The sequence below is a fragment of the Roseburia sp. 1XD42-69 genome, assembly GCF_003612565.1.
In the GTDB taxonomy this organism is placed as follows: domain Bacteria; phylum Bacillota; class Clostridia; order Lachnospirales; family Lachnospiraceae; genus Roseburia_B.
Genome location: NZ_RAZG01000012.1, coordinates 56,121 through 100,579, shown reverse-complemented (window position 1 = coordinate 100,579; position 44,459 = coordinate 56,121). Strand labels below are relative to the sequence as shown.

At 44.1% G+C, this 44,459-nt stretch carries 45 protein-coding genes (1 of these 45 only partly in view); 27 read left to right on the top strand and 18 right to left on the bottom strand.

Features of this window, described 5'->3' with window-relative positions; all coding sequences use genetic code 11:
- The first annotated feature begins 134 nt into the window (after positions 1-134).
- Entirely contained in the window at positions 135-365 is a 231-nt protein-coding gene (locus D7Y06_RS08500; RefSeq protein WP_120407374.1) for a helix-turn-helix domain-containing protein, read from the top strand.
- Between the two features lie 1,195 nt (positions 366-1,560).
- Here D7Y06_RS08500 and D7Y06_RS08495 read toward each other — a convergent pair.
- From D7Y06_RS08495 to D7Y06_RS08465, 7 genes are all read right to left on the bottom strand, one after another.
- On the bottom strand, positions 1,561-2,397 hold the full coding sequence (locus tag D7Y06_RS08495) for a 4Fe-4S binding protein (RefSeq protein ID WP_243119176.1): 837 nt from the start codon (positions 2,395-2,397) through the stop codon (positions 1,561-1,563).
- Complete coding sequence (locus tag D7Y06_RS08490) at positions 2,390-2,539, bottom strand: CD1871A family CXXC motif-containing protein (protein ID WP_120407373.1); 150 nt, start codon at positions 2,537-2,539, stop codon at positions 2,390-2,392. The genes D7Y06_RS08495 and D7Y06_RS08490 overlap by 8 nt, the downstream gene beginning before the upstream one ends.
- Positions 2,536-3,153, bottom strand: a complete 618-nt coding sequence (locus D7Y06_RS08485; RefSeq protein ID WP_120407372.1) for a TlpA family protein disulfide reductase — start codon at positions 3,151-3,153, stop codon at positions 2,536-2,538. The genes D7Y06_RS08490 and D7Y06_RS08485 overlap by 4 nt, the downstream gene beginning before the upstream one ends.
- Positions 3,154-3,185: 32 nt before the next feature.
- Positions 3,186-3,920, bottom strand: a complete 735-nt coding sequence (locus D7Y06_RS08480) for a PepSY domain-containing protein (RefSeq protein WP_120407371.1) — start codon at positions 3,918-3,920, stop codon at positions 3,186-3,188.
- A 40-nt stretch (positions 3,921-3,960) separates the two neighbouring features.
- Complete coding sequence (locus D7Y06_RS08475) at positions 3,961-4,632, bottom strand: PepSY domain-containing protein (RefSeq protein WP_158591320.1); 672 nt, start codon at positions 4,630-4,632, stop codon at positions 3,961-3,963.
- A gap of 75 nt (positions 4,633-4,707) precedes the next feature.
- Positions 4,708-6,111: a sensor histidine kinase gene (locus tag D7Y06_RS08470; protein WP_120407369.1), complete on the bottom strand. Its 1,404-nt coding sequence runs from the start codon at positions 6,109-6,111 to the stop codon at positions 4,708-4,710.
- Positions 6,108-6,788, bottom strand: coding sequence for a response regulator transcription factor (locus D7Y06_RS08465; RefSeq protein ID WP_120407368.1), 681 nt, complete (start codon positions 6,786-6,788; stop codon positions 6,108-6,110). Before D7Y06_RS08465 ends, D7Y06_RS08470 begins: the two co-directional genes overlap by 4 nt.
- Positions 6,789-7,006: 218 nt before the next feature.
- Between D7Y06_RS08465 and D7Y06_RS08460 the strand changes: the two genes are divergently transcribed.
- The 3 genes from D7Y06_RS08460 to D7Y06_RS08450 are packed head-to-tail and all read left to right on the top strand — an operon-like array spanning position 7,007 to position 8,969.
- Positions 7,007-7,408 carry a phosphate-starvation-inducible PsiE family protein gene (locus tag D7Y06_RS08460; RefSeq protein ID WP_120407367.1) on the top strand — a complete coding sequence of 134 codons (402 nt, stop codon included), beginning with the start codon at positions 7,007-7,009 and terminating at the stop codon, positions 7,406-7,408.
- Positions 7,389-7,994, top strand: a complete 606-nt coding sequence (locus D7Y06_RS08455) for a sce7726 family protein (protein WP_120407366.1) — start codon at positions 7,389-7,391, stop codon at positions 7,992-7,994. Before D7Y06_RS08460 ends, D7Y06_RS08455 begins: the two co-directional genes overlap by 20 nt.
- Before the next feature lie 27 nt (positions 7,995-8,021).
- The gene (locus tag D7Y06_RS08450; RefSeq protein ID WP_120407365.1) at positions 8,022-8,969 is read left to right on the top strand and encodes an AEC family transporter; all 948 of its coding nucleotides are present in this window, start codon (positions 8,022-8,024) and stop codon (positions 8,967-8,969) included.
- A 27-nt stretch (positions 8,970-8,996) separates the two neighbouring features.
- Here the strand turns inward: D7Y06_RS08450 and D7Y06_RS08445 are convergent, their stop codons facing one another.
- Positions 8,997-10,256, bottom strand: a complete 1,260-nt coding sequence (locus D7Y06_RS08445; protein WP_120407364.1) for a DUF4317 domain-containing protein — start codon at positions 10,254-10,256, stop codon at positions 8,997-8,999.
- A 175-nt stretch (positions 10,257-10,431) separates the two neighbouring features.
- Between D7Y06_RS08445 and D7Y06_RS08440 the strand changes: the two genes are divergently transcribed.
- From D7Y06_RS08440 to gdhA, 6 genes are all read left to right on the top strand, one after another.
- Positions 10,432-11,397 (top strand): hypothetical protein, encoded by a 966-nt coding sequence (locus D7Y06_RS08440; protein ID WP_120407363.1) that lies wholly within the window; start codon positions 10,432-10,434, stop codon positions 11,395-11,397.
- A gap of 111 nt (positions 11,398-11,508) precedes the next feature.
- Complete coding sequence (gene thiD, locus D7Y06_RS08435; protein ID WP_120407362.1) at positions 11,509-12,297, top strand: bifunctional hydroxymethylpyrimidine kinase/phosphomethylpyrimidine kinase; 789 nt, start codon at positions 11,509-11,511, stop codon at positions 12,295-12,297.
- A gap of 5 nt (positions 12,298-12,302) precedes the next feature.
- Positions 12,303-12,809: an energy coupling factor transporter S component ThiW gene (gene thiW, locus D7Y06_RS08430; RefSeq protein WP_120407361.1), complete on the top strand. Its 507-nt coding sequence runs from the start codon at positions 12,303-12,305 to the stop codon at positions 12,807-12,809.
- Between the two features lie 10 nt (positions 12,810-12,819).
- Entirely contained in the window at positions 12,820-13,647 is an 828-nt protein-coding gene (thiM, locus tag D7Y06_RS08425) for a hydroxyethylthiazole kinase (protein ID WP_243119174.1), read from the top strand.
- Positions 13,644-13,901 (top strand): oxaloacetate decarboxylase, encoded by a 258-nt coding sequence (locus D7Y06_RS08420; RefSeq protein WP_120407360.1) that lies wholly within the window; start codon positions 13,644-13,646, stop codon positions 13,899-13,901. The genes thiM and D7Y06_RS08420 overlap by 4 nt, the downstream gene beginning before the upstream one ends.
- 105 nt (positions 13,902-14,006) lie before the next feature.
- Positions 14,007-15,341, top strand: a complete 1,335-nt coding sequence (gene gdhA / locus D7Y06_RS08415; RefSeq protein ID WP_120407359.1) for an NADP-specific glutamate dehydrogenase — start codon at positions 14,007-14,009, stop codon at positions 15,339-15,341.
- 123 nt (positions 15,342-15,464) lie between these two features.
- Here gdhA and D7Y06_RS08410 read toward each other — a convergent pair whose 3' ends face one another.
- The 4 genes from D7Y06_RS08410 to D7Y06_RS08400 are packed head-to-tail and all read right to left on the bottom strand — an operon-like array spanning position 15,465 to position 17,045.
- Positions 15,465-15,713 (bottom strand): hypothetical protein, encoded by a 249-nt coding sequence (locus D7Y06_RS08410; protein ID WP_243119173.1) that lies wholly within the window; start codon positions 15,711-15,713, stop codon positions 15,465-15,467.
- Positions 15,686-15,808, bottom strand: a complete 123-nt coding sequence (locus D7Y06_RS27630; RefSeq protein ID WP_256387216.1) for a hypothetical protein — start codon at positions 15,806-15,808, stop codon at positions 15,686-15,688. Before D7Y06_RS27630 ends, D7Y06_RS08410 begins: the two co-directional genes overlap by 28 nt.
- On the bottom strand, positions 15,796-16,563 hold the full coding sequence (locus tag D7Y06_RS08405) for a zf-HC2 domain-containing protein (RefSeq protein WP_120407358.1): 768 nt from the start codon (positions 16,561-16,563) through the stop codon (positions 15,796-15,798). The genes D7Y06_RS27630 and D7Y06_RS08405 overlap by 13 nt, the downstream gene beginning before the upstream one ends.
- Positions 16,554-17,045 carry an RNA polymerase sigma factor gene (locus tag D7Y06_RS08400; RefSeq protein WP_120407357.1) on the bottom strand — a complete coding sequence of 164 codons (492 nt, stop codon included), beginning with the start codon at positions 17,043-17,045 and terminating at the stop codon, positions 16,554-16,556. Before D7Y06_RS08400 ends, D7Y06_RS08405 begins: the two co-directional genes overlap by 10 nt.
- Positions 17,046-17,222: 177 nt before the next feature.
- Here D7Y06_RS08400 and D7Y06_RS08395 point away from each other — a divergent pair, with 177 nt between their 5' ends.
- Positions 17,223-18,161, top strand: a complete 939-nt coding sequence (locus D7Y06_RS08395) for a DUF1848 domain-containing protein (RefSeq protein WP_120407356.1) — start codon at positions 17,223-17,225, stop codon at positions 18,159-18,161.
- Here the strand turns inward: D7Y06_RS08395 and D7Y06_RS08390 are convergent.
- A complete protein-coding gene (locus tag D7Y06_RS08390; RefSeq protein ID WP_120407355.1) occupies positions 18,151-18,879 on the bottom strand; it encodes a nitroreductase family protein in 729 nt (242 codons plus the stop codon). The two genes, D7Y06_RS08395 and D7Y06_RS08390, sit on opposite strands and share 11 nt — an antisense overlap.
- 180 nt (positions 18,880-19,059) lie before the next feature.
- Here D7Y06_RS08390 and nudC point away from each other — a divergent pair, with 180 nt between their 5' ends.
- The 3 genes from nudC (at position 19,060) to D7Y06_RS08375 (ending at position 21,723) form a co-directional block, all read left to right on the top strand.
- Positions 19,060-19,908: an NAD(+) diphosphatase gene (nudC, locus tag D7Y06_RS08385; protein WP_120407354.1), complete on the top strand. Its 849-nt coding sequence runs from the start codon at positions 19,060-19,062 to the stop codon at positions 19,906-19,908.
- 75 nt (positions 19,909-19,983) lie between these two features.
- On the top strand, positions 19,984-20,541 hold the full coding sequence (gene lepB, locus D7Y06_RS08380; RefSeq protein WP_120407353.1) for a signal peptidase I: 558 nt from the start codon (positions 19,984-19,986) through the stop codon (positions 20,539-20,541).
- Positions 20,542-20,556: 15 nt separating this feature from the next.
- Positions 20,557-21,723 (top strand): cation diffusion facilitator family transporter, encoded by a 1,167-nt coding sequence (locus tag D7Y06_RS08375; protein WP_120407352.1) that lies wholly within the window; start codon positions 20,557-20,559, stop codon positions 21,721-21,723.
- A 52-nt stretch (positions 21,724-21,775) separates the two neighbouring features.
- Here the strand turns inward: D7Y06_RS08375 and D7Y06_RS08370 are convergent, their stop codons facing one another.
- Positions 21,776-23,971 carry an LTA synthase family protein gene (locus tag D7Y06_RS08370; RefSeq protein WP_120407351.1) on the bottom strand — a complete coding sequence of 732 codons (2,196 nt, stop codon included), beginning with the start codon at positions 23,969-23,971 and terminating at the stop codon, positions 21,776-21,778.
- A gap of 336 nt (positions 23,972-24,307) precedes the next feature.
- Here D7Y06_RS08370 and D7Y06_RS08365 point away from each other — a divergent pair, with 336 nt between their 5' ends.
- From D7Y06_RS08365 to D7Y06_RS08330, 8 genes are all read left to right on the top strand, one after another.
- On the top strand, positions 24,308-25,060 hold the full coding sequence (locus D7Y06_RS08365; RefSeq protein ID WP_120407350.1) for an ABC transporter ATP-binding protein: 753 nt from the start codon (positions 24,308-24,310) through the stop codon (positions 25,058-25,060).
- Complete coding sequence (locus D7Y06_RS08360) at positions 25,053-26,669, top strand: efflux RND transporter periplasmic adaptor subunit (protein ID WP_120407349.1); 1,617 nt, start codon at positions 25,053-25,055, stop codon at positions 26,667-26,669. Before D7Y06_RS08365 ends, D7Y06_RS08360 begins: the two co-directional genes overlap by 8 nt.
- Before the next feature lie 10 nt (positions 26,670-26,679).
- Positions 26,680-27,915 (top strand): ABC transporter permease, encoded by a 1,236-nt coding sequence (locus tag D7Y06_RS08355; protein WP_120407348.1) that lies wholly within the window; start codon positions 26,680-26,682, stop codon positions 27,913-27,915.
- A 146-nt stretch (positions 27,916-28,061) separates the two neighbouring features.
- Positions 28,062-28,454 carry a hypothetical protein gene (locus D7Y06_RS08350; RefSeq protein ID WP_243119171.1) on the top strand — a complete coding sequence of 131 codons (393 nt, stop codon included), beginning with the start codon at positions 28,062-28,064 and terminating at the stop codon, positions 28,452-28,454.
- Positions 28,455-28,532: 78 nt separating this feature from the next.
- A complete protein-coding gene (locus D7Y06_RS08345; protein ID WP_120407347.1) occupies positions 28,533-31,064 on the top strand; it encodes a hypothetical protein in 2,532 nt (843 codons plus the stop codon).
- Between the two features lie 21 nt (positions 31,065-31,085).
- Entirely contained in the window at positions 31,086-32,756 is a 1,671-nt protein-coding gene (locus tag D7Y06_RS08340; protein WP_120407346.1) for an alanine/glycine:cation symporter family protein, read from the top strand.
- Between the two features lie 131 nt (positions 32,757-32,887).
- Positions 32,888-33,142 carry an HPr family phosphocarrier protein gene (locus D7Y06_RS08335; protein WP_120407345.1) on the top strand — a complete coding sequence of 85 codons (255 nt, stop codon included), beginning with the start codon at positions 32,888-32,890 and terminating at the stop codon, positions 33,140-33,142.
- 27 nt (positions 33,143-33,169) lie between these two features.
- A complete protein-coding gene (locus D7Y06_RS08330; RefSeq protein WP_120407344.1) occupies positions 33,170-33,604 on the top strand; it encodes a DUF6465 family protein in 435 nt (144 codons plus the stop codon).
- 112 nt (positions 33,605-33,716) lie between these two features.
- Here D7Y06_RS08330 and D7Y06_RS08325 read toward each other — a convergent pair whose 3' ends face one another.
- From D7Y06_RS08325 to murC, 4 genes are all read right to left on the bottom strand, one after another.
- On the bottom strand, positions 33,717-34,901 hold the full coding sequence (locus D7Y06_RS08325) for a ribose-phosphate pyrophosphokinase (protein ID WP_120407343.1): 1,185 nt from the start codon (positions 34,899-34,901) through the stop codon (positions 33,717-33,719).
- Between the two features lie 82 nt (positions 34,902-34,983).
- Positions 34,984-35,970, bottom strand: coding sequence for an ATP-binding protein (locus tag D7Y06_RS08320; RefSeq protein ID WP_120407342.1), 987 nt, complete (start codon positions 35,968-35,970; stop codon positions 34,984-34,986).
- A 15-nt stretch (positions 35,971-35,985) separates the two neighbouring features.
- Positions 35,986-37,050: a DnaD domain protein gene (locus tag D7Y06_RS08315; RefSeq protein ID WP_120407341.1), complete on the bottom strand. Its 1,065-nt coding sequence runs from the start codon at positions 37,048-37,050 to the stop codon at positions 35,986-35,988.
- Between the two features lie 265 nt (positions 37,051-37,315).
- Positions 37,316-38,698, bottom strand: coding sequence for a UDP-N-acetylmuramate--L-alanine ligase (murC, locus tag D7Y06_RS08310; RefSeq protein ID WP_120407340.1), 1,383 nt, complete (start codon positions 38,696-38,698; stop codon positions 37,316-37,318).
- Between the two features lie 299 nt (positions 38,699-38,997).
- Here murC and D7Y06_RS08305 point away from each other — a divergent pair, with 299 nt between their 5' ends.
- The 5 genes from D7Y06_RS08305 to mfd all read left to right on the top strand — a co-directional run.
- On the top strand, positions 38,998-40,272 hold the full coding sequence (locus tag D7Y06_RS08305; RefSeq protein ID WP_120407339.1) for a glucose-1-phosphate adenylyltransferase: 1,275 nt from the start codon (positions 38,998-39,000) through the stop codon (positions 40,270-40,272).
- Positions 40,269-41,387 carry a glucose-1-phosphate adenylyltransferase subunit GlgD gene (glgD, locus tag D7Y06_RS08300; RefSeq protein WP_120407338.1) on the top strand — a complete coding sequence of 373 codons (1,119 nt, stop codon included), beginning with the start codon at positions 40,269-40,271 and terminating at the stop codon, positions 41,385-41,387. The genes D7Y06_RS08305 and glgD overlap by 4 nt, the downstream gene beginning before the upstream one ends.
- Positions 41,388-41,425: 38 nt before the next feature.
- Entirely contained in the window at positions 41,426-41,695 is a 270-nt protein-coding gene (spoVG, locus tag D7Y06_RS08295; RefSeq protein WP_120407337.1) for a septation regulator SpoVG, read from the top strand.
- Positions 41,696-41,800: 105 nt separating this feature from the next.
- Positions 41,801-42,376, top strand: coding sequence for an aminoacyl-tRNA hydrolase (pth, locus tag D7Y06_RS08290; protein WP_120407336.1), 576 nt, complete (start codon positions 41,801-41,803; stop codon positions 42,374-42,376).
- Between the two features lies 1 nt (position 42,377).
- Positions 42,378-44,459: the 5' portion of a transcription-repair coupling factor gene (gene mfd / locus D7Y06_RS08285; RefSeq protein ID WP_120407335.1), read on the top strand. 1,461 nt of this gene lie beyond the right edge of the window; only the first 2,082 of its 3,543 coding nucleotides appear in the window; it begins with the start codon at positions 42,378-42,380; its stop codon lies off the right edge, out of view.

The following is a 44,459-nucleotide window of genomic DNA, read 5'->3' as shown; positions in this document are numbered from 1 at the left end:
ATATTTCCCATTTTTGTATTTCCTTTCTGCAATTAATTTCAATTATCACAATCTTAGGCTTTTTTAGCCTAAAAGTCAATAGGCTTTTTCGGTCTAAAGTATAATATCGACATATTTTATTGGAGAGAGTGAGAATGTACCACCGAATCAGGGAATTAAGAGAAGATAACGATTTGACACAAGTATATATGGCAAAGTTACTAAATGTAAATCAACGAACATACTCACGTTATGAAACAGGTGAACATGAGATTTCTCTAACATCTCTTTCAAAAATTGCAGATTTCTTTGGAGTAAGTGTTGATTATCTGCTAAACAGAACGGACATTAAAAAGCCATATCCAAAACCTAAATATCACAATTAGAATGCTCTAAAACCCAAATTTACACGTAGCATATGCAAATTTGGAAATACAACTACATATCAACAACATCACAAACCCAAATTTGCATATAGGACGTGCAAATTTGGAAAATAACATTCCGAATTTTCACAGCGGACGTGCAAATTTTGACGCTCCTTACAAGTATTAATAATATATACAAGTATTAAATACTGACACCTACGGTGGTCAGGTGTTGTAATAAATATAGTTGTATTGAAATGTATAGTTGAATTAGAATTGAATGATTTAAAAATGTATGTCCGGCACGAGGTTTTAATCATAAGATTATTTTTCAGCAATGCTATTTCTGCACCCGATTCTATCATTTAGAACTGCTGCATCTATCACATAATTATCTATACTCTATTTCTTAGCTTAAATCGCATCAGAATGCCCAAATTTGCATTTTATACCGTCCATCCTATATTTGTATACCCAAATAGTCAAAATGGATTATAGGGCATTCTGATGCGCTTAAAATTCATATTTTATTATCCGTCTTTTGACTGCTGCATAACTGATACAAAAATTTATCGTTATAGCTTCATTATTCCTATCGTTGCCCGTATCTAAAATATATGTTTCTCTTTCTGTAAGACTTCGTGTATGATGACAGCTTAAATTGAATAAGAAGATTCTTGGAATAGGATAGATAAATCTTTGTCTTAGATTTGAGATATGAGTATTGGATAATGCAGCAGAATAGAAATATAAAGTATATGATTGTTTATGTGATATGAATGTATTGATAACCCTGCTGTTATGTAGTTGCATATAAATCTCATCACGATTTCTGTCACGAATCCGTCACGAATATTTGAAAATCACGAATCTGTCACGAAAAAAATCATAAATATTACGCTTGTTTTTTGTGCATCCTATACAAAATGAACTCAAATAACACATGATAACACATGAAAATATAGGATAAATTACAATTCGCACGGTTCGGGACGCAGAGGTCGCAGGTTCAAATCCTGTCGCATCGACTATAGGGTAAGCACCGGAATCCGCTAAATTCAAGGGTTCCGGTGTGTTTTATTTTTGACGCTGACGAAAAGAAAGGTGTCAAAAGTGCTTGTTCTAACAAAAAGTCAGAAAAGGTGAGAGATGCTTGCCGAAATACTGTTTAGGTCATTTTGGCTCTCATTTAACCTTTTACAAAAGAAATACCTTAACGAATTGCCTTTACAGGACAGGCTTTTTTACATGCTCCGCATCGGATACATTCTAAGTCATTGGCGTTTTCTGCCGGATTTACCTGCATTTTACAAGCCTTTGCACATGCTTCGCAGTCTGTGCATTTGTTCTTATCTACCCGGTAACGGAATACGGAGACAGGATTAAATACAGAATAAATTGCGCCCAGAGGGCAGATGTATTTGCAGAAGGGTCGGTAGATGAAAAGGGATATAATTATGGTTACAAATAGCAGGAGGTTTTTCCACGCATAGAGCCAGCCGATGGCGCTGTGCATAGATTTATTCAGCAAAACCAGAGGAAGCCCACCTTCCAGCGTTCCGGCGGGGCAGATAAATTTACAGAAATAGGGTGCGCCCTGTCCCAAAATATCCACCAGAAACATGGGAAGAAGTATGACAAACAGGACTAAAACCACATATTTTAATTTTCGCAGAGGTTTATCTCCGGGGAAGGTTGTAATCTTTTTGGGGAAGGGGATTTTATGTAATAAATCCTGTATCAGCCCAAAGGGGCAAAGCCAGCCGCAGACGAAGCGGCCCGTGACAGCTCCCATAAACATTAAAAAACCTGCCACGTAAAAAGCAAATTTAAAATTCCAGCTGCCGATGACTGCCTGCATTGCCCCAATGGGACAAGCGCCTATAGCCCCTGGGCAGGAGTAGCAGTTCAAGCCGGGAAGGCAAATTTTTTTCAAGTTTCCCCTATATATTTTTCCTTGGAGAAATCCTGTAAGGTAACTGTTTGTAAGCAATGTCCACAGGGCTTGCACCCTGTGGCGTTTCCATTCATTTATATTTCTTTTAACCAATTCCAATACACTCCATACAGATATTTATGGCTTTTTCAAACACTATGGCCATCTCCCCCCGGTAAATTCCCAATCCCATCATTAGAAGACCTATTACAGCTATGCAGATTCCAGCGGAAGGAGAGCGAAAAAGGCGGCTCATTTTACCGCCTCTTTCAGCTGAGTTTCCACAATGATTTTCCAATCTTCAAATGAGCGGCTTCCGGAGTAGGTTTCCCCTACAATATTTCCCTCTTTATCTACAAAAAATGTTTCCGGGACAGCGTTGATTCCAGAAAGCCTGCCGTTTAAATAGCTCTCATCCGGGATTAGAAATGGGTAGGTAACCCCTGTTTTTTCAGCTAACAGTCTTGCTTTCTCAATGGCTTCTTCACTTGTGTTTCCCCTGCCGTCAACGGCATCCAGTACAAAGCCAGCCACGTTTACGCCTTGGCTTTCCATTTCATTTTTCAGTTTCCCCAGGTCAGGAATTTCATTTACACAGGGGGTACACCAGGTCGTAAAGACGTTGACCATGGTCAAATCATAATCAGCAAACATTTCCTGAGTGTAGGATTCCCCTGTTATGTCCTGTACAGAAAATTCTCCCAGGTTTTCTAAATTTGATGTACCTGCCTCATGATTGATGCCTGCCGGTACATTTTCCTGCACATTGTCAGAGGCTTTGTCTATTCCGGAGGAACAGCCGCTAAACAGTGTGAGAAAACATAGGCCGGATAATATCAGGACGGTGAGATATTTCCTTTGTTTTGTCATAAAAGTTTCCCCTTTAAAGTTTTGAGAAATTCTTAATCATAAATATAATCTTTATCCACTTCCAGTATTTTTCCTGTTTTTGCGTGGATTTCCACATCATATTCATAGTCGCCTTTTATGATTTCTACTTCATATACAGGCACGCCGTCATCCATATCAAATTCCACTTTAATCACATGACCGCCGCCCACTTTTTTCAGGGCGATTTCCTTTGCTTTTGCTGTGCCGATGTAATTGTTTTTATTGCTGGATTTTGTGGTTAATTCCCACTCATATTCTAAAAGTTTGCCGGTGCGGGCATGAAATTCCAGTTCATATTTCTTGCTTCCCTTTTTCATTTTAACTTTATAGATATCGATGCCGTCGCTGCGTTTTTTTACAAGGCTTGTAATGCTTCCGCCGGATACCTCTTTTTTTGCCAGTTTTTTGCATTTGCTTTTGCTTATAATTTTTCCTTTGCCTTTGGTAATATACCAGGACGCTATCTCCCATTTGTAGGCAATCAGTTTGGCGTCGGAGGCACGGTAAGTGAGCTCGTATTCCTTTTTGCCTTTCACCAGTTTAACTTCATAGACGAGTTCGCCTTTTTCATAATCCCTGTCTACCTCTGTAACGGTTGCGCCTTTTACTTTTTCTCTTGCCAGCCTTTTTGCCTGGTAAGAAGAGGTAATCTCTTTTGCAGATACCAGGGTGGGAAAACAGAGAACATTTGCAAATACAAAGCATATCAGGAAAATCATTGTAAGAATTCTGTTACTTTTTTTCATGATAAAATTCCTCCTTTATTTTTATAATTTTTCACATTTGTCAGTCGTCAAGTTCAGAGTCAAACTCTAAGATTTCACCGGTGGAAGCGTCTATTTTATATTCGTATTCCATACCGTCTTTGTAAAATTCAATTTCGTATTTCATGCTGCCGTGGTCTTTTTCAAATTTAGCCTTGGAAAAAACTACATCTGTAACGGAAAATCCCCCATGGCCTGCCGCAATGGATTTTGCCTTATCCACCCCGATATCAGAGCCGGTATTGCCGGAATTTTCAGCGGGATGAGGGAGGTCATGCCACTCTTTATCCTGGCTGCGTATGGCTCCCGTGGAAGCGTTGATTTCATATTCATATTCGCAGTCTGCCGTATAAAATTTAATTTCATATACAGCCACGCCGTCTTCATAGTCAAGCTCTGCTTTTGTATATGTCACATCTGCAGATGACAGGCCGGCGTCGGCAAGAGCAGTTTCTTTGGCAGAATCAAGACTTATCTGGCTGTTATTGTCAGAAAGGGAAGCGGGATTGTCTGAATTGTTTTGGCTTTCCCTGGAATCTGAATTAAGCGCAGCAGTGTTCTGGGGAGGGTGAGGTTCTTTTGCAAAGGCTTTTGCCCCTATGAAAATTCCGGTTCCAAAAAGGAGAATTATCAGGGCAAAGGCAGAGAGAAAGGCTCTTTTTGGCGTTGAAAACAGTAATTTCAGTCTATTCAATAAAAAGTTTTCCTCCTTTCGCATTTATCGTTTTTTTATTATATGACAAAAATATTAGAGCAGTATTAGAAAAAATTATTCCATAAAAAATATATAAAATGTGCTCCCTTTTCCCAGGGCGCTCTCTACGCGGATGCTTCCTTTATGAAACCGTACAATCTGGTCTGCCATGGAGAGCCCAAGGCCTGTGCCACTGCCGGAGTGGGAGGTATCCGCCTGGTAAAAGCGCTGGAAAATTTTTAACTGCTCTTCCTGGGCAATCCCGATGCCGTCATCTGATACGGACAGCGTTATTTGATGCTCCCGGCGTTTTAGACATACAAAGATATGTCCCTCTTCTTTTCCGTATCGGTAGGCATTGCTGATAAGGTTTGTTAAAAGGCGGGATAATAGTAGTCTGCTCCCTGAAAAACAGATATTTTTTTCCACTTCCCAGGATAGCACAATGTCTTTTTCTTTTATCAGGGCCATGTCAAAGCAAAGGGATTCCACAAGCTCCGTCAGGTCTATGGTTTCCTTTTTATAGGATTCAGCCCTCATTTCCAGGCGTATATAATCCAGCATGTCATTTATCAGCCGGGACATTTTTTTTGACTGGCGCAGGATGGTTTCAAGGGCGTTCTCATATTCTTCCCCCGTTCTTGGTTTTTCCAGTGTAAATTCGCATTGGGCAGTGATAACAGATACAGGTGTCCGGAGCTCATGGGAAGCATCGGAGGTAAACTGGCGTTCTTTTTCAAAGGCATTCTCCAGACGCTCAAACATTTGATTGAAGCTGCGGGCAAGCTGGTGAAGTTCGTCGTTTCCAGGGGCAAGACTTATCCGCTGTTTTAAGTCGTCCCCGGTTCCGATTTTGGCGGCGGAGTTTGAAATTTCCTGAATGGGCTTCAGCATTTTTTTGGTGAGGAAATAACCGCCGATAGCGGATACCAGAACCAAAAGGGGAAGTATCTGAAGGGACAGCCGTGTAACCTGAAGAATATGCTCTAAGCCCTGCTGCTCCGATACGACGCCCCGAAGCCATAGGCCCTCCAGCCCCTTGGCAGTAAGTTTTCTGTCATAGATATAATAAAGAATGCCTTTTTCTTTCACCCGTTGGATTTTAGAATCTGAAAAGGGAAGTGTGGCAGTATTTCTGGAAACAGGATTTTCACCGTAGAGCAGTACCATGTCGGTACTGTAAAGGCCGGTGTACACTTCGTTTACCTGGTCTAAAAAATCATCGTCAATTTCCAGGTATCCGTTTCGGTATACGCTGAAATAGTCTGTCTCATTGTATAGGTCAATATTGTCCATATTGGTATAAAACTCCACCTCATCCACATTGTGTTCCACAGTCTCCACCAGGTTATCCCGTATGTTTTTCTGCAGGCCCTGATGTTCCAGATAACGCACCAAAAGGTAACTGGACAAAAACATGACAAGGAGGGCAGCGGTAAACCAGAGGGTTATTTTAAAACGTATGGGCAGTTGTCTCATATGTCTTTGGCCTCCCGCAGCACATAACCTTTTCCACGGATGGTGTGTATCAGCTTTTTGTCATATCCGGTATCAATTTTTTTCCTGAGATAACTGATATACACATCCACCACATTCGTCCCCCCCTCATAGTCAAAGTTCCAGATATGGTTTTCTATTTTTTCCCTGGAAAGCACGATGCCCTTGTTGTACATTAAGTATTGAAGCAGTTCATATTCTTTTGCAGATAAGGAAATTTCTCTGTCCCCCCGCCGTACAGCGTGGGAGGCGGTATCTAAGATTAAATCTGCGGCGGAAAGAACATTGTCTGTATGGTGGAAAGAAGAGCGCATCATGGCCCGCAGCCGTGCAGAGAGTTCCTCAAAGGAAAAAGGCTTCACCAGATAGTCGTTGGCCCCGCTGTCCAAACCTTTTACCCGGTCAGATATGCTGTCTTTTGCCGTTAAAAATAGTACAGGTGTGGTTTTTCCGGCGTTTCTAAGGCTTTTTAAAACTTCAAAACCATCAGCTTTTGGCATCATAATATCCAGGATTACCGCATCATATTCTGTGTAAGATAAAATATCTATAGCCTCTCTGCCGTCAAAGCAGCTGTCTACGCTGTAACCGTCTGAAACCAGTTTTTGTGAGATAATATGGTTTAAATCCGCTTCGTCTTCCGCAAGCAAAATACGCATAAAGGAACCTCCCAAAAGTAATTTTTCTGTCCTCTTCTTACTGGATACCGGACAGCTTAACTTTTAGTATACCATATTAAAATGAGAAGGTTATTAGAAAATAATGTTATGTTTTACATTTTTCTTGGTTTTTTGGATATATTTTTATTGAAAAGAGTGAGGTTGTACTTTATACTTCTAATAGTAATGTATGGGAAGATTCTTTACGGGGGATACAGATGGAAAAATTGAAAAAATATGTACAGAAAGTCTGCGGGCTGTTTGAACTGATTATGGCGGTGATTGTGTTATTAGGAATTGTCATTGCCATTATCAGTATGGTAAAAGATGTGGATTTAACCCAGAGTTTGTTTCGGGATACGGCTAATTTCAAGGAATTTCTGGTGAATGTATTTGCCATAGTAATCGGAATTGAATTTCTTGAAATGCTCTGCCGTCCCAACCCGGATAATGTGATTCAGGTGTTGGTGTTCTTGATTGCAAGACATATGATTGTGGGAGAAACCAGCCCTTATGAGGATTTTGTTTCTGTAATCAGCGTTGCAATTCTGCTTTTGCTTTCCAGATATCTGCACATGGGAAAGAAAGGGGAACGGGAAGATGGAGAGAGAGAAGCGTAAAGCGGTTCTTTATGACAAGGATATCCGAGACCCTCTTTTTGATTTTCTGGAGGAGCGCTGCGGCAAAATCAGGATAATTGAAGAGAAAACCATGGGCCGCTCCAGGGCGGATGTCTTAATGGTGACGCCGGAATTGATTGTAGGGATTGAGATTAAAAGTGATGCGGATACATATGCAAGGCTGGGCCGTCAGGTTAAGGATTACGATTTATATTTTGACTGTAATTATGTGGTGGCAGGCTCCACCCATGCGGCCCACGTCCATGAGCATGTGCCCCCCTGGTGGGGGATTATTTCTGTGGAACTGTGGGAGGATAAAATTGATTTTTATGTTCTGCGGGAGGCAAAGAAAAATCCCAAGGTAGTGCCGGAGAAGAAAATTTCCATACTTTGGAGGCCGGAGCTGTCCCACATCCAGCAGATCAACGGCATGGCAAAGTATCGGGATAAGAGCAAAAAATTTGTCCAGCAAAAAATTTTGGAAAAAGTGCCGGAAGAAATTTTACAGAGACAGATTTGCCAGGAATTGTTTGAGCGGGATTATACTTTAATTGAGGATACAATCCGGCAATATCGTAAAAAATAGTAAAAAGGATAAAGGACTGTTACAATTATGAATGTACAAATTATTTTAAGCCAGATGCTCATGTTGTTTGTCATGATGCTTATCGGATATTTTTTGTGGAAGAAGCAGTGGCTGGATGAACCTGCAAACCAGAAGCTGTCAAAAATTGTGGTAAATATTTTTAATCCCATGCTGGTGGTTTACGGTGTTCTGGGGAAAAGTTCCGGAAAGGATATGGGGCTGGTAGCTCAAAATCTCTTTCTTATGCTGCTGTTCTATTTACTGCTCATTGTTTTTGGCATCCTTTTTGTGTGGATACTCCGCCCTAAAAAATCCGAGAGGTGTGTGTATTGGATGATGACCATATTCCCAAATGTAGGGTTTATGGGAATTCCTGTCATCAGCAGTATTTTCGGGATGGAGTCCGTAATTTATATTGCCTTTTATATGCTGGGGTATAATCTTTTGTTATATACTCTTGGCATTGTCCTGGCAAGAAAAGCGGCGGCAGACAGGGAAGGCCGTCAAATGCAGGAAATGAAACAGGGCGGACAGTGGAAGCGCATTTTTAATGTGGGAGTGCTGGCAAGTATTACGGCAATTTTGATTTTTATGTTCCAGATTTCCGTCCCAGCCCCGGTGGTGACTTTTTTTGATTATATGGGCAACGCTACAATTCCCCTCTCCATGATTCTCATTGGGGTGAGTATTGCAAAGGCGGATATGAAAAATATATTTACAAATGTGAGGATGTATTTTTATACGGGAATCCGTATGATTCTATTTCCTATTCTGGTGATTTCCCTGATGAAAGGGATGTCTTTTGACCCCGTAGTATTTGGGGTATTTGCCCTTGAGCTTGCCATGCCTGTGGGCAGTATTATTACATTGATTGCAAAAGAAAATGGCGCTGACGAAACCTGCAGTACCAACGGGATTGTGTTAAGCACTCTGGTTTCCATCCTCACCATTCCTATTGTGTGTATGTTTTTGTAACCAATATGTGCACAGTTTTTCGTTCCGTCAAACTGTGGTGTTGATGCCGTTGATGGCGGCGTGTTCGTTTTCTTCCAGAGGGATAACCAAACACTTTTTGCCGTCAATGAGCTGGGATTTTATCTGGGAGGCTTTTTCCGGTTTTACCCGTAGGATAACATCATAGGTTTTTACCCCGCCGGTGGGGGCTTCCTCTTCTTCTCCTGTGTCGATGGGGGTTAAAACTTTAGTGTCCTCCAATTCCTGTTCCAAAACCTGGACTTTTTGCCGCAGTTCTTTTTCCGCTTTCTGCCTGCTTCCTGTCTCGGCGGCTTTTTCGTCTAAAATTTGATGAAGTTCCGGTATTTCATCCTGAAATTCTCTTGTAAAAGATTCTTCGATGACAGCGGCGGCTTCTTTTGGGATGCTGCTCTCCCCCATAATCTCCCCTATAGTTTCCGGGGTGAGAAATACAGGTCCCTCCTCCTCTTCCCCCTGGTTTTCCGACATAGTTTTTAAGCCTTCCTGAATATCGTAAAACCCTTCTAAGGAAGCATCTTCATCTCCCCCAAAGGCATTTTTTACAATGGCTTCAAAGGCCTGCTTTTTCTCAGCGGCAGTCCGTTTGGAGGTACAGCCGAACACGCCTTCCACAAATTCACTGTGGGGCTCTTTGGGATTTTTGTGATAGCATAAAACCGAATGGATATCAGTGCTTCTCTCGGTGAAGGCGGGAAAGAGAAAACCTGTCTCCGGCAGGCTTACAATCCAGTCCCTGATTCTTGGGCCGATACGGTTTTCATCCTCCCGGTATCCCAGGCCGGGTTTGCTTAAAACTACCGGGCAAACGGCGCAGAGCAGGTATTCATACACTTCTTCGGACTCGTCCAGTTTTCCATTGTCCGTAGTTTTTGTCATTACGTCGTAGGCGTCGTGGAATACCAGGATAAGGTAGTTTCCTGCGTAGTCGTAGTTGTCGATTACAAGGTCGTAAAGACGGTCTAAGAGTTCGTCGTTTTTTAATGCGGTGCTCTTTAAGGCCATTAAAAACTGCTGCCTTCCCCCGGGACTCTCCTCTTCCCCTGGAAACTCAAATTCTAAAAGATTGTTTCCCAGTGTGCCGGAAAGCGTCTTTTTGGCAATTTCCAGGTATTTATAAAATTCTTCGTCTTCCAGGTTTAAAAAAGTCTGCCCAAAGGCTACCACTTTGTTTCTGTTGCTGTCCACATAGCACCCGCACATTCGGGTAAAGGTGCAGTCGTCTTTTTTCAGCCTGCGTTTCAGTTCCAAAACATCTTTTTTATCCATAAGCATTACCTCAATCTTTGTAGTAACAAACAGTATAATCCAAAAATACGTTCGATGCAAGAAATATTCGTTGAATATTTTTCCCAAAAAGCAAAATTTAAGCATACTTTGGATTATTTCTGGAAAAACTGTTAAGGAGATACAAAAACTTTATGTATAACAAGGAGATTTTTATATGAAAAAAAAAGCAATTACATTATTTTTAACTATGGCGGTTGCCATATCGGCGATGGGCTGCGGCAGAGGAAACGATAATAAAAATAATACGGGAATTGTGGATAATACGGAAAACAAGGGCGCGGGAAATGTGGGAACGGAGTCTGTGATGGAGAATACGGAGACAGGGACGGAAAATGATTTTAACCAGCTCCAGCTGGGCAACGCCTTAGAGCTCCCGGAAGGCTTTGAGGGGGCTGAGGGGGAAACGGACGCCCATGGTGATTTGGAAAAACTGATTGCGAAACACCTGAATATCGGAGAGGAAAATTATAAAAGCATCCGCTACTATTACAATTATGTGGATTTAAACGGAGACAGCAAAAATGAAATTCTTGCCATGGTAATGGGGGAGAGTTTAAATGACCAGGGAGGCAACCGTTTATTGTGGATTGACGCCTCCGGGGATAATCTCTCCACAGATGCCATCCGTCAGGAGTTTCAGGGTGTCAGCGCTCCGGTATATATCAGCAACCATATGACGGATGGTTACCGGGATTTGATTTTGTGCAACAATATCGGAATTAACAATGACACGGCTCCCGGAGCGGCGGGGACGGAAAATGAAAACGGTACAAATACCACAGCGGGGACAGATAATGGCACAACCAAAGATACAAGTACTGCTGCAGGAACGGATAATGGAACTACCGGTGATGCAAACACCACGGCGGGAACAAATAATGGAAATGCCAAGGGTACAAATACCGCAGCGGGGACCAATAACGGGAATACAAATGGAACCGGAACCAACAGCGGTTATGTTCTGCTTAAATGGAACGGAAATAAATATCAGGAGATAAATGAGGGTACGGTGTTAAATGACCTTACGGGTTATGAAGGCAATGCCGTTATCACCAACGATTTGGAAAGGGACTACAGGGAAGATACCTATCACTTTCTTGGTGAAGCTATGAATCTCTAAAACAGGTATTGTATATCATATTGGAAAAGCTTATAATAAAACACAGGTTTTATGAACGGGCAGGGCATGTCATGGGACAGACCTGCCCGTAAATCATGTTAGGAGGATTTTATGAAAACAGTTCTTACCATTGCAGGGAGCGACAGCAGCGGCGGCGCAGGGATTCAGGCGGATATTAAAACCATTACCATGCACGGGCTTTACGCCATGAGCGCCATCACTGCCCTGACGGCACAAAATACTACCGGCGTCTATGGAATTTTGGATTCCACGGAGGAATTTTTAGCCAGCCAGCTGGACTGCATTTTTACGGATATTTATCCCGATGCGGTAAAAATCGGGATGGTTTCCCATGCAGGGCTGATTCACACCATAGGGGAAAAATTAAAAGAGTACAAGGCAAAGAATGTGGTGTTAGATCCGGTGATGGTGTCCACCAGCGGATTTAAGCTGTTAAAAGATGAGGCGGCAGAAGCCCTTATGAAAGAGCTTATGCCAAGAGCGGATGTGATTACCCCCAATATACCTGAGGCGGAAGTCTTAAGCGGTATGGATATTGAAGGGCCAACGGATATGGAAAAGGCTGCGGCAAAGATAGCGGAGAACTACGGGGGAGCCGTTTTGGTAAAAGGCGGGCATGAAACCAGCACAGCCAATGACTTCCTTTTTGCAGAGGGAAAGGCAGTATGGTTTAAGGGGGAGCGCATTGATAATAGTAATACCCATGGGACAGGATGTACCTTATCCTCCGCCATTGCCAGCAACCTTGCAAAAGGAGAAGCATTGGAGGATGCGGTGGGACATGCTAAGGAGTATCTCACAGGGGCATTGCAGGCAGGCCTTGACCTGGGGAAAGGGGCCGGGCCGCTAGAGCACAATTATATGTTAAGCAGAGGATAGAGGTTATGAGTGCAAATATAAAAAAGATAAGTCTCACAGGAATATTTATTGCAATATCCGTTATCGGCTCTTTGTTTTCTTTTCCGGTGTTTGGTTCTAAATGTGCCCCGGCACAGCACTTAATGAACATTATGGGAGCCGTGTTTTTGGGGCCGGGGTATGCCCTGGCGGCGGCTTTTCTCTCAAGCCTTATTAGAAACATGCTGGGCCTTGGGACTCTTTTGGCTTTTCCCGGCAGTATGTGCGGGGCGTTTCTGGCCGGCGTGTTATACCGTGGGGGAAAGAAGCTGCCCTATGCCTATGGGGGGGAGGTTTTCGGCACTGCCCTGGTGGGAGGCATTCTTGCTTACCCAATAGCAAAGATTGTTCTGGGAAATGGCCAGGCGGCAATTTTTACTTTTGTGGTGCCCTTTTTTATCAGTACCTGCGGGGGAACCCTGCTTGCAGTGGTCTTAGTGGGAGCTATGAAAAAAAGCGGTGTTATTGACAGACTTTTACAAGAGGTTACATAGAGGAATCAGGATGAAAGAAATGTGTTTAAAAAAAGCAGGGGAACTTTTGGAAACTGTCAGAAGGAAAAAGCCCTTAATTCACTGTATTACAAATGCGGTGACGGTAAATGACTGCGCCAATATTCTGCTGGCGGCAGGGGCAAGGCCCACCATGGCACATCACCCTTTGGAGGCGGCGGAGATTACAGCGGGCTGCCATGCGCTGGTGTGCAATTTTGGGGCCACGGAAGATTATGATGCCATGTTTCTTGCGGCAAAGGAGGCGGCGCGTCTTTCCCATCCCATTATTTTAGACCCGGTGGGGGCCGGTGGGGCCACATTCCGCCGGGAGAAAATAAGGGAACTTATGGAGCAGGTTCCCGTGACCCTTATAAGGGGGAATGCCTCGGAGATGCTGGCACTGTTTCGCAATGAAAAAACAGTTGTGGGGGTGGATGCAAGGGAAGCGGACGGAGAAGATACCGGGGGGCTTACGGAGCAGGCAAAGGCATTTGCAAAAGAAAAAAACTGCATCTGTGTGATTTCCGGTAAAAGGGATATTATTACAGACGGAAAGGCTTTGATATATGTAAATAACGGAAGTCCCTGGATGTCAAAAATTACAGGCTCCGGCTGTATGTCCACAGCTCTTTTGGGAGGGTTTTTGTCAGTGGAAAAATCTGTTCTTGCCGGGGCGGCGGTGCCTATTGTCATGGGAATTGCCGGGGAGAGGGCCCAGGAAAAATGTGAAAAAAACCATTTGGGAACTATGAGTTTTAAAAATTTTATGATAGACGCTCTTTTTCTTTTGACAGGGGAAGAGATATTAAAATACGGAAAAGGGGAGATGTTTGAATGAGAAAAGTGTGGGCAGGTATAATAGGCGGTTTGGGAATTTTGTGTATGGGAATTTCTTTGGTTGGAGAATATGTAAAGCATAAGAAAACAGCTTCCATGTCTTTTACTGTAATAGGAGCTGAGGACGGCCCCACCAGTGTGTTTCTGGTGGGAACTCTGGGGGATTTAAGGACGTTTCAGCTTGTATTTGCCGGAGCAGGGTTATTTTTACTGGTGGTTTATTTGATTTTGCTTTTGATAGAACGCTCTTCATAAAAAGTTTTCTTCAGGGTAAAAAAAATATTGCCAAATGAAACTTTTCATACTAAAATAATACTGGCGTGTAAAATGTGTGTTTGAAGAAAAGGAGAATATAGTATTATGAGTTACGTTGATGAAGTGTTAGAGCGTGTAAAAGCAAAAAATGCATCTGAGCCGGAGTTTCTTCAGGCGGTGGAGGAAGTTTTGGATTCCCTGCGCCCGGTGATTGACGCAAATGAGGAGTTATACCGGAAAGAAGCTCTGTTAGAGCGTTTGACTGAGCCGGACAGACAGTTTAAATTCCGTGTGCCCTGGGTGGATGACAAGGGGCAGGTTCAGGTAAATACAGGATACAGAGTACAGTTTAACAACGCCATCGGACCTTACAAGGGAGGTCTCCGCTTACATCCTTCCGTTAATTTGGGCATTATCAAATTCTTAGGATTTGAGCAGATTTTTAAAAACAGCTTAACAAGCCTTCCCATCGGCGGCGGAAAGGGCGGTTCTGATTTTGACCCCAAGGGAAAATCTGACAGGGAAGTTATGGCATTCTGCCAGAGCTTTATGACAGAGCTTTGCAAATATATCGGGGCTGACGTGGACGTTCCTGCCGGAGATATCGGTACAGGGGCAAGGGAAATCGGATATATGTTCGGACAGTATAAGAGAATCCGTGGCATGTATGAGGGCGTGCTTACAGGAAAAGGCTTAACCTACGGTGGTTCTTTAGTCCGCACAGAGGCCACAGGATACGGCCTGTTATACATTACAGAGGAGCTTATGAAATGTCACGGCGAATCTATGGAAGGAAAGACCGTATGTATTTCCGGTTCCGGAAATGTGGCGATTTACGCTACCCAGAAAGCACAGCAGTTAGGTGCAAAAGTAGTGACTGTGTCCGATTCCACCGGATGGGTATATGACCCGGAAGGAATCGACGTTGCACTGTTAAAAGAGGTAAAAGAGGTAAAACGTGCCCGTCTGACAGAGTATGCGGCTGCCCGTAAGAGTGCAGAGTATCATGAGGGCCGGGGAGTATGGCAGATTAAATGTGATATTGCGCTGCCCTGCGCAACACAGAATGAGCTTTTCATTGAAGATGCAAAACAGCTTGTGGCAAACGGCTGTAAAGCAGTGTGTGAAGGTGCAAATATGCCTACCACCATTGATGCCACCAAGTACTTACAGGAGAACGGTGTGTGGTTTATCGGCGGAAAGGCTGCAAATGCCGGCGGCGTGGCAACTTCCGCACTGGAGATGTCCCAGAACAGCGAGAGGCTGAGCTGGTCCTTTGAGGAAGTGGATGCTAAATTAAAAGACATTATGGTAAATATTTACCACAATATTGACGATGCTGCAAAACGTTACGGTCATGAAGGGGATTATGTAATGGGCGCTAATATTGCAGGCTTTGAGAAGGTTGCTACGGCAATGATTGCTCAGGGCGTGTGCTAAAAACAGTGAAATGGCAGAATAAAAACTCCCACGGCGCAGGTGCGCCGGGGGAGTTTTTTAATCTGCACGATTTATGTTTGTCAACTGTCAGCAACAATAATTTACATTATCATACTATTTCATCTAAACTGATATTTTCCAGTCTGATTGTAACCTGATTTCCTTTTTGTGAAACAAGACGGATTCCTTTACACCAAAGAGGACGCCTTTGGCAATGTTTGGTTTCTCCCAGTATGCGTCTACAAGATTTGTGGGTTCGGATAAAATTTCTTCCGTTTTCCCCTGGAGGATACTGTTTGCCACATCGCAAATCAGACGGTATAGGTTCATCTGTCCCTGGGGGGCTAATCCGTTTGTCCCCAATAGTCCCATGATACTCCAGGGGTAAGTTCAAAGCACACGTTTTCAACGGCAGTTTCTTTTTTGTATGCTTTTCTTAGATTTTTCACACGTATTATTTTTTCCATTTTGTGACCCTCCCAACCATTACAAATATCATGATTCCAATTACTTCCCCAAGGGCATTGCCTGTAAATCCCTGCATATGGAATACATCTTCCCACACATAATCCCCTGTAATTAGTTTTGTGGCATAGTTCCCTATGATTACCAGGAATAGGAACAATGCTGTGCAGTCCCAGATATTCCATTTCAGGAATGTTCCCCCCAGCACTGGAAGCCAGAGGACAAGAAGCCATAACAGCAGGATAGGCAGGCCATAACGGAAAAGCCAGACTGTCCCTGTACCCAAAAGATAATATCTGGTAATCTGTATGACGGAGAGCAGGACAAACGCCCCAACACTTATAACTGCCATAGAGGTACAGATTTTATCTTTTTTGCAGGTGAAAAGGGCATATAGTAAGGCGTCTGTAAATAAGCAGGAACTTCCCACAATCAAAGACCATGTAATTCCTTTGTTTACCGCCAAATCCACAATCAGGCAGACAAGTACAGCAATAAAGCTAAGACCTCCTAAACCGTACAAGAAATACATTTTCTTTGTTTTTTTCAAAAATCTTTTTACATCTGAAATCTCTGTGGGCGGCGTTTCCATTTCCAAATGGCAAGTCATATCCTGATATATTTCACTGCATTCTGTACATTGTTCTAAATGGTTATCAATGCTCTTTTTAGAAACATCACTTACCATTCCATCCACATAGAGAGGAAGTAAATCTCTGACAATTTCACAAGCTAATTCTTTTTCCCTTAGTTCCATTCTCTCATTCCTTTCATTATTTTCTGTTTTCCCCGGTAATAAGTTACTCTGGCCCAGTTTTCCGTTTTTCCCAAAATAGCCGCAATTTCAGAAAACTGCAGTTCCCCTGCTAATCGCAAATACATGACCTCTCTTGTTACATCGTCAAGGTTGTGCATCAGGCGGAAAACTTCTACTTTTTCCAAATTGTTAAGGCTTTTATTTTCAACATTTTCTGTGGAGGGCACCCAATCTTCCAGTGGGGCAATTTTATGCCTGCTTCTTTTTTCCAGTTCCTTATACCATAATTTTTTTGCAATTCCACATAGCCAGACGGAAATTTTACAATCTCCCCTGAATTTGTCAATTCCTTTCACTGCCTGAAAGAAAGTTTCCTGGGTCAGTTCCTCGGCAAGTTCGCTGTCCTGCGTTAATCCGCAGAGATATTTATATATCATAGCAGCATTTTCCCGATATATTTCATCCATTTTTTCTTTATTCATATCAACACCTCATATTACAAGTATAACCTGTAATCTTATAATTTGTTAGTTCCTTTCCAGGTTGATTTGTTACAAATTTTTTTTATTTTTTTGTTTTTCAAAAGTTGCATTTAAAATGGATAGGGCTATAATGGTAAAAAACATAGTTCTATCATGTACATTTTTAAGGAGGCAAAAATGATTTTAAGTGCAAGCCGCCGGACGGATATTCCCAATTACTATTCCGATTGGTTTTTAAACCGAATAAAAGAAGGGGTTGTATATGTGAGAAATCCCATGAATCCCTGTCAGGTGGGCAGGATAAATCTATCCCCCCAGGTGGTGGACTGTATTGTTTTCTGGACGAAGAATCCAAAACCTATGATGGAGCGGTTAGAGGAATTGTCTGCATATAAATACTATTTTCAGTTTACCCTCACAGGATATGGGCGGGACATGGAATGTAACGTCCCCCACAAAAAAGAGAAAATGATACCCATATTTCAGAAATTGTCAGAGCAGGTTGGAAGAAACCGTGTGATTTGGCGGTATGACCCGATTTTGTTTAATAAAACATATACGCCGGAATATCATTTGAGGGCATTTGAACAGATTGCAGACGCCCTGAAAGGATACACCAATCAGTGTGTGATTAGTTTTGTGGATGAATATACAAAGAACAGGCGAAGCTTGCGGGAAATTGGCTGGTATGAACCGAAAAAAGATGTGCTGGGGGAGGTTTCCGGAGAAATCGGCAGGATAGCGGCAGAAAGGGGAATAAAGGTGGGGAGCTGCGCTGAAAATATGGATTTATCCCCATGGGGAATTGGGCATAACTGCTGTATTGATAAAGGGCTGATTGAGGAAATCACAGGGTATGAAATAAAGGCGGGGAAGGATAGAAACCAAAGGAATGCCTGCGGATGCATAGAAAGTGTGGAAATCGGAGCCTACAATACCTGCAAAAACGGATGCAGGTATTGTTATGCAAATTACAGCCAGGAAAGCGTTAGGAAAAACTGCGGCATGTATGATGTGAATTCTCCGCTGCTTTGTGGAAGGATAACACAGGAGGATATGGTTTATGACCGGAAGGTGAAATCCCTTGCAGAGGGACAGATAAGCTTTACGCTTTAAAATCTTTCAGATACACCTCCATGGACCGGTTCATCTCCCTGGAAAAATCAGATTCATATTTTCTCTCACAAAAATTTTTCATCCATGTTTCATAATCTTTTACACCGGTCATGCCGGAAAACATAGAGCGGATTTCCCCGCCGCTTTTACTTTGGTAACGGTTTTCACAGACCATATGGGAAAGGTCAAAACGCTGCGGTTTTTTCCTTTCTATCTGCTGTTTTACAGGGTATCCGAAGACAAGCATACAGGCGGGATAAACATAAGCCGGAAGTTCCAGTAATTCTTTTATTTCCTCTGCGTTTTCCATGATATCGCCGATATAGCAGGAACCGATTCCAAGGCTTTGTGCCGCTGTCACGGAATTTTGTGCGGCGATAAGGGTGTCTTCCACGGCAAGAAGCAGGTCTCCGGCTCCAGGGTTTCTGGGGGAGAGCCCGGCTTCTCTGTAGAAAGTAAGCCATTTGTGGCAGTCGGCGCAAAAGATAAGAACCATTTTTGCCTGTGTGATAAATGGCTGGTGGTCACAGTATTCTGCCAGTTTATCTTTTTTATCCTGGGATGTTATATCCAGTATGGTATAGAGGAGCTGGCATCCGGCGGAGGGAGCCTGCAGGGCTGCATTTAGAATATCTGTTTTACATTCTTTTGAAATTTCGTCTTTGGCAAAGACACGGACGGATTTCCGTTCATGGAGAGATTTTATAATTTCATTCATCTTATAAATCCTTTCTTAATTTAGACTGTGAATACTATTTTAACATGGAGTGAATGTTGTTTCCACTATTGTAGAAATCTGAACTCATTCATATCTGAAAGTTTTTGTTTCACTTATTCCATATGCCAGATTGATATTGTATAATGAAGGCAGCGATAAGTTGACAGGAGGATACAAAGTATGATACAGGATATTAAACCCCACAAGTACACAGTTGCATATCAAAACGTAAAGGCAAAAGAAAATGATTGTCTGTTAATTTATAGAGACGGAAACATATTGTGCCAGGAGTCACAGGGGCAGATTGCCTATCCTTTGATAGAGGATGTGATGGAAAAGTATCCGGATATTTTAAGCGGGGTGAGATATCTGTTTGAGATAGACGGCAGAGGGTATTTCGATTTGCCAGGAAAAGAAGTAGAGCCTTTTTTAAATTATAGATATCTGCCCAAAGAAGAGCTGCGCAGGGTTCGTCCCATGTGGAAAGCCTTTGCGGGAATTACGGGATTCCAGATGCAGGAGTGGTATGGGAATGCCAGGTTCTGCGGCAGATGCGGAAAGGAAATGAAGCATCACTTAAAGGAGCGGGCCATGGTGTGTCCCCTTTGCGGCCATATTTCTTATCCCCAGATTTGCCCCAGCGTGATTGTGGCAATTACAGACAAAGACAGGATTTTACTCACCAAATATGCCAGCGGCCACAGCAGTTTTAAGCGGTATGCCCTGGTGGCAGGATACAGTGAAGTGGGGGAGAGCCTGGAGGATACTGTCCGCAGGGAAGTGATGGAGGAAGTGGGCCTTCGTGTAAAAAACATTAGATATTATAAAAGCCAGCCATGGTCTTTCAGCGGGGCCCTTTTAGCAGGGTTTGTCTGTGAGGTGGAGGGCAGCAGCAGTATTTTCATGGATGATGAGGAACTTTCAGCGGCGGAGTGGTTTGGCAGGGACAATATGCCAAAAGACCGTTCCCAGGCGGATATCAGCCTGACAGGGGAGATGATGCAGGCTTTTGAGGATGGATTGCTGTAAAAAAGTATTTGAGTTTCTTCCCATATAGGGTTATACTATTAGAGTGATTTTAAAACATGCGGAAAGGAAGCAGCAATGGCAAAGGAGAATGCAGTACAGGAAAAGTCGGCGGTGAGGGAAGTGTTAAGCTGGTTAATTACAATTCTGCTGGCGGTTTTGGCAGCCCTGGTAATAAAGAATTTTATTATTATTAATGCAAATATTCCGTCAGGCTCCATGGAAAATACGATAATGGAAGGAGACCGCATTTTTGGTTTCCGTCTGGCATATCATGATAAAGCCCCTAAACGGGGGGATATTGTGATATTTAAATATCCGGATGATGAAGAAGAAAACTATATTAAACGGGTTATCGGCCTTCCAGGGGAAACTGTTCTTATTAGAGATGCGAAAGTCTATATTAACGGCTCTCCCGTACCTCTGGAAGAGGATTATCTGAAAGAGGAATGGACCGTTGCCACAGGGCCTTATACTTTCCAGGTGCCGGAAAATTCTTATCTTGTCCTGGGGGACAACAGAAATAATTCACAGGATGCCAGATATTGGGATAATACCTATGTCAGAGAAGACAAGATATTGGGAAAAGCGATTTTCCGCTATTATCCTGTGGCAACTGCAGGTTCGCTGTATTAACGGGAGTATTTTTATATGATAACTTTATTGGCAAGATTTTTTGTTCACGAAGAAGATTCCCCCGCAGAGGTCAGGGAAAGATACGGCATGCTCTGCGGATTAGTGGGAATCTTTTTAAATATCATTTTATTTGCAGGAAAGCTTTTCGCAGGGAGAATGTGCCATTCCATTGCAATTACCGCAGATGCTTTTAATAACCTGTCGGATGCAGGTTCCTCGGCGGTGACTTTGGTGGGATTTCGTTTGGCGGGGCAAAAACCTGACACGGAGCATCCCTTCGGCCATGGGCGTATTGAATATGTGTCGGGACTGATTGTATCGGCTGCCATTTTGATTATGGCAGTGGAGCTTATCCGGGACTCTGTGGGAAAAATTATAAATCCCCAGGCCACGGATTTTTCTTTGGTGTCCGCCGGGATACTTCTGGCGTCTATCGCGGTGAAACTTTATATGTCTTATTACAATAGAAAAGTAGGGGATCAACTTGACTCTGCAGCTATGCGTGCCACGGCAACAGACAGCCTCAGTGACATGGCAGCCACCACGGTAGTGCTGATTGCCATGCTTATTGGGCATTATACCGGACTTTACATAGATGGATGGTGCGGAGTTTTGGTGGGAGGATTTATATTTTTTGCAGGGATATCTGCCGCAAGGGATACCTTAAACCCACTTTTGGGGCAGCCTCCGGAGGAGGATTTTGTAAGAAAGATTTCTGAGCTTGTGACAGGCCATGAGGGGATTATGGGAATCCATGACCTGGTGGTACATGACTACGGGCCAGGCAGACAGATGATTTCCCTCCATGCGGAGGTGCCGGCAGACGCGGATATTTTAGAGATTCATGATTTGATAGACAGAATTGAGCTCGAGCTAAAGGAAAAGCTTTTCTGTGAAACTGTGATCCATATGGACCCGATTGTGACAAAAGACGAGGCTACCGGGAAAACAAGAGATAAGGTGAAAGAGATTGTAAAGGGGATAGGGGAAGAGTTATCCATCCATGATTTCCGTATGGTTCCCGGGCCGAGCCACACAAACCTTATCTTCGACGTGGTGATTCCCTTTGGATTTAAAATGGAAGATGAGGACGTGACAAAGGAGATTCAAAGGAGAATTATGCATGAGATTGGGGAGAATTACTTTGCTGTAATTCAGGTGGATAAAATGTATGTGAAATAAAATAAACCCCGCAGGCAACTGCGGGGTGGGCAGGGGGAAATGGAAATTTCCCCTACTCGCTGATGTTCTTTTCTGATTCTGTCTCGGTTGTCTCTGTCTCCGTGGATTCTGTTTCAGTCGTCTCTGTCTCTGTAGAATCCGTCTCCGTTGTCTCTGTACTTTCAGGCATTTCAGTTTCTGTATTTTCTGCAAGAGGATCCTCAAATACAAATTCATTGGAGCTTCTAAACACGGTGTTGCTGGAGCCCATTTGATTTACCACAACGGTATCTTGATCCCCTAAGCTGTCCAGAGAAATCCGAAGTCTGGAACTGTTTACAAACACAGTATCCACTTTCTCTCCGTTGACAAATACTTTGCTCCATTTGGTAAAGTTTTTGCCGATAATTGTGGCATAGTCACCTGTGGCGGAAGGCCAGATATCTGCGATCCCTGTTTCCGCAACGCCCATGACAAGGTCTGTGGCAGGATATAAATCTGCCCCGTTATATGCATAGCGGTTTCCGTAAAGCAGGTCGTACTGCAAATGATTCAAACCGGATAAATACTCTTCGGTATCTGTGGCCTTTTTATCTAAACCACTCTGTTCGTAAGTAAAGATGGTTCCCTCATGGATGCCCATATCATTTGTCACATTAGCCAGGAGCTCGTAAGCTGCTAAATCAGCATCCTTTTTTGCAAGGCCGAAGTTATTCCAGGTGGCATATTTTGTCTTAAATGTGTTCCCTGTGGCCATATCGGATTCGTTCAGCCCCAGGCTTGGAAGATGGTCTCCAAAGAATACCACAATGGTATTTTCGTCTCTGGCAGCCATGGCGTCTGTGAGGTTCTTAACAAATTTATCCACCTCATGAATCATATTGACATAATATTCCCACTGGTTATTAGCCGCCTCATCTTTTGCCCCGGAGACTTTGATTTCCGGCTCCAAAAGCACTTTCTCTGTTGGGTAGTCCCCATGTCCCTGTACGGTAATGGTGTAAACAAAATCCGGCTGGTTTGGTGTTGCGTCCATTGTCTTTGCCGTCTCGCTGATTAAAATATCATCTGTGGGCCAGCTTCCAAGAGGTGTGTACTCCTGGATATTCATTAATTCCTTGCTGGTAAAGCTGTCAAATCCCATCATGGAAAAAGCGTTTGCCCGGCTGTAGAAGTTGCCGCCGTTATTGTGTACCACATGGGTGCCGTATCCGAGTTTGGAAAGATTGGAGGCAATACTCTCACAGTCTGTCTGCTTTAAAATCGTTTTATAGGGATATTCTCCTGTTCCGAAATACTGCATGCTCATTCCGGTTAATATCTCAAACTCTGTGTTGGCAGTTCCAGCCCCTACAACTGGCACGGTAAGATGCCCTGTGGTATACTCTTCCGTTAATTTACGGAAGTTTGGAATGGGATCTTCGGAAAAATTCAAAAATTCCACTTCCGTCGGGTCGATAAAGGATTCTAACAATACAACTACCATATTGGGTTTATCAGTATTTGTGGTTGTATCCTGTTTGGATTCTTTTTTTGCCTCCGCAACAGATTCCTGGGAGTAATCCTCCGGCTTGCTCATGCCCCTGTCAACCACGCTGGTGGAGAAACCGTAGACAAAACCATAATTTTCATATCCCTGGGCAATATTGGCAAAATAGGAAGCCAGTACATTTGTATTCTGTGCCGCCTCTGTAGTTACAGGAAGTAAAAGAAACGGGACAGCTACCAGTGCGGGGGTTACAAATTTCCTTCTGGGGCCCTGATATTTTGGCCCTTTGATAAAGAGGAAAACACAAAATGCCAAAAACAGCCCTACAACAACCACCACAAGAGTCGCCTCTGCTGCGGTGAAATAGTTGGTGTTCTGCATGGATAATAAATCGGAGATACATTTTAAATCCGTATACCCAAAAGGAGTTACCCTGTTAGAGAGGATACATCCGTTAATGGTTCCAAGGAACAGCCAAAACCCGCTGATAATCAGGCGGCCCAGCAGCCTTCTGCGCATTAAATACACCAGCGAAAGAGATGCAAATATAATGAAGGAGTTGTAGACAAAAGCCCATGTGTGCATAGACAGGAAAGAAAATGCAGACACAATGGAATGTCTTGAAATCACTTCTATAATGAATATAAGCATCATGGAAAGCAGTGCATGAAACACAAGTGAGTATTTATTCACGCAGGCAACAAGCCGGGAGCCGGTTTTTGTCTGGTTTGCCTGCATGCCCTTTTGTTCTGGGCTTAAAAATTTAATTCGGCGATTCATAGTAAATCCTCCTTAAATCAAGATTGTCTCATTTCCTACAAAAGAATAAAACGAAAACAGCAAAAAATCAATGGAAAACTTCTATAAAAATTTCTTAAGAAAAATTGAAAAAACACTCAATATGAATAAAATATGAACGAAATATGACAAACAGAACCCATTTTTGCACAAAGTTTCCAACTGTGCACCAGGCGAAGTTTCCTGCAATCTTAAAGGAATTCTTAAATTTCTTTAAAATTGGGAAAAGGTAATTGACAAGAGGAGATATTTGTTTTACTGTATTAACGTCATGGTACAAATAGAAACCTATTGGATTGGAACAGAGAGGGAGAAATAGTGGAGACGTTAATCGAAGTAAAAAACTTAATGAAGATTTACAATCCAGGTGAAAACGAGGTTCGGGCCCTAAACGATGTGTCCCTGACCATTATGCGGGGAGAATTTGTGGCAATTATCGGCCAGTCCGGATCCGGCAAATCAACTTTTATGAATATGCTGGGGTGCCTGGACATACCCACTTCCGGCAGTTATTTTTTAAACGGAAAAGATGTGGCGGGGCTTTCTGACGATGAGCTTTCGGATATCCGAAATAAGGAAATCGGCTTTATCTTTCAGGGATTTAACTTGATTCCCAACCTTACCGCACTGGAAAATGTGGAGCTGCCTTTAATATATCGGAATGTTCCTGCGGCAAAGCGCCACGAGCTTTCCGTGGCTTCCCTGACCAGGGTTGGGTTAGAGCACAGAATGGACCACAAGCCCTCGGAGATGTCCGGAGGCCAGCAGCAGCGTGTGGCCATTGCAAGGGCTTTGGCGGCGGCGCCCCCTGTAATTTTGGCGGATGAGCCCACAGGAAATCTGGATTCTGCCTCCAGCAAGGAGATTATGCAGATTTTAAGAGAGCTTTATGAGGAGGGCAGGACGGTAATTTTAATTACCCATGACAATAAAATCGCAGCCAGCGCTAAGCGGGTAATTCGGGTGATAGACGGAAAAATTGTCTCCGATACCAATTATGGGGACGGAAAGAGCATAGAGGAAATTGCAAAGCAAATTGAAGAAGAGGGAGATAAGCAGGCTTATGTTTAAGAAGAAAGAAAACACCACGGTTATTGTGGAAAAGAAAAGACCCAGAAAGAAAATGAAACCGGGAAAAGTTGTTTTGATCGTTATTGTGGTTTTGCTCATTGTGTGGTTTGGGGTTCGTTCTATGACGAAAGGTTCCGGGAATATGCTTCCCGCTGTTGCCACAGCGGAGGTGGTGAAAGGGGATATCACGGCAACCCTTGACACCAGCGGAACCATTGTAAGCGAAGAGACAAGGGTATATGCATCCCCGGTAAATGCCCAGGTGGGGGAAGTTCCCGTGGAAGTGGGGCAGAACGTAAAAAAAGGGGAATACCTTTTAACCTATGACACTGCCTCATTGCAGAAGAGTTACGATATTGCGGCGCTGCAGGCAAAAGCGGAGGAGGCCACAGGCAACGACAGCTTGGCAAAGAGCAGTGAAAGCGCAACGGATCTGGCCACGAGCAGCAGTGATATACATACTTTGGAGGATCAGATTAACGCTGTAAACGCCGAGATTTCTTCCCTTCAGTCCCAGGCTGCAGACAGCGAGAAATCCTCCAATACCAACGCCTCCAGACAGGCAAGGGCCCAGGAACTTAAGGCTTCTATTGAAGGTATAGATGCCCAGATTTCCGCATTAGAGCAAAAGATTTTGGAGCAGGAGCGGGCAGATGCCCAGAGCACCGAGGAAGAGGTTACGAAGAATACTTCTGATAAAGACAGAAAGAAAATAGAGGATCTGAAGCGGGAAAAGAAAGAATTGGAAGAAGAACTGAAAAAAGTGGAAAAGAAAATAAAAGATTCTGCGGACATAGCCAACCATATGGTTAATATCCAGTCAGAGCTCACCAAGAAAAATAACCAGCTTGCAGATTTACAGAGTAAGCTTGGGGAGGCACAGTCCAAAAAGGCCGGGGCGGAGGCAGGTATTTTGACGGATGCGGCAAAAGCCAATATCAGTTACACCAGGCAGGCAAGCAAACTGACTTTAGAGCAGACGGCGGATGATCTCTCCACAGCCCAGGCAGGAGTTACAGCGGATTTTGACGGCATTGTCACAGAGGTGCAGGTTTCCCCGGGAACCATAGCGGCGGAGGGAAATCCTTTAATCACCCTGGCAAGCTCCCAGAATATATGCGTAGAGATTCCCGTGTCAAAATACAATCTGGAAAATATCAGGATGGATCAGGAGGCCGTTATCACATTTCAGGAGAAAGAATATAAGGGAAAAGTAAACTACATCAGCAAGATTGCCCAGAAAGGCGAGACCGGCGGAGCCATGGTAACCATAAAAGTGGGGATTTTAAATCCGGATGACGCATTGGTTCTCGGTTTGGACGCCAAGGTCAGCATTCAGCTTGGCACCCAGACAGATACGCTGGTGGTGCCCATTGCCTCTGTCAATGCAGACACCCAGGGGGATTTTGCCTTTGTGGTGGAAAACGGTATTGTGGTAAAGAAATATGTCACCCCGGGCATGGCCTCCAAGGAGGAGATTGAGATTAAAGACGGTTTAACCGCCGGGGAAAAAGTTATCACATCAGTGGATTCTTCCATAATCGAAGGTATGCCTGTCACGGAAAGCCTGCCAGGGGACACGGAGAGCATGGTGTCTACGGAAGAATAGGAGGCAAGGAATGTCACAGTTTTTTGAATATTTGAAAATGGCGGTTTCCAACATAAAAGCCAATAAAGTGAGGTCTTTTCTCACTATGCTGGGCATTATTATTGGTATTGGCTCCGTGATTTTAATTATGTCCCTGGGAAACGGGATCCAGGGGGTGATTTCCGGTGAGCTGGAGGGAATTGCTTCCGGGCAGATTGTCCTTTATACCTATGATTCCACCGGCACTTACTACATTACCAATGACGATATTGACGCCATTGTGGAGGAAGTGGACGGCATCATGGCAGTAAACGTGTACCAGGGGTTTGAGGGGAGCACCGTCACAAGAAAAGGGGAGTTTTCCGTAAACGGCAGCGGCCAGATGGCCTCCTACCAGTATTTTTCCAACACAGGTTTGTTAAAAGGAAGATATTTTAACGAGAAAGAATACCTGGCGGGAACCCCGGTGTGCCTGATTGGGGAGGCGGACGCCATTCGTCTGTTCGGCTCCACAGATGTTATCGGCATGACAATCGATATGACGCCGAATTGGGGAAATTCCGTTTCTTTTACCATTGTAGGGGTGGAGAAAGAGCCGGAAAACTCCATGTTTGGAGGCGGATATGACAATACGCCGGTTTCCCTGTATTTCCCCATGACAGTTTTGACTCAGATTTACGGCTGGGAGATGGATGATTATTACCAGATTTACCTGATGGCGGAAAAGGATGCGGATACCGCCTCCATTACTACCCAGGTAGTGTCCCTTTTGGAGCGGCGGCACCAGTGCTTTGGGGAAAACATTTACCAGTACGAGAGTTTTAACGATATTATGAGCAATATCAACACGGTTCTCAATGCGGTGACTATGGTAATTTCTCTGGTTGCGGCCATCTCCTTAATCGTAGGGGGGATTGGTGTTATGAATATCATGCTGGTGTCCGTAACAGAGCGCACCAGGGAAATCGGTATCCGAAAGGCGCTGGGGGCAAAGACAGGGTCAATTATGATGCAGTTTTTGTCGGAATCTGCCATTATCACCATGATTGGAGGGCTTATTGGAATCCTTTTTGGAATCGGGGGTGCAAGCCTGGCGGCCAAAATAATTTCCATGGTGAGCCCGGAGATGGCATTTACTCCTTCGGTGGATATTATCACCGTGCTTGCAACCACCATGTTTTCCTCGGCAATTGGGTTGTTCTTTGGGATTTATCCCGCCAAGAAGGCGGCTAAGTTAAGCCCTATCGAGGCGTTGAGGAGAAATTAGGCCGGGAAGGAAAAAGTTTCCTTGTTTTTCTATTCAGCCTGGACTATAATGTGACATATCAGTGTTTTGGTATGTCACATTTTTTTTATCCGCATATATTAAAGGGAAAAGAGTTGGAGCACAAAAAAATGTATCAGGAGCCTTTTTTGCGGATATCAGAAGAATTTGGAGGCAAGATGCCTTTTTATCTTACGTATCCCATGTCAAATGTGTACCTGACGGAAAAAGAGTATGAGAAAGACATGGAGCGTATGAAGGAGCTTTATCCCAAACGGATGAAAGAGCTGCTTGCATATGTGGAGGAGGAATGTGACAAAATGGAATATGAGGGAAGTATGATGTTTGACGAGTATCCGGACAGAGTCCTTCTCTTTAAAACGGCAAATGATATTTATGACAATGCCATGGTCCTTACACAGACGGATCGGTCGGGAAAAGGAAGGGACAGAGATTTGCTTGATGTGATACAGGTTCTTTTGTACGATGAAATGTACCGCAGGCGGGGCAGGCGCAGGCGCTGCTGCAGAAAATGGTGGTGATAAATAATTTTTATCCGGTATTTTTTGGCGGGAGTAAAACTCCCTCCTGCCGGATGATATACGAAAGGCGGTTTTTAGATGAAAAAGGGAATGATTAAATTATTGGTTTTGGCAGGTGTGTTTCTGTTAGGCGTTATCGTCTTTGGGGAACTGACCAATCATTCCAACGAGGACTTAACCACAGAGATGGCGGATGCCACCCTCCCGGTTGTCTCCTTTTTTATGAAGGGGGAGGGCGAAAACCAGGAAGTGAATGAACTGCGGGGCTACACAAAGGAAATGCAGTCCGTGTATATGAGGGATGCAATAACTACCGTCTCATCGGACAGGCTTCTGCCCCTGCAGGTGCAGACCTATGATACAAAAATAGATGAGATTTCCTATGAAATCAGGAGCCTGGATGCCAGCCGCCTCATTGCGGATTCTAAGGTAGAGGTCTATGAGGAGAAGAAGGGGAGAATTAAGGCTGAGCTTACCATTCAAAACCTCCTGGAAGAAAACGAAGAGTATCTTTTTATCATTAAATTAAAAAGCGGCGGGGATACCATTTACTATTATACCAGGATTATGGAGGAGACAGTCTGCCATACAAAAGAGTGCGTGGATTTTGCCATGTCCTTTCATGAAAAGACGTTTGATGTGGATGAAGCCAGGGAACTTGCCACATATTTAGAGCCTAATGCCTCCGGGGATAATTCCAACTTGCACAAAGTGGACATCCATTCCAGCTTAAAGCAGGTGGCCTGGGCGGATTTTAAGGGGGAGCGTTTAACTACCCCGGTGCCCTCCTTAAAAGAGGTAAACGATTCCTATACCGTGGTGGTTCTTGATTACCTGGTGGCATCCATAGGAATAAATGGGGAGATGGAATACTATAATGTAGAAGAGTATTACAGAGTCCGCTATACAAACGACAGGATGTATCTCTTGAACTATGAGCGGACCATGAATCAGATTTTCCGGGCGGAAAATGAGTCTTTCTACAATAATTATATCCAGCTGGGCATCAGGGACAGTGAGGTGGAGTTTGCCAGCAATGAAAAGGGAAATATTGTAAGCTTTGTCCAGGAGGGAGAACTTTGGAGTTACAATGAGAGCAGCAACCAGCTCTCCCAGGTGTTTAGCTTTATTGGAAATGAAGGCATTGACAAAAGGGAAAACTACGGGGAACACGACATTAAAATTATTAATATTGACGAGACGGGAAGTGTGAATTTTGTGGTCTACGGCTATATGAACTGTGGTTCCCATGAGGGGCAGGTAGGTATCTGCGTGTACCATTATGACAGCATTGCCAATACCACAGAGGAGGAATTGTTTATCCCCTCGTCTTCGTCTTACCAGGTCATGCGGGCGGATTTGGGACAGCTTATGTATGAAAATGCCCAGGGAATTTTCTTTATTATGCTGGGGGGGACCGTGTACCGCATTGACCTCTCCACTATGGAAGTAAAAGAGTTTATCACAGGGCTGTCCCAGGGAGATTATGCTATTTCAGAGTCCCACAAATATTTTGCATGGACGGAAAAAGACGGCCAGGGAATGGGGACGGGCATTCATCTTATGGATTTGGATACAGGAGACAAAAAGGAACTTTCCCCGGGGGGAGAGGGTTATTTAAAAACCCTGGGATTTATGCAGGAGGATTTTGTGTACGGTATTGCAAGGAAAGAGGACGTGGTGAAAGACCTGACGGGAAATGTTACTTTTCCCATGTATAAGGTGTGCATTATGGATTCCTCCACGGCGGAGCAGTTAAAAGAATATGAGAAGCCGGGCTATTATGTTTCTGATATTGAAATATGGGATTATATTATGTATTTAAACAGGATTCAGTTTAACGGCATGGCCTATGTGGAAGCCAGCCAGGACACCATTATGAACCGGGAGGGGGACAGTGCGACGATTGTTGACGTCCACTCCACAGTGACGGAGGTGAAGCAGACACAAGTTCAGCTTTCCATGGTGGACATGGTAAAAGAAGCATCCCCTAAAATACTTACCCCAAAAGAAGTGGTATTTGAAAATAACAGGGAGATTGCCCTTAAGAGTGAGGATGTGAAAGACAATTACTATGCATACGCCAGGGGAGATATTTTGGCGGTGACTGACAATTTAAAAATGGCAGTATCCACTGCCAATGAGAAAATGGGCGTGGTAATCGGAGAAAAGCAGCAGTATATCTGGAAGAGGGCAAGAAAGTCCCTGCAGGAAGCCCTGGAAGTTTCCGTGGGCACAGAGGATGCAGGTGGCAGTTCCATTGTCCAGTGCGTCAGCGCTATACTGGAGAGGGAATCTGTAAATATAGAAGTGGCCGCTTTAATCGGCCAGGGAAAAACGCCGAAGGAGATTTTGGAGACAACCATGGAAGGGGTTACCGCCCTGGACCTTACCGGGTGCAGCCTGGAGGAAGTGCTTTATTATGTGAGCCTGGGGAATCCGGTGTTTGCCATGAAAAGTGACATGGATGCCGTGTTGGTGGTAGGATACGATTCCCTGAATGTTACATTATTTAACCCTCTGGATTCCACTGTGGAGAAGATGGGAATGGAGGATGCCGGAGAAATGTTTGAAAATGCGGGAAACGTTTTCTTGGGCTATTTGAAATAGAGGGGGAGAAAAGGAGAGAAAATGGAAAAGTTTGCAGAGATAATCAGCAGGGTGGATGATTTTGTATGGGGCCCGGTGATGCTGGTGCTTTTAGTGGGAACCGGAATCTTTCTTACATTTCGGCTGGGATTTGCTTCCTGGAGGAACCTGGGGTATGCCCTAAGGCTTACCTTGAGCAAAGAGGCAAGGACAACGGGAAAAGGAACGGGGGATATCTCGCCTTTTTCCGCCCTCACCACAGCCCTGGCTGCCACCATAGGGACAGGCAATATTGTGGGAGTGGCCACGGCTATGGTTTCCGGAGGGCCGGGGGCATTGGTGTGGATGTGGATTTCCGCGGCATTCGGTTTGACCTCAAAGTTCAGTGAGTGTATGCTGGCTATTAAGTACAGGGAGGTAAACGAAAAAGGGGAAATGTCCGGAGGCCCCATGTACACCATGAAAAAAGCCTTTAAAAATAAAAGGGCAGGGGAAATGTTGGGCTGGCTCTTTGCCCTGTTTGCCGTGGTGGCGTCTTTTGGAATCGGAAATTTGACCCAGGCAAATTCTATTTCCGATGCGCTCTTTAGCACATTTCGCGTTCCCACATGGATAAGCGGTATCACCCTTACCTTTCTTGCCCTGGCAATTATTGTGGGGGGAATTAAAAGTATCTCCAAAGTATCCTCTGTGGTAGTTCCGGTTATGGCAATTTTTTATGTGCTCTGCGGCCTCCTTGTGATTTTGGGCAATATTCAAAATGTGCCGGAGGGACTGGCCATGATTTTTAAGATGGCATTTTCACTGGAAGCGGCGGGAGGCGGGCTCTGCGGTACGGTGACGGCTGCCCTGATGAACAGTATGCGGTTTGGGGTGGCCAGAGGAGTGTTCTCCAACGAGGCGGGAATGGGCTCCGCAGCCATAACTGCAGCGGCAGCCACCACAGATAACCCGGTGCGCCAGGGATATATTAATATGACAGGCACATTCTGGGACACCATCGTTGTGTGCACCATTACAGGAATCTGTATCGCCGCCTCCGGGGTGTTGGGAACCACGGATTTGGAGGTTAAGGGGCAGTATGCCCTCTCGGAAAATCAGGTGGCTGTTGTTGCAAAGGATTCTTCCGGGAAAGACGCAGGGGGAAATTATGAAATCCGTTTTGGTGAGGGCAGCATATCTCTTTTTCAGGGTGAGGATGAATTGATTTTATATCCCATGGAAGAAAGAGAAAACCGCAGGGCAGCTTATTCCGGAAGCGTAAGCGCACTGACAGGTGCCTTTACAGATGAAGCCGGAAACCATTACATTTTCCGGGAGGACGGTACATATGAAATGAGGGTTTTAGTGAAAGGGGCGGCCCTTACCATTCTGGCCTTTGAGAGCGTTTTGGGAAGGGCAGGGGGATGGCTGATTTGTATCGGGATTTCCCTGTTTGCATTCTCCACAATTTTAGGGTGGGAGTACCACGGGGAAAAAGCCTTTGAATATCTTTTAGGCACCCATAAATTTAATATGGTTTACCGGATTATTTTTTCCCTCATTGCCTATGTGGGAGCCACAACAGCCCTTGATGTGGTGTGGAATTTTTCGGATATTGCTAACGCCCTTATGGCGGTGCCAAACTTAATCTGCCTGTTGGCCTTAAGCGGGGAAATTGCAAAAGATGTAAAAGAATTTCAGGATGTAATCCGCCAGGAGCGGATGAAATAGCTAAAATATGCATAATTTTTGTGATGATAATGAAAATCCTTCGTGGGAAATTACTAATTTTCTGAAAAGCGTATTGTAAAATTTTTAAATTTGGGGTATATTAAAGACTGTACTTTAGGAGGAAAGAAATCATGAGCAAAAAGGAAGTTGTAGTATCAAACGTTTCAAAGGAACATGATAATCCGATTGCGGAACTGGTCCAGGTTGCATGTCAGTTTGACAGTAATATCACTTTGGAAAGTGATAACCGGAGGATTAATGCAAAGAGCATTATGGGAATCATGGCTTTCAATCCATCCAAGGGCATGACCGTGAATATTATTACGGATGGTAACGATGAACAAGAGGCATTAGTAGCAATGGAAAAATTCTTAGTATGTGAGTGAGAGCTGGGTGAAAGGGAGGTAAATATTATGTCTAAGAAACCAGAAGTTAAATCATCTGTTGCAAAAGCGGCGGAGGCGATGGCCAATGAAGTGAAAGCATTTGCAGCAGCAAAAGAGCCAGAAGTGAAAGAAGAACCTAAGAAAGAAGTTGTTAAAGAAATCGTAGAAGGAGCGGCAGAAGTAAAAGGGGCAGCGGCAAAAGCAGGAAAAAAAGCAGCAGCTAAAGTTAAGAAGACAGCCGTAAAAGCAGTAAAAGAAAAAGTTCAGCCTAAAGTAATTTTAGAATTCTATGAGCACAATGCAGATTTGAATGCAGTGGTAGACAGAGTAAAAAGTATCTATGTGGCAGACGGACATCGTGAGTCTTCTATCAAGTCCATGCAGGTCTATATTAAACCGGAAGAAAATTCAGCATACTACGTAATTAACGACAAAATAAATGGCCGGATCGATTTGTTCTAATACCTGTTACATGTAATGGTACCACCCGTAGGGTATAAAATAAAATCCCCAAGAGGGTACAGAGTTTAAAAGTGCAAAAAAAGAGGTTTCAAAAACTGAAACCTCTCTTTTTTTATCTTTTTTTCTGCTCTTCCTTGTATGCGTCTACCAGCCGGTGGATTCTCTCATATGGGTCTAAGAGATCGCTGATAGATAAATCGTGGTTTAAAGTGTCAATAATATAAGCGATATATTTACTCATATCACAATCGATGTAATAGGGCTTTTTCAAAAGTTCTTCCGATTGGTACGTAAGGTTGGTGGTAACCACCCGGTAGATAATCCCCTCCTCATAAGCCTGGTCGAATTTTTCCAGTCCGTCAGTGAAAAGGCCAAATGTGGAAATCACAAATACCCGGTTGGCCTTCCGCTTTTTAAGCTCTGTGGCTACATCTATCATGCTGTCCCCGGAGGAAATCATATCATCGATAATCAGCACGTCTTTTCCCTCCACAGAGGAGCCTAAAAATTCATGGGCGACAATGGGATTTCTGCCGTCTATCATAATGCTGAAGTCTCTTCTCTTGTAAAACATTCCCATGTCAAGGCCAAGAACGTTGGACAGATAGATGGCCCGGTTCGTTCCCCCCTCGTCAGGGCTTATTACCATCATGTGGTCGTTGTCAATAATCAGGTCTTTCTCCTCTTTTAAAATGCCCTTTACAAACTGGTAGGCAGGCTGTACCGTGTCAAATCCTTTCAGGGGAATGGCATTTTGTACCCTGGGGTCGTGGGCGTCAAAAGTGATAATATTGTCCACCCCCATGTTTGTCAGTTCCTGCAGGGCCAGGGCGCAGTCTAAAGATTCCCTTGCGGTTCTCTTGTGTTGTCTGCCCTCATATAAAAACGGGATAATAACTGTTATTCTTCTGGCCTTTCCTCCCACTGCTGCAATAATGCGCTTTAAATCAGAGAAGTGGTCATCCGGGGACATATGGTTTGTCATTCCGCAGAGGGAGTAGGTTAAGTGGTGGTTTGTCACATCCACCATGAGATATAAATCATAACCCCGGACAGATTCTTTAATTACTGCCTTGGCCTCCCCGCTTCCAAATCTGGGGCAGGATGCATCCATAAGGTAAGTATCACGCTTATAGCCAATGAATGCAGAGTCAGAAGCGTGTTCATGTTCCCTTTTTTCCCGCCAGCCCACCAAAAATTGGTCCACCTTTCGGCCCATTTCCTGGCAGCTCTCCAAGGGAATCAGTCCCAATGTGCCGCTGGGCAGGGTATTTAACAGTCTTTCATCGTTTGCCATGATAAATCCTCCATAATGTAGTGCGGTGGCTTTCATTCAAAGAGAAAACCACAATATATATTTATTTATCTATTAGCAGGGATTACCGGATTTTTTTCTGAATCCGTATGTCATCCCCGAATAGTTTCAACATAATGTAATTGCTGGAGATACGGGAGAATGTTCTCTCGGAATATATCTGGGCCATCTGCTTTATGGGCAGGTTTGTGGAAATTATGGTAGACTTTTTCCGGAGAATGCGCTCGTTTATACACAAAAACAATTGTGAAATTGTAAAGGAGTTGGGCATCTCCGTGCCCAGGTCATCTATGATCAAAAGGTCGCAGTCAAAAATATTCTGGTGCGCCGCAATGATATCGCTGTCTCTGTCGTTTCGGAATGTATTCTTTTCAAATATATCAAATAACTGGAAAGCTGTAAAATAGATAACGGAATGTCCCGTATCTAACAGCTCTTTAGCCACACAGTTTGAGAGAAATGTCTTTCCCACCCCGGTATCCCCGTAGAGAAATAGGTTTAAGAACTTATTGTCAAATTCTTCAATAAACCTGCGGCATTCCGCCACCGCTTTTTTCATCGTCTCTAAAGAGGTAAGGCCTGTGGCTGGGTTTATCTCAATTTTGGAATAGTATTTGTAAGAGAAAGTCTGAAAATTCTCCTCTTTTAAAATACTTTTTATATTTGACTGGGTATACACAAGGTCAATGGCCCGCTGCTTAAAGCAGTGGCAGCGCTGCCCCTTTACAAATCCGCTGTCCTTGCAGTCACTGCAGTCGTAGTCAGGAATGAAATAGTCCTCCGTATAACCCATTTCCTTAAGGATTAAGAGCCTTTCTTCCCGGTAGCCGTTAATTTCTTCATGGAGGGAGTTAAGAGCCTCCCGGTGGCCGTTTAAAAGCTTTCTGGCCTGTATCACGGAACAGGTAGACACAGCGTCGTCAATCTCCTTTAACCGGGGATTTTTTTTGTAAACTTCTTTTTTGCGGCTTTCTGCAAGGCGCTGGTTTCTTATCTGCTTGGCGTGATACTCACGGAGAATCTCGTCATATTGGGAATTGCTTAAAGGCATGTCTTATCTCCTGGCTCAGCTTGTAGTATTTAAAAGCTGCTGCTCTAATTTGTCATAGTTGTACGTCCGCTGGGGGAAGTTGTGGAAACGACTGCTCTGGGCGTTTTCCGATGCTTCTCTGGTTTTTCCAGAGGTTTTTCCCTTGCGGGCTGTATCTAATTTTACAACATCCTCAAGATTATGTACATGGTTTTTATGCCAATTTGTTAAAATTGTATCCGCATATTCAAAACTGGCCTTTCCTGTGGCGGAAATTGTGCGCCGGCATGCCTCTTTTATAATGTCCATGGAAAAAGCGTATTCTTTGGCCCATTTTTCTGCAAAGGCAGTTTCGTTTGCAATAAGGTTGCGGCCGCTTATGCCAAAGGCGTTCATGACACCATACACGCACTGGGAATGCATGGCATGGGCTGCCCGGGCCTCTGATACGGTGGTGATTCCCTTCTCTGTCCAGGAGAGGGCGATTTTTTCCATGTAGCGCAGGCTGGTGTGGCCGTTGCTGATGCATGTCTCAATGAGATATTCGATTAACTCCGTGGAAAATTTCAATCCGTCATACCAGTAGAGTATGGTGCGGATGTCCGTGGTGTTTAAGGTGCGCCCCAAATAATTTTCCGTGATAAAAAGGATTTCCTGGACTGCCTCGTCATCCTGGAACTGTTCGACCTGCTCTAAAGTATAGGCGTCCTTTTGATTTAAAGTTTCCCCGGAGCCGGCTTCTTCTTTTACAGAATCCCCTTTAAAATTCTTTTGCGGGTTCCCCAGATCACAGGAGTCGGCCTGGCAGGGGTTTTTAAGCAGGATATTTGTCAGGTTATCTGCGCTGTCAAATTCCAGCCCGATGAGATTTTGTTTTTCCCAGTAGGAAAGGGCCCTTAAAACATCCTTTTCCGTATATTCAAATATATCAGCCAAATGCTGAATGGAGAAAGCCTGATCCTCCTTTTCCATAAAACGGAGGAGATAGAGATATATTTTTATGTATTCTCCGTTGGCATTTGTCATATATTTATCTATGAAGATGTTTGGAACGCAGGTAAAGGACGGGAGTCCGTTACTGCTCAGTTTAATGTTTGACATAGGATTACCTCTTTCCCAAGGGATGCATCATATTTTCATTTCCGCATCCGTTATGTTCCAGATTATAACATGCGTTTTTCAAATTGAAAAGGGGTGATTTTTTACAAAATGCCAGTAAAATCAAGGGTTTGAGCAAATGTGGATAAGTGGATAAAAATTGGACAAGGAGATAAAAAACCTGGCGGGCAGGGCAGGAGGGGAATAAAAAAATCCACATTTCAAATGTTTATAAAAGTACATTTAAAATGTGGATAATGTGGATAACTTAGTGTATAAGTATGTGTTCTCCAACTTTTACAATGTCTCCCGCACCCATGGTTATCAACAGGTCACCGTTTAAACAATTTTTTTGCAAAAATTTTTCTATTTCAGAAAAATCGGGGAAATAATAGGTTTCTCTGCCTAAATTTTTCAGCCGGGCGGCTATGTCTAAAGAACTGACACCCAGGGTATCTGTTTCCCGGGCGGCATAGATATCTGCCAGCACAACAACATCCGCCAGGGAGAGGGCATCTGCAAAGTCCTCTAAAAAGGCTTTCGTCCTGGAATAAGTATGGGGCTGGAACACGCAGAAAATCCTTTTATGGGGATAATTTGCAGCGGCCTTTAGCGTGGCCTTGATTTCTGTAGGGTGATGGGCGTAGTCGTCAATCACAACGGCGCCGCAGGGGAGTTTTCCCTTGTATTGGAACCTTCTGTCTGTCCCCGAAAAAGCGGAGAGCCCAAGGGCCGTATCCTTTGGGGAAATTCCAAGGGCCAGGGAAAGGCATGCCGCAGCCACAGAGTTTGATACATTGTGGAGTCCCGGCACGTTAAGGTGTATATCAGCAAGGGCCTGTTCTTTGTTCATTAAAGTGTAGGAGGCACACCCTAGGTCATCAAAGCGGATATCCCTGGGATAGTAGTCAAAAGAAGGGGACATGCCGTAGGTGACGGTTTCTGCGGGAAGCCCTGAGATGATTTCCCGGTAGTTTTCGATTTCTCCGTTGATAAAAATCGTGCCATCCTCCCCGGTATTTGCTGCAAACTTACGGAAGGAGCGGCGGATGTCCGCCAAATCCTGAAAGAAATCAAGATGTTCCGCCTCAATGTTTAATATGAGGCAGTACTTGGGATAAAAATTTAAAAAACTGTTGGTGTATTCGCATGCCTCTGTGAGAAATATGTCAGAATTGCCCACCCGGATATTGCCCTGGATGGATTTTAACATTCCCCCCACGGAAATGGTGGGGTCGGTGCCGGCAGACAAAAGAATCTGGCTGAGCATGGAGGTGGTGGTAGTTTTCCCGTGAGTGCCTGCAATGGCAATGGAATTTTTATAGTGGGACATAATTTGCCCCAAAAGCTGGGCGCGGCTTAACATGGGAAGGCCTTTCGCCCTGGCTGCGGCAAACTCAGGGTTGTCTTCATGGATGGCGGCGGTGTAGACTACCGCGTCCAAATCCTCTGTGATGTTCTCCGGTGACTGGGGGTAGGAAATGTGCACGCCCTCCTTTGCAAGGCCGAGGGTAATCTCCGATTCCCTGGCATCGGAGCCTGAAATTTTAAATCCTTCTTTTAATAGGATGCGGGCCAGGCCGCTCATGCTGATACCGCCGATACCGATAAAGTGAAGATGAATAGGTTGATTAAAATTAATTTGATACATAGTTATCCGTCCATTCTAAAATAATAATAACAGTATTGCTATATAGTATTATAACCAAGAATTTTACTTTTGCAAATTACTATTGCCAATTTTTTCAGAAACCGGGGTGCTCCGGGCATTCTATGGCTTATAGTGGAGCCATATTGTCATCTTTGCTGAAATTGAAGAGACAAAACATGTGAAAATTAACAAAAATTAGGTAAAACCAGTAATTAATTTGTTAAAAGTGTTGTACTAAAAGAACAGGTTATGCTATAATTTCTATATCTAAAATACAGATTTGGCGAGAGGTGAGCGACATGATTAGAAAAGAAATGATTGCCATGCTTTTGGCAGGCGGCCAGGGAAGCCGGCTGGGTGTTCTGACGGCGAAGGTAGCCAAGCCGGCAGTGGCATTTGGCGGTAAGTACCGCATTATTGATTTTCCCCTGAGCAACTGTATCAATTCCGGAATTGACACAGTGGGTGTTTTGACCCAGTATCAGCCCTTAAGGCTGAATTCCCATATCGGAATTGGTATTCCCTGGGATTTAGACAGAAATAACGGCGGCGTGACGGTTTTACCGCCCTACGAGAAAAGCGATAACAGCGAATGGTATACAGGAACAGCAAATGCAATTTACCAGAATTTAAGTTATATGGAAAGTTATAATCCGGAGTATGTTCTGATTCTCTCCGGCGACCATATCTATAAAATGGATTATGAGGTGATGTTAGACTTCCATAAAGAGCACAATGCGGATGTCACCATAGCAGCTATGCCGGTGCCCATTGAGGAGGCGAGCCGTTTTGGTATTGTGATAACAGATGAGGAAAAACAGATTACAGAGTTTGAGGAGAAGCCGGAACATCCCCGGAGCAATCTTGCATCCATGGGTATTTACATTTTTACCTGGAAAGTGTTAAGGGAAGCCTTAATCGCCATGAAAGACCAGGGGAACTGCGATTTCGGCAAACATATTATTCCCTACTGCCATGAGAAACAGCAGAGGCTCTTTGCCTATGAGTACAACAGTTACTGGAAGGACGTGGGAACCCTTGGCTCCTACTGGGAGGCAAACATGGAACTGGTGGATTTGATTCCCGAGTTCAACCTCTACGAAGAATACTGGAAAGTCTATACCAAAAGCGACAATGTGGAGCCCCAGTATCTCTCCGCTGATGCCATTGTGGAAAAGAGCATTATCGGGGAGGGGACAGAAATTTACGGGGAGGTCCGCAATTCTGTTTTAGGCGCAGGTGTTGTTGTGGGTAAAGGAACCGTAATCCGGGATTCCATTATTATGCAGGATACCAAAATTGGAGAGAACTGCGGCATTTATAAAGCGATTATTGCGGAGGACTGCAGCATCGGGGACAATGTGGAAATCGGAATCGGCGACGAAGCACAGAGCAAGTTAAACGACAAAATATATGCATTTGGGCTGGCAACTATCGGGGAAAATTCCTGCATTCCATCAAATGTAAAGATTGGCAAAAATACAGCGATTTCCGGCGTGACAGACAAATCAGACTATCCAGACGGTGTTCTTGCCGGAGGAGAATACATTATTAAGGCAGGTGACAGTAAATGAAGGCATTAGGAATTATTCTCGCAGGTGGTAACAATAAAGGGATGCATGAGCTCACAGCCCGCAGGGCGTCGGCCGCTATGCCCGTGGGAGGCAATTACAGGTGCATTGATTTTGCACTGAGCAATATGAGCAATTCCCACATCCAGACAGTGGCTGTATTGACCCAGTTTAATGCAAGAAGTTTAAATGAGCATTTAAGTTCCTCCAAATGGTGGGATTTCGGAAGAAAACAGGGGGGGCTTTACATTTTTACCCCAATGCTTACCTCAGAGAGCAGCGATTGGTTTCGGGGTACGGCAGATGCCATGTACCAGAACCTGGACTTCTTAAAGAGACGCCATGAGCCCTATGTTATCATCAGCAACGGGGACTGTGTCTATAAGGTGGATTACAACGCAATTCTTGATTACCATATTGAGAAAAAAGCGGATATTACCGTAATCTGCAAAGATATGCCGGCAAATGTGGATGTGAGCCGCTACGGTGTGGTAAAAATGAATGAGGATGCCAGAATCGTAGAGTTTGAGGAGAAACCTTTAGTGGCTTCCTCCAACACAATTTCCACAGGCATCTATATTATCCGCAGGCGTCAGCTCATTGAGATGTTAGAGAGATGTGCGGAGGAGGAGCGTCATGATTTTGTGACAGATGTATTGATCCGCTACAAGAACCTGAAGAGAATTTACGCTTACAAGATGGATACTTACTGGAGCAATATCTCTACGGTGGAATCCTATTATCAGACAAATATGGATTTCTTAAAACCGGAAGTGCGGAAATATTTCTTCCGGGATGAGCCGAAGATTTGCACAAAAGTGGATGATCTGCCCCCGGCAAAATACAATGCAGGCTCCGATGTAAGAAACAGCCTGGTAGCCAGCGGATGTATTGTAAACAGCAAAGTGGAGAATTCTATTTTGTTTAAAAAGGCATTTGTGGGAAAGAATTGTGTCATTAAAAATTCTATTATACTGAATGATGTGTATATTGGGGATAACACCCATATTGAGAATTGTATTGTGGAGAGCCGCAACACTTTAAGGGCAAATACTTACTATTGCGGGGATAAAGGCATTAAAGTTGTTCGGGAAGACAATGCAAGGTATGTAATGTAAGAAATAAGCTACAAGAGGACAAAGGGGGGACAGCGTATATGCAGATTACAGACGTTAGGATTCGCAAAGTAGAAAAAGAAGGTAAAATGAAAGCGGTAGTGTCTATCACCATTGATGAGGAATTTGTGGTACATGATATCAAAGTAATTGAAGGGGAAAAAGGGTTGTTTATTGCTATGCCCAGCCGCAAAGCTGCTGATGGGGAGTACAGGGACATTGCACATCCTATCAATTCTAACACCAGGGACAAAATTCAAAGTTTGATTTTGGAGAAGTATCAGGCCGAGATTCTTACCATGGAAGAATAACAAATCCGTTGTCTGTGATAGACAAAATCTGAAAATTACGTTAAAATAGTTAGCACATAAAACGTGCTAACTATTTCTTTGTGTGAAAAACCTGGAGGTAAAAAGATGTATGTAATTGCAGGGTTGGGAAATCCTACAAAACAGTATGAGAAAACTAGGCATAATGTAGGCTTTGATGTCATGGATGCCCTGGGGGAAAAATATAATATAAGGATAAAAGATAAGAAACACAAGGCCCTTTGCGGCAAAGGCGTTATTGCAGGGGAGCAGGTGCTTTTGGTAAAGCCCCAGACCTTTATGAATTTAAGCGGCGAGAGCATCGGGGAAATTTTAAGATTTTACAAATTAGAACCCCGGGAAAATTTAATTGTAATTTTTGACGATATCAATCTGCCTCCCGGGAATATAAGAATCCGGGGAAAGGGCAGCGCCGGAGGGCATAATGGCATCAAAAGCATTATACAGTGCTGCGGCAGCAGTGATTTCCCACGAATCAAAGTAGGGGTGGGAGAAAAGCCGGAAGGATGGGACTTGGCGGACTATGTGCTGGGACGCTTTTCCAAAGAAGAGCGGGCGTATGTTGAGGACGCTATCGAGGATGCCTGCCAGGCAGCAGAGTATATGGTAAAAGGCGAAATCAGCAAAGCAATGAATACCTTTAATGCGGGGAAACGGGAATAATATGAGAGCTTTTTTGGAACCTCTTGACAGGTTAAATGAAATTGAAAAATTAAATATATGTTTAAGAAAAGAGACGGGACTGCAGATGATATCCGGGTGTATTGACTCTCAAAAACCTCATCTGATATATGGCATTGGCAGAGAGTTTCCCTATAAAATTATAGTTACTTTTAATGAACAGCGCGCCAGGGAAATCTATGAGGAATACCTGTTTTTTGACCGGCAGGCCGTATATTACCCGGCAAAGGACATCCTGTTTTATCAGTCGGATTTAAGAGGGAATGTGCTCACCAGGGAGAGGATTCTGGCTTTAAAGCGCATTGCAGAGGGGGGCAGGGTTACTCTTATCACCACTTATGATGCCCTGATGAATAAAATGCCGGACCCAAACCAGTTTATCCAGGCGGTAAAGACTTTCCATGTGGGGGACGTGGTGGATTTATCTTCTTTCCGCCAGCGGCTTGTGGAAATGGGCTACGAGTCTGCCTTCCAGGTGGAAAGCGCCGGACAGTTTGCCATCCGGGGAGGGATTATTGACATTTTTCCCCTGACGGAAGAAAATCCTTACCGTATGGAACTGTGGGATGATGAGATTGATTCCCTGCGGACCTTTGACGTGGAGAGCCAGCGATCCATAGAGAATATGGAAAGCATTGAACTTTATCCTGCGGCGGAACTGGTTCTCACAAAAAAAGAGAAGGAGGAGGGGGTAGAGCGTCTGAAAAAGGACGGAGAGAAACTCTACGAGAGTTACCGCAGAGAGATGAAGACGGAGGAGGCTTATCGTGTGAAAACCGCTGTGGAGGAACTTGCAGAGAATGCACTCCAGGACGGGGCAGCAGGGCTTGACGCATACCTTTCTTATTTTTCCCAGGAATGTGTATCACTTTTGGATTATCTGAAAAGGGAAGATACCCTGGTATTTTTAGATGAAGCCCCCCGTTGCTTTGAGCGGGGCTTCATGACAGAGCAGGAGTTTTCCGAGAGCATGAAGCACCGGCTGGAAAAGGGATATATTCTTCCCGGCCAGATGGAGGCGCTCTATACCTGTCTGGAAATTGCAGGGCAGTTGGAACAGAGAAGAAGTGTGGCCCTATTAGCCCTGGAACAGAAAATAAAGGAAGTGACAGTCCGCAGCCGCTTTTTCCTCCAGGCAAGGACGATTAACGCCTACAATAACAGTTTTGAACTTTTGGTAAAGGACTTAAAGCAGTACAAGAAAAAGGGATATGGGGTGATTCTTCTCTCCGGCTCCAAAACCAGGGCAAAGCGCCTTGCACAGGACCTGATGGGGGAAGAGCTCAACTGTTTTTACTCCCAGGATTATGACCATATTGTGAAACCCGGGGAAATTATGACTTTGTACGGAAAAGTGAAAAGAGGATATGAATATCCCCTCCTGAATTTTGCGGTGATTTCCGAGAGTGATATTTTCGGGGCGGAAAAAAAGAAAAAGAAAAAAAGGCGTCTCTATGAAGGGGAAAAGATTGCCAGTTTTACGGAACTCTCCGTGGGGGATTATGTGGTGCATGAGAACCACGGCCTGGGGATTTACCGGGGAATCGAGAAGATGGAAGTGGAGAAAACCGTAAAGGATTATATTAAAATTGAATATGATAAAGGGGGAAACCTCTATATTTTGGCCACTCAGCTGGATATGATTCAAAAGTATGCGGGAGGGGATGCCAAAAAGCCAAAGTTAAACCGCCTAGGGGGCCAGGAGTGGCATAAGACTAAGACAAGGGTCAAAGGTGCAGTGGAAGAGATTGCCAAAGACCTGGTGGAACTCTATGCCAAAAGGCAGGAGAATAACGGCTATGTCTACGGGCCGGATACGGTGTGGCAGCGGGAGTTTGAGGAGATGTTTCCCTTTGAGGAGACGGTGGACCAGGAAGCTGCCATTGAGGCCACAAAGCGGGATATGGAGAGCAAAAAAATTATGGACCGGCTTATCTGCGGGGATGTGGGCTATGGAAAGACAGAGATTGCCATCCGGGCGGCCTTTAAGGCGGTGCAGGAGGGGAAGCAGGTGGTCTACCTTGTGCCCACCACTATTCTAGCCCAGCAGCACTATAATACCTTT

Bases quoted from the DNA above. Each gene is read 5' to 3' on its own strand.
- D7Y06_RS08455 (WP_120407366.1), top strand. From the start codon at position 7,389: ATGGAGAGAGAGAAGCGTAAAGCGGTTCTTTATGACAAGGATATCCGA.
- D7Y06_RS08340 (WP_120407346.1), top strand. From the start codon at position 31,086: ATGGAAAAGTTTGCAGAGATAATCAGCAGGGTGGATGATTTTGTATGG.
- D7Y06_RS08440 (WP_120407363.1), top strand. From the start codon at position 10,432: ATGAAAAAAAAAGCAATTACATTATTTTTAACTATGGCGGTTGCCATA.
- D7Y06_RS08325 (WP_120407343.1), bottom strand. From the start codon at position 34,901: ATGGCAAACGATGAAAGACTGTTAAATACCCTGCCCAGCGGCACATTG.
- glgD (WP_120407338.1), top strand. From the start codon at position 40,269: ATGAAGGCATTAGGAATTATTCTCGCAGGTGGTAACAATAAAGGGATG.
- D7Y06_RS08450 (WP_120407365.1), top strand. From the start codon at position 8,022: ATGAATGTACAAATTATTTTAAGCCAGATGCTCATGTTGTTTGTCATG.
- D7Y06_RS27630 (WP_256387216.1), bottom strand. From the start codon at position 15,808: ATGGAAAAAATAATACGTGTGAAAAATCTAAGAAAAGCATACAAAAAA.
- D7Y06_RS08360 (WP_120407349.1), top strand. From the start codon at position 25,053: ATGTTTAAGAAGAAAGAAAACACCACGGTTATTGTGGAAAAGAAAAGA.
- D7Y06_RS08460 (WP_120407367.1), top strand. From the start codon at position 7,007: ATGGAAAAATTGAAAAAATATGTACAGAAAGTCTGCGGGCTGTTTGAA.
- D7Y06_RS08405 (WP_120407358.1), bottom strand. From the start codon at position 16,563: ATGGAACTAAGGGAAAAAGAATTAGCTTGTGAAATTGTCAGAGATTTA.
- D7Y06_RS08470 (WP_120407369.1), bottom strand. From the start codon at position 6,111: ATGAGACAACTGCCCATACGTTTTAAAATAACCCTCTGGTTTACCGCT.
- D7Y06_RS08355 (WP_120407348.1), top strand. From the start codon at position 26,680: ATGTCACAGTTTTTTGAATATTTGAAAATGGCGGTTTCCAACATAAAA.
- D7Y06_RS08485 (WP_120407372.1), bottom strand. From the start codon at position 3,153: ATGACAAAACAAAGGAAATATCTCACCGTCCTGATATTATCCGGCCTA.
- thiW (WP_120407361.1), top strand. From the start codon at position 12,303: ATGAGTGCAAATATAAAAAAGATAAGTCTCACAGGAATATTTATTGCA.
- nudC (WP_120407354.1), top strand. From the start codon at position 19,060: ATGATACAGGATATTAAACCCCACAAGTACACAGTTGCATATCAAAAC.
- D7Y06_RS08390 (WP_120407355.1), bottom strand. From the start codon at position 18,879: ATGAATGAAATTATAAAATCTCTCCATGAACGGAAATCCGTCCGTGTC.
- D7Y06_RS08335 (WP_120407345.1), top strand. From the start codon at position 32,888: ATGAGCAAAAAGGAAGTTGTAGTATCAAACGTTTCAAAGGAACATGAT.
- D7Y06_RS08400 (WP_120407357.1), bottom strand. From the start codon at position 17,045: ATGAATAAAGAAAAAATGGATGAAATATATCGGGAAAATGCTGCTATG.
- gdhA (WP_120407359.1), top strand. From the start codon at position 14,007: ATGAGTTACGTTGATGAAGTGTTAGAGCGTGTAAAAGCAAAAAATGCA.
- D7Y06_RS08500 (WP_120407374.1), top strand. From the start codon at position 135: ATGTACCACCGAATCAGGGAATTAAGAGAAGATAACGATTTGACACAA.
- D7Y06_RS08320 (WP_120407342.1), bottom strand. From the start codon at position 35,970: ATGCCTTTAAGCAATTCCCAATATGACGAGATTCTCCGTGAGTATCAC.
- D7Y06_RS08345 (WP_120407347.1), top strand. From the start codon at position 28,533: ATGAAAAAGGGAATGATTAAATTATTGGTTTTGGCAGGTGTGTTTCTG.
- D7Y06_RS08315 (WP_120407341.1), bottom strand. From the start codon at position 37,050: ATGTCAAACATTAAACTGAGCAGTAACGGACTCCCGTCCTTTACCTGC.
- D7Y06_RS08480 (WP_120407371.1), bottom strand. From the start codon at position 3,920: ATGAAAAAAAGTAACAGAATTCTTACAATGATTTTCCTGATATGCTTT.
- spoVG (WP_120407337.1), top strand. From the start codon at position 41,426: ATGCAGATTACAGACGTTAGGATTCGCAAAGTAGAAAAAGAAGGTAAA.
- D7Y06_RS08330 (WP_120407344.1), top strand. From the start codon at position 33,170: ATGTCTAAGAAACCAGAAGTTAAATCATCTGTTGCAAAAGCGGCGGAG.
- thiM (WP_243119174.1), top strand. From the start codon at position 12,820: ATGAAAGAAATGTGTTTAAAAAAAGCAGGGGAACTTTTGGAAACTGTC.
- murC (WP_120407340.1), bottom strand. From the start codon at position 38,698: ATGTATCAAATTAATTTTAATCAACCTATTCATCTTCACTTTATCGGT.
- D7Y06_RS08305 (WP_120407339.1), top strand. From the start codon at position 38,998: ATGATTAGAAAAGAAATGATTGCCATGCTTTTGGCAGGCGGCCAGGGA.
- D7Y06_RS08375 (WP_120407352.1), top strand. From the start codon at position 20,557: ATGATAACTTTATTGGCAAGATTTTTTGTTCACGAAGAAGATTCCCCC.
- D7Y06_RS08395 (WP_120407356.1), top strand. From the start codon at position 17,223: ATGATTTTAAGTGCAAGCCGCCGGACGGATATTCCCAATTACTATTCC.
- D7Y06_RS08490 (WP_120407373.1), bottom strand. From the start codon at position 2,539: ATGAGCCGCCTTTTTCGCTCTCCTTCCGCTGGAATCTGCATAGCTGTA.
- D7Y06_RS08445 (WP_120407364.1), bottom strand. From the start codon at position 10,256: ATGGATAAAAAAGATGTTTTGGAACTGAAACGCAGGCTGAAAAAAGAC.
- thiD (WP_120407362.1), top strand. From the start codon at position 11,509: ATGAAAACAGTTCTTACCATTGCAGGGAGCGACAGCAGCGGCGGCGCA.
- D7Y06_RS08465 (WP_120407368.1), bottom strand. From the start codon at position 6,788: ATGCGTATTTTGCTTGCGGAAGACGAAGCGGATTTAAACCATATTATC.
- pth (WP_120407336.1), top strand. From the start codon at position 41,801: ATGTATGTAATTGCAGGGTTGGGAAATCCTACAAAACAGTATGAGAAA.
- D7Y06_RS08420 (WP_120407360.1), top strand. From the start codon at position 13,644: ATGAGAAAAGTGTGGGCAGGTATAATAGGCGGTTTGGGAATTTTGTGT.
- lepB (WP_120407353.1), top strand. From the start codon at position 19,984: ATGGCAAAGGAGAATGCAGTACAGGAAAAGTCGGCGGTGAGGGAAGTG.
- D7Y06_RS08410 (WP_243119173.1), bottom strand. From the start codon at position 15,713: ATGGGACTATTGGGGACAAACGGATTAGCCCCCCAGGGACAGATGAAC.
- D7Y06_RS08370 (WP_120407351.1), bottom strand. From the start codon at position 23,971: ATGAATCGCCGAATTAAATTTTTAAGCCCAGAACAAAAGGGCATGCAG.